The 57671-nt window shown below is 44.1% G+C and carries 45 protein-coding genes, 3 pseudogenes, 1 CRISPR repeat array and 1 other annotated feature (1 of these 50 running past the window's edge); of the genes and pseudogenes, 41 read left to right on the plus strand and 7 right to left on the minus strand.

All coding sequences use genetic code 11. The features are described 5' to 3' along the window. Window positions 1-106: 106 nt before the first annotated feature. The 17 genes from ACFO4R_RS03150 to ACFO4R_RS03230 all read left to right on the plus strand — a co-directional run bounded on the left by ACFO4R_RS03150 (window position 107) and on the right by ACFO4R_RS03230 (window position 23963). Entirely contained in the window at window positions 107-916 is an 810-nt protein-coding gene (locus tag ACFO4R_RS03150; protein ID WP_379787556.1) for a hypothetical protein, read from the plus strand. 40 nt (window positions 917-956) lie between these two features. Then, complete coding sequence (gene cas2, locus ACFO4R_RS03155) at window positions 957-1253, plus strand: CRISPR-associated endonuclease Cas2 (protein ID WP_379787557.1); 297 nt, start codon at window positions 957-959, stop codon at window positions 1251-1253. 565 nt (window positions 1254-1818) lie between these two features. Beyond that, a CRISPR array of direct repeats spans window positions 1819-3023; the repeat unit is 37 nt; unit sequence GTTATATAACCTGTTAAGCCCGAAAGGGCACGAAAAC. 642 nt (window positions 3024-3665) lie between these two features. Further along, complete coding sequence (locus ACFO4R_RS03160) at window positions 3666-4892, plus strand: transglutaminase domain-containing protein (protein WP_379787558.1); 1227 nt, start codon at window positions 3666-3668, stop codon at window positions 4890-4892. 565 nt (window positions 4893-5457) lie between these two features. Continuing rightward, complete coding sequence (cas6, locus tag ACFO4R_RS03165; RefSeq protein WP_379787559.1) at window positions 5458-6321, plus strand: CRISPR system precrRNA processing endoribonuclease RAMP protein Cas6; 864 nt, start codon at window positions 5458-5460, stop codon at window positions 6319-6321. Between the two features lie 258 nt (window positions 6322-6579). Continuing rightward, window positions 6580-7272, plus strand: coding sequence for a hypothetical protein (locus ACFO4R_RS03170; protein WP_379787560.1), 693 nt, complete (start codon window positions 6580-6582; stop codon window positions 7270-7272). A gap of 27 nt (window positions 7273-7299) precedes the next feature. After that, on the plus strand, window positions 7300-8562 hold the full coding sequence (locus ACFO4R_RS03175; RefSeq protein WP_379787561.1) for a hypothetical protein: 1263 nt from the start codon (window positions 7300-7302) through the stop codon (window positions 8560-8562). Between the two features lie 11 nt (window positions 8563-8573). After that, window positions 8574-10163, plus strand: coding sequence for a Cas10/Cmr2 second palm domain-containing protein (locus ACFO4R_RS03180; protein ID WP_379787562.1), 1590 nt, complete (start codon window positions 8574-8576; stop codon window positions 10161-10163). Continuing rightward, the gene (locus ACFO4R_RS03185) at window positions 10160-12286 is read left to right on the plus strand and encodes an RAMP superfamily CRISPR-associated protein (RefSeq protein WP_379787563.1); all 2127 of its coding nucleotides are present in this window, start codon (window positions 10160-10162) and stop codon (window positions 12284-12286) included. Before ACFO4R_RS03180 ends, ACFO4R_RS03185 begins: the two co-directional genes overlap by 4 nt. Before the next feature lie 3 nt (window positions 12287-12289). Beyond that, complete coding sequence (locus ACFO4R_RS03190) at window positions 12290-13699, plus strand: RAMP superfamily CRISPR-associated protein (protein ID WP_379787565.1); 1410 nt, start codon at window positions 12290-12292, stop codon at window positions 13697-13699. Then, complete coding sequence (csx19, locus tag ACFO4R_RS03195; protein WP_379787566.1) at window positions 13686-14204, plus strand: type III-D CRISPR-associated protein Csx19; 519 nt, start codon at window positions 13686-13688, stop codon at window positions 14202-14204. Before ACFO4R_RS03190 ends, csx19 begins: the two co-directional genes overlap by 14 nt. Beyond that, the gene (locus tag ACFO4R_RS03200; protein ID WP_379787567.1) at window positions 14204-16270 is read left to right on the plus strand and encodes a TIGR03986 family type III CRISPR-associated RAMP protein; all 2067 of its coding nucleotides are present in this window, start codon (window positions 14204-14206) and stop codon (window positions 16268-16270) included. The genes csx19 and ACFO4R_RS03200 overlap by 1 nt, the downstream gene beginning before the upstream one ends. Before the next feature lie 552 nt (window positions 16271-16822). Then, window positions 16823-17692, plus strand: coding sequence for a CRISPR system precrRNA processing endoribonuclease RAMP protein Cas6 (cas6, locus tag ACFO4R_RS03205; RefSeq protein WP_379787568.1), 870 nt, complete (start codon window positions 16823-16825; stop codon window positions 17690-17692). Between the two features lie 457 nt (window positions 17693-18149). After that, window positions 18150-20237, plus strand: a complete 2088-nt coding sequence (gene recG, locus ACFO4R_RS03210) for an ATP-dependent DNA helicase RecG (RefSeq protein ID WP_379787569.1) — start codon at window positions 18150-18152, stop codon at window positions 20235-20237. Between the two features lie 529 nt (window positions 20238-20766). Then, window positions 20767-21324, plus strand: a complete 558-nt coding sequence (gene rsmD, locus ACFO4R_RS03215; protein ID WP_379787570.1) for a 16S rRNA (guanine(966)-N(2))-methyltransferase RsmD — start codon at window positions 20767-20769, stop codon at window positions 21322-21324. Between the two features lie 20 nt (window positions 21325-21344). Further along, a complete protein-coding gene (gene coaD / locus ACFO4R_RS03220) occupies window positions 21345-21830 on the plus strand; it encodes a pantetheine-phosphate adenylyltransferase (protein ID WP_379787571.1) in 486 nt (161 codons plus the stop codon). 2 nt (window positions 21831-21832) lie between these two features. Next, window positions 21833-22312 (plus strand): ATP synthase subunit B family protein, encoded by a 480-nt coding sequence (locus tag ACFO4R_RS03225; RefSeq protein WP_379787572.1) that lies wholly within the window; start codon window positions 21833-21835, stop codon window positions 22310-22312. Window positions 22313-22790: 478 nt separating this feature from the next. Continuing rightward, window positions 22791-23963 carry an iron-containing alcohol dehydrogenase gene (locus tag ACFO4R_RS03230; RefSeq protein ID WP_379787573.1) on the plus strand — a complete coding sequence of 391 codons (1173 nt, stop codon included), beginning with the start codon at window positions 22791-22793 and terminating at the stop codon, window positions 23961-23963. Window positions 23964-24329: 366 nt separating this feature from the next. On the opposite strand, the gene ACFO4R_RS03235 is transcribed toward ACFO4R_RS03230, so the two are convergent. Beyond that, window positions 24330-25568: a nucleotidyltransferase gene (locus ACFO4R_RS03235; protein WP_379787574.1), complete on the minus strand. Its 1239-nt coding sequence runs from the start codon at window positions 25566-25568 to the stop codon at window positions 24330-24332. A gap of 285 nt (window positions 25569-25853) precedes the next feature. Next, a complete protein-coding gene (locus ACFO4R_RS03240) occupies window positions 25854-26576 on the minus strand; it encodes a tRNA threonylcarbamoyladenosine dehydratase (RefSeq protein WP_379787575.1) in 723 nt (240 codons plus the stop codon). Between the two features lie 1008 nt (window positions 26577-27584). Here ACFO4R_RS03240 and ACFO4R_RS03245 point away from each other — a divergent pair. From ACFO4R_RS03245 to rplL, 8 genes and pseudogenes are all read left to right on the plus strand, one after another. After that, window positions 27585-28607, plus strand: a pseudogene (locus ACFO4R_RS03245) (branched-chain amino acid aminotransferase); the annotation flags it as partial. Window positions 28608-28958: 351 nt separating this feature from the next. Beyond that, window positions 28959-29108 carry a 50S ribosomal protein L33 gene (rpmG, locus tag ACFO4R_RS03250; protein ID WP_379787576.1) on the plus strand — a complete coding sequence of 50 codons (150 nt, stop codon included), beginning with the start codon at window positions 28959-28961 and terminating at the stop codon, window positions 29106-29108. 17 nt (window positions 29109-29125) lie between these two features. Continuing rightward, window positions 29126-29338, plus strand: coding sequence for a preprotein translocase subunit SecE (secE, locus tag ACFO4R_RS03255; RefSeq protein ID WP_379787577.1), 213 nt, complete (start codon window positions 29126-29128; stop codon window positions 29336-29338). Window positions 29339-29384: 46 nt separating this feature from the next. Further along, window positions 29385-29933 (plus strand): transcription termination/antitermination protein NusG, encoded by a 549-nt coding sequence (gene nusG, locus ACFO4R_RS03260; protein ID WP_379787578.1) that lies wholly within the window; start codon window positions 29385-29387, stop codon window positions 29931-29933. A 24-nt stretch (window positions 29934-29957) separates the two neighbouring features. Continuing rightward, complete coding sequence (gene rplK / locus ACFO4R_RS03265; RefSeq protein WP_379787579.1) at window positions 29958-30383, plus strand: 50S ribosomal protein L11; 426 nt, start codon at window positions 29958-29960, stop codon at window positions 30381-30383. A gap of 77 nt (window positions 30384-30460) precedes the next feature. After that, window positions 30461-31159: a 50S ribosomal protein L1 gene (gene rplA / locus ACFO4R_RS03270; protein ID WP_379787580.1), complete on the plus strand. Its 699-nt coding sequence runs from the start codon at window positions 30461-30463 to the stop codon at window positions 31157-31159. Between the two features lie 36 nt (window positions 31160-31195). Beyond that, window positions 31196-31321: a sequence feature (ribosomal protein L10 leader region), on the plus strand. A 10-nt stretch (window positions 31322-31331) separates the two neighbouring features. Next, window positions 31332-31826: pseudogene (gene rplJ, locus ACFO4R_RS03275) on the plus strand (50S ribosomal protein L10); the annotation flags it as partial. A 142-nt stretch (window positions 31827-31968) separates the two neighbouring features. After that, complete coding sequence (rplL, locus tag ACFO4R_RS03280; protein ID WP_379787581.1) at window positions 31969-32337, plus strand: 50S ribosomal protein L7/L12; 369 nt, start codon at window positions 31969-31971, stop codon at window positions 32335-32337. Window positions 32338-32641: 304 nt separating this feature from the next. Here the strand turns inward: rplL and ACFO4R_RS03285 are convergent, their stop codons facing one another. Next, complete coding sequence (locus tag ACFO4R_RS03285; protein WP_379787582.1) at window positions 32642-32938, minus strand: hypothetical protein; 297 nt, start codon at window positions 32936-32938, stop codon at window positions 32642-32644. A gap of 1151 nt (window positions 32939-34089) precedes the next feature. Here ACFO4R_RS03285 and ACFO4R_RS03290 point away from each other — a divergent pair. The 4 genes from ACFO4R_RS03290 (at window position 34090) to ACFO4R_RS03305 (ending at window position 39609) form a co-directional block, all read left to right on the plus strand. After that, the gene (locus ACFO4R_RS03290) at window positions 34090-34395 is read left to right on the plus strand and encodes a hypothetical protein (RefSeq protein ID WP_379787583.1); all 306 of its coding nucleotides are present in this window, start codon (window positions 34090-34092) and stop codon (window positions 34393-34395) included. A gap of 135 nt (window positions 34396-34530) precedes the next feature. Next, complete coding sequence (locus tag ACFO4R_RS03295) at window positions 34531-37179, plus strand: valine--tRNA ligase (protein ID WP_379787584.1); 2649 nt, start codon at window positions 34531-34533, stop codon at window positions 37177-37179. Between the two features lie 283 nt (window positions 37180-37462). Further along, on the plus strand, window positions 37463-38563 hold the full coding sequence (locus ACFO4R_RS03300) for a phosphoribosyltransferase domain-containing protein (protein ID WP_379787585.1): 1101 nt from the start codon (window positions 37463-37465) through the stop codon (window positions 38561-38563). Continuing rightward, window positions 38560-39609: a cysteine protease StiP family protein gene (locus tag ACFO4R_RS03305; RefSeq protein WP_379787586.1), complete on the plus strand. Its 1050-nt coding sequence runs from the start codon at window positions 38560-38562 to the stop codon at window positions 39607-39609. The genes ACFO4R_RS03300 and ACFO4R_RS03305 overlap by 4 nt, the downstream gene beginning before the upstream one ends. Window positions 39610-39964: 355 nt before the next feature. On the opposite strand, the gene ACFO4R_RS03310 is transcribed toward ACFO4R_RS03305, so the two are convergent. Then, on the minus strand, window positions 39965-40927 hold the full coding sequence (locus ACFO4R_RS03310) for an HpcH/HpaI aldolase/citrate lyase family protein (protein WP_379787587.1): 963 nt from the start codon (window positions 40925-40927) through the stop codon (window positions 39965-39967). Window positions 40928-41418: 491 nt separating this feature from the next. Here ACFO4R_RS03310 and ACFO4R_RS03315 point away from each other — a divergent pair, with 491 nt between their 5' ends. From ACFO4R_RS03315 to ACFO4R_RS03355, 9 genes are all read left to right on the plus strand, one after another. Further along, window positions 41419-42855 carry a S1C family serine protease gene (locus ACFO4R_RS03315; RefSeq protein WP_379787589.1) on the plus strand — a complete coding sequence of 479 codons (1437 nt, stop codon included), beginning with the start codon at window positions 41419-41421 and terminating at the stop codon, window positions 42853-42855. A 170-nt stretch (window positions 42856-43025) separates the two neighbouring features. Next, window positions 43026-43616, plus strand: coding sequence for a rhomboid family intramembrane serine protease (locus tag ACFO4R_RS03320; protein WP_379787590.1), 591 nt, complete (start codon window positions 43026-43028; stop codon window positions 43614-43616). Window positions 43617-43631: 15 nt separating this feature from the next. Next, on the plus strand, window positions 43632-45908 hold the full coding sequence (locus tag ACFO4R_RS03325; RefSeq protein ID WP_379787591.1) for a YceG family protein: 2277 nt from the start codon (window positions 43632-43634) through the stop codon (window positions 45906-45908). Window positions 45909-45910: 2 nt separating this feature from the next. Next, a complete protein-coding gene (locus tag ACFO4R_RS03330; RefSeq protein ID WP_379787592.1) occupies window positions 45911-47053 on the plus strand; it encodes a toxic anion resistance protein in 1143 nt (380 codons plus the stop codon). Between the two features lie 24 nt (window positions 47054-47077). After that, the gene (locus ACFO4R_RS03335) at window positions 47078-47659 is read left to right on the plus strand and encodes a TerD family protein (protein WP_379787593.1); all 582 of its coding nucleotides are present in this window, start codon (window positions 47078-47080) and stop codon (window positions 47657-47659) included. A gap of 10 nt (window positions 47660-47669) precedes the next feature. Continuing rightward, on the plus strand, window positions 47670-48251 hold the full coding sequence (locus tag ACFO4R_RS03340; protein WP_379787594.1) for a TerD family protein: 582 nt from the start codon (window positions 47670-47672) through the stop codon (window positions 48249-48251). A gap of 31 nt (window positions 48252-48282) precedes the next feature. After that, window positions 48283-48870, plus strand: a complete 588-nt coding sequence (locus tag ACFO4R_RS03345) for a TerD family protein (protein ID WP_379787595.1) — start codon at window positions 48283-48285, stop codon at window positions 48868-48870. 193 nt (window positions 48871-49063) lie between these two features. After that, window positions 49064-51760, plus strand: coding sequence for a calcium-translocating P-type ATPase, PMCA-type (locus ACFO4R_RS03350; RefSeq protein WP_379787596.1), 2697 nt, complete (start codon window positions 49064-49066; stop codon window positions 51758-51760). Window positions 51761-52093: 333 nt separating this feature from the next. Then, window positions 52094-52849, plus strand: a complete 756-nt coding sequence (locus ACFO4R_RS03355; RefSeq protein WP_379787597.1) for an HAD hydrolase family protein — start codon at window positions 52094-52096, stop codon at window positions 52847-52849. A gap of 890 nt (window positions 52850-53739) precedes the next feature. Here ACFO4R_RS03355 and ACFO4R_RS03360 read toward each other — a convergent pair. Beyond that, complete coding sequence (locus ACFO4R_RS03360) at window positions 53740-54447, minus strand: AIM24 family protein (RefSeq protein ID WP_379787598.1); 708 nt, start codon at window positions 54445-54447, stop codon at window positions 53740-53742. Between the two features lie 10 nt (window positions 54448-54457). Next, window positions 54458-55225 carry a TerD family protein gene (locus ACFO4R_RS03365; protein ID WP_379787599.1) on the minus strand — a complete coding sequence of 256 codons (768 nt, stop codon included), beginning with the start codon at window positions 55223-55225 and terminating at the stop codon, window positions 54458-54460. A 101-nt stretch (window positions 55226-55326) separates the two neighbouring features. Here ACFO4R_RS03365 and ACFO4R_RS03370 point away from each other — a divergent pair. Next, a pseudogene (locus ACFO4R_RS03370) lies at window positions 55327-55518 on the plus strand (hypothetical protein); the annotation flags it as partial. Window positions 55519-55707: 189 nt separating this feature from the next. Here ACFO4R_RS03370 and ACFO4R_RS03375 read toward each other — a convergent pair. After that, complete coding sequence (locus ACFO4R_RS03375) at window positions 55708-56379, minus strand: nitroreductase family protein (RefSeq protein WP_379787601.1); 672 nt, start codon at window positions 56377-56379, stop codon at window positions 55708-55710. 140 nt (window positions 56380-56519) lie between these two features. Between ACFO4R_RS03375 and ACFO4R_RS03380 the strand changes: the two genes are divergently transcribed. Beyond that, window positions 56520-57314 (plus strand): hypothetical protein, encoded by a 795-nt coding sequence (locus ACFO4R_RS03380; RefSeq protein WP_379787602.1) that lies wholly within the window; start codon window positions 56520-56522, stop codon window positions 57312-57314. A 281-nt stretch (window positions 57315-57595) separates the two neighbouring features. Beyond that, on the plus strand, window positions 57596-57671 hold the 5' portion of the coding sequence (locus tag ACFO4R_RS03385) for an O-acetyl-ADP-ribose deacetylase (RefSeq protein ID WP_379787603.1). Its footprint extends 434 nt past the window's final position; the window shows 76 of its 510 coding nt (coding positions 1-76); the start codon lies at window positions 57596-57598; its stop codon lies beyond the right edge, outside the window.

Below are 57671 nucleotides of genomic sequence, written 5' to 3' on the forward strand. Positions count from 1 at the left end.
GAGGGAGTGGCTAAAATAACGGGCCGTTTTTCGATGAGATCCCTGGACCATTTTTCGCTTGACAAATACACGATATTTGGGATTTGAAATAAAAAAACATAAAACCATGGACGAACTGATCTGTAACGGCAATTTTGCACAAGCCGAGATCTCGTTGAACTCTCTTGAACCCGATTCTAAAGACCCTGCATACTTTGGAGATGACTTTGAGAACAAAGGACAACAGGAGGAGCAGGTGGAAGAACAGAGGAGGGAGGATAATAATAACATCACCGCGGATACAGGAGACGACTGTGGATCTGATGAAGAGATCCCCGCACACATCTTATCGATACAAAACAATTGTCACATCATCAACCATCTCGTAAACAAAGCGAAACAGGAACGATTTCTCAGTTATCCCGAAAAAAGAGTCCTTCTATATATCTACAAATGTCTCGGTGACGACGGAGCAAAATACCTTCACACAATACTCGAGCACTGCATGGACTACAACTACCATACCACACAAGGATATATAGACCGTTGCAAAATACAACAACCCATGGGATGCAAAAAAATATCCGAACTCTTTGAAGACTGCTGCGACAAATCCGGATGCAATTGTAACTTTAAAAACGAGAAACTATATCCCACTCCGTTGATACATGCACTAAGAGAAAAAAGAGACTGCTTTATCCTATCCGAGGCAAGCAAAAACATCGGCCACTTCAAGAAGCTTCCTCCCAAACAGGATATCCATGAGCCCCTTTCAAAAACATTGACACTGAACAAACAGATCCATGAATTGAAAACCCAACAGAAAATCTGCAGACAGCGTTTGGAAGGCCTCTTTGAGAAAAACGGATATATGGAAATCGAAACACCTCAAGGACTCTTGATCAAAAATGACGAAGGCCTGTTTATAAAACTTTGAGGATCATCTCTATCAGAAAGGAAATGAAAGGAGAGAAGCCATGAGAGGTGCAAAAATATACGTCATCGCCTATGACATCAGCGACAACAAAAAGCGAACTCAGATAACAAAGACTCTTTCGGACTACGGTGTCAGGATACAAAAAAGTGTATTTGAGTGTCTCTTGAACAACGAACAAAAAAACGACCTCCTGTTCAAACTTCGCCTCGTTATCAAAAAGTACCCGGACAACGCTGACAGCTTGATCGTATTGGAAGACATCAGAGAAGATCAAATCCGATATCTGCAAGGCACAAACCTATTTTTGTCGAAATCAAAAAAATATAGCATTGTATGATAGATCCAAATTCGCTACAGAAGTATACAGTTCCTTAGATGATTACTCTCGGACTCCTCCCCTTACGGGAAGATCAAGCCCGAGAGTGATTTTGATACATCGCCTTTTCAAACTCGGGTAAAAACGGTATAAGGATGTTATATATTGCAATGACCGTTTATATGGATAGAATCCTATGACCGGTTGTGCTTATCCAAGAAATTACAGATCATGTTATTTCGACATATCAATCAAAGAATACTATAAACATCCAAAATTATAAATATTTAAAATAATATTTATCTTGAAAAGTGGATCGAAGTGTGATAATATTAATATATTAGGGACTGATAAAAAATCATCAAAAAACCTCCTTGAAAACCTATTTTAGGGTCAAAAAAGGGGGGAGGTTTTCAAAAAAACATCAAAGTCCGGTGATCCTCTGTTTGCAATGGATAGAGGGCAAAAAAATCATCATTTTTTTAGAGGCTTAGGTTTCGCCAAACCAAAAAAATCGCTTTTTTGAGGGAGGTTTACAAAAATGGCCTCTACACACAAGTAATTGCAATGTGTTCAAAACGTAAGGGTTATATAACCTGTTAAGCCCGAAAGGGCACGAAAACTTAAGCAGTTCATTTTTTATTTCTCTGTATTCGTCAAGTTATATAACCTGTTAAGCCCGAAAGGGCACGAAAACTCGTTACCTTTTCAGGCATCCTGTCTTTGAAGACAAGTTATATAACCTGTTAAGCCCGAAAGGGCACGAAAACTATACGACCGACTTGGTTTCGGGGTCGGTCAGCCCGGTTATATAACCTGTTAAGCCCGAAAGGGCACGAAAACCCTTTTCCAGCGAGGCGATCGTTTTAAAAATACTTTGTTATATAACCTGTTAAGCCCGAAAGGGCACGAAAACGCACCGGGTGGTTAGGTTAGACTTGGCTACTGCTTGGTTATATAACCTGTTAAGCCCGAAAGGGCACGAAAACCTTCTACTGCAATCACGATGCCTATGGGCTTACTTGTTATATAACCTGTTAAGCCCGAAAGGGCACGAAAACGGATCTTACAAGCCAATTCACAGCTCTATCTTTCTTGTTATATAACCTGTTAAGCCCGAAAGGGCACGAAAACCAGCGAGCCCGAACATCCTTAAAAAAAAAAACCAAAGTTATATAACCTGTTAAGCCCGAAAGGGCACGAAAACAATCGCTGCCAGTTGTCCATCCAACTCGCTGTCGAATGTTATATAACCTGTTAAGCCCGAAAGGGCACGAAAACTCGGCAGCCAGGCTTTTGACGACCTCGGCCACTTGGGTTATATAACCTGTTAAGCCCGAAAGGGCACGAAAACGCACCTCCGTCGCCTCAGCGGGGGCAATAACCTGCGTTATATAACCTGTTAAGCCCGAAAGGGCACGAAAACAATCGCTGCCAGTTGTCCATCCAACTCGCTGTCGAATGTTATATAACCTGTTAAGCCCGAAAGGGCACGAAAACTCGGCAGCCAGGCTTTTGACGACCTCGGCCACTTGGGTTATATAACCTGTTAAGCCCGAAAGGGCACGAAAACTTTCAGAGAATACATGAATAGAATCAGCACTACTCTGTTATATAACCTGTTAAGCCCGAAAGGGCACGAAAACAATTTTCCTATAGAATTTTAGTATTCTTCATTTTCGTTATATAACCTGTTAAGCCCGAAAGGGCACGAAAACGTTCCAACTCCACCACTACTGCCACTGCCGCCTTTTGTTATATAACCTGTTAAGCCCGAAAGGGCACGATATTAAAGACCCGAAAGGGTTCGGTATCACAAATATGACATACGGATAATATGTTGAATCATCAGGAAGAAGGGCACGACATCGGAGATCCGGTATACAATGCGAGGCATTGAATACCGGATCTTTTTTTGATGTGAAAAAGTCTGAAGAAACGCTGAATGAAAAGGAGGATTCCGATTTTTCGAATTATGAGGTATTGCCCTGACAGTAAAAGATAAAAACAAAAAACTTTCCTCAAAAAATTAACATGGGCAAAAGTAGGAATGATTATAGGTTATGGGGAGGATTTTTTGCCGAGCGAGGAAGATATCGGAGACGAAAAAAACAAAAAAACGTTCCTCAAAAAGTTAACATGAAGAAAAGTAGGGATGATTATAGGTTATGGGGAGGAGTTTTTGCCGAGCAAGGAAGAAATCGGAGACGAAAAAAACAAAAAAACGTTCCTCAAAAAGTTAACATGGGCAAAAGTAGGGATGATTAGTAAGTTATGGGGAGGAGTTTTTGTCGAGCGAGGAAGATATCGGAGACGAAAAAAACAAAAAACTTTCCTCAAAAAGTTAACATGGGCAAAAGTAAGGTGTGATTATAAGTTACAGGTCAGGTTTTCAAAGGATACCGCGGTCTAAGGCCGTAGAAGGAGGATTTTATGAAAACAAGAGCGGATCAAAGGATGGAAAGCAGATTATTTATCAAGGAGGAGAGAACAATGAACAGACTTGTATGGAAGAAGGGGATCGCATTATTGGTAGGGTTTTTGGTGCTAGGATGTGATCTGTCGTCAGCTTTCGGGCAGGATTTGAGTTTGAGAGGGGAAGCAAGGCGAAAAGGAGAAAAGGTCCACTATATTACAAGTGAGAAAGAATTGGAAAACTTTTTGACCAAGAAAATTTTGAATCATGAAAGGGAGTTTTATACTCCTATAGATTACAACTATTTAGGCGATAGCGGGATAAGCAGAGTCTTTGATAAATTACACGATAATCCTAAGGTGCTGGATTTTTATAATGGGTTAGATTTTGGAGCTGCTCGGTCATCGAACAAGAAGTATAAATTTAAGACAAGGGTCGAATATTCGGTTTCAAAACAGGATGCACAAGCAGTTCATAATTATATAAACAAGTGGGTGGAGAACAATATTACATCGGGCATGACGGAGGAAGAGAAGGTAAGGAGGATCCACGACAGTATAATTACAAATTTTGAATACAAAAAAGGAGATCGTAATAAAAAAGTCAAGGGTTATGTTGCACACAGTTCGGCAGCCATGGTCTTCGGTGGAGGAGGTGTGTGTCAATCATACGCAATTTTATTTGACAAAATGGCTACGCGAGCAGGACTCCAAACAAGGTATATTACAGGAACAGTTCACATCGGAGGGGAACACGCGTGGAATATGGTAAAAATAGGGAGCAATTGGTATCATATCGATACGACATGGGACGACCCCATCAACAACAGCGATAGGATCTATTATGACTATTATCTTAAGGGCGACGAGGACATGAGCAAAACACATAGATGGAATAGGCTCAAGTACGCGAAGGCGCCCGTGAGTTACAATCTTGCACAAAGCGTCAAAAAGGCAGCGGGAGGTTCGGATCCCAAGGTAGCACAGATCGATCAAAACAGAGAACGGGAGGAGGTGTCATATCTCCAACCGAAGGGGAGCGAACTGAGTGATTATGCGATGCCCGAAGATGTAAGAAACGGTATAAGCAGTTGGACAAAGGCCGAGAACACGGAGGAGATAAGCGCACCCACAGGATCGTATGAGAATTTGATTTTGGAAATACCCCTTGAGGAAGGAGGGGAGGAATTTGTACCTGATTACGATGGAGAGTTGATCACGGGTTGGTGTGCAGATGAGGATTGATCGAAAGGGATGTTAAGGATCGGACTGAGGGAAGGGCGGAAATGAGGTGCGAGACAAGGAGCACTTCCCTCGAGTCTCCTTCTAAACGTCTTCTATCTTATAGCAGTGGTTAAGGAAAAGGTTTTTCCTCCAATTATAAAAAATATCTGAAAATTTCGTGGATTTTTTGTAAAAGATGTGGTTTAATGATAGGGTAATATGATTTTCTTTTTCAAATAGCATTTATGATAATCAGTCAAGGGAAAAAGCGCAAAAGGGGAAGTTCCGACCTTCCTATGAGTTCGCAGAAGGTCTTTTTTATATTATCTGTCAAAATTGGTAGGTTGAATGCTTTGAAGCATAGGATAAGTTGTTTTTCGGTAATTATATATTCCGTATGGCGGGCATTTTTAACGGAGAACAGTATTGATCAACAAGTCTAGGAATTTCGTCAGTCGTATCAGAACTAATTTATACTGATTCTTCCAATCATGCAGCAACACCCGAGTTTTTTAGAGAGTTTAAACATTTATATGAGCAACAGTTTGATCGGATAACGGGATAAGCGGAAAGAACAGGGGGATGTATGAATAGGTTGAGGTTTTTGAAATTGAGTTTTCAGCTCCAAGCGACCCGAAGTTATGAAAGCCGGGGGTTTGTCGGAAATAAGGTAAGGGGAGCGATCGGAGAGGCGATGGTACATCTGTTCTGTCCTCATCAGGATCCTTTGTGCAGGCTATGTGAGGAGGCGCAGGATTGTATATACAGCAGTGTGTTTAAGCCGGTTCGTAGCCACCCGGAGTTCACAAGCCTTCCTTCTCCCTTTGTGATAGGGGTGGAAGAGCTTTGTAAGGAGGTTATCATCAAGGGAGAGATCCTAAACTTTACATTGACCGTTTTCGGGAAGATGGTCGAGTACAAGAAACAGCTGATCCGAGCGGTCAGGGAGATCTTCCGGGATGCAAGGAGGGGCTTTGGTAAGAATTTTGCTTTGGTCGCCATCGACTCGCTTATGGAAGCCAAGCGGATATGGAGTACGGGAGCAGAGGATGAAGACAGCGCTCAGGCGGTGCTGTGGAGAGATTCTACGGGAGAGGGAATGGACACCGGGGAAGAGAGGGAGGTTCTTATTCGATTTAAGACACCGTTACTTACAAAAAACAATATGCACTTATCATGGGGTTTCAATGAATTTTTGGATGCAGTATTATACCGTGTAGCAAGTATGATCGATGTATATGAAGATGGGGAGTGCCTCTTATCTTACGGGATGCTTTATCGCAGACCCTGTGTTTGTGCGGAGATTTTTTCGCAGGGCGAGAGGTTTGAGATGCTGTTCAAGGGAGACCTTACGAAGTATATGACTTATATTAGGATGGGAGAACACCTCCACATAGGCAAGAAGACGACCTGCGGATTCGGAGAGTATGAGTGTCTTCTCACGCTCTAGTGTAACAGTACGTTGGAATCCATAGTGATTTCGGCTTTGATAGGAGTTATAGTCAAGACGAACCATAAAGTCAAATATCAGTGAGCCGGATGTTGTCTGAGCGTGCGCCTGACATATCGATAGGTTCTGCATGTATTTTGGAGGGAGGTATGTATAGATCCCTAGCGTCGCAGACTGAAATGCTAGCGGTGTTAAGAGGATATTTTGATAGCGAATATGAGAAGGATTTTAAATGAGAGAGAGTAGGAGATGAGAGGAATGTTAAAGAATACCAAGACGTTTGTTACAGTGATCGCACAGCAAGGGATCAGAGACGGAAAGTCCATGCTTCAACCTGTGAGATACTCCTCGTCGGAGAATGAGAAACTTGAGTACAGGAAGGAGGGAGACTCCGAAATAGAAGAGATCCGGTTTCCCATAACGGCGGCGATCAACGGTTATACGGATTCGGAAGATGTGGTCAAGGTCATTGCGATAAGAAGTATTCACGATGAGAATCTTATGTATAATTGGGAAAATTTCTTTCTTCCGGAGATGGAGAAGGTTCGAGAGGAAAAAGGGATCGAGAAAGACAGGTTTCGGATCGAGTATATTGACATGGAGACTTTTTTGGGGATAGATGCGACCGTGGAGCTTTTTGAAGAGTTGCTCAACAAGATCGGAGATCACGAGAGGTTGCATGCCTGCATTACGTTTGGGACCAAGCCTCTTCCCATGATCCTGTTTGCAGCCTTGAACTACGCATACAAGGTTCGAGTGAATACGGGTATCGAGTGCATTTTGTACGGCAACCTGCATGCCGGAGGAGCGAAAAGACAACCGCAGATCGATGATATGACTCCTTTGTTTTATACCAATGCGCTGTTTACTTCTCTGGCGGAGTTGGGAGAGCCGGATCCTGTGGGAAGATTACGCAAAATTCGTTCTATAGAGTGGGAGGAAGAAGAGTAGAGAGTCGGTCGCAGAGGAGGTGTAGCGATGTCAAATAATTTTGAGGTGTGGAAAAACAAAATCGAGGCGAAGCTCGAGCATATAAGGAAGGTCTCTACGCAAACATCGGGAACTGCCTGGAGGGAGGAGTTAAAACTCTTGACGGAAGAAGTGCTGGATCTGCTGACGGAATCCGGGTTTGTACAGGAGGTGTCCGAAGATATCGATGGGATCAAGACGGACTCGGTATCGATCCCGTCTATCGGTGTCAAGTTGAGGGACGAACAATACAGGCTTAGGCTGGACAGAGTTATCAAAAAACATATTTCCGAAGCGGACGGGAAGAAGTCCTTCACCGATCGTTTAACCGAATATTTTTCGAGAAGCTACTTGATCGATGAATGGGCTTTTGAATGGTATCAAAAAAACGTACAACGAAAGCAGCTTGTAAATAACGGAGGAGAGCCCGAGAAGTTGAAACAGCTCGACAGAGAGATGGGGGATCTTCGTAATCGTATTTGGCTCAAATTAAATGAGACTCTGCTTCCTGTGTTTTTGAATAAGGCGAGTTCGAAATTGAAAGAAGAAGACATTAACGACAAACTTGTCGATGTCCTTACAGGATCTGTACTGAAACCGGACTCCAAGGCCGCTTATGATCACTCCAAATCGGATTCCCTGTACGGATATGTCTATTACAAGATGAGCTTGGAGATCAAGTCTCTTTATTTGCCATACGAGGATGAGGATTTGCAACAGGACGTTGATCCGTCTAAGGGGCAGGCTAAGAAGAAGTCCAAGAAGAAAAGAAAGATCGACAGTCTTGACAGGCTGACAGGAAAGAAGTGGGATAAGAGTCTCTATGAGTACATCGAGGACGACTCGGTAAAGGTGGAGGATGAAGCCGTGAATAAGGTAGGGCTGTATCAAACGTTTCCGCGCCTTATCACGGAGCTGTCAAAGGCATTGACCAAGCATAAAAAGAAAGACATATTCTACACACTCTTTACCTTCAACACAGTGGATGAGACGGAGGCGGAAAAAAACATGATCGAAAACATGATCACCGACGTCTATATCGAGAACAACGATTTGGTTTTTCCGATGATGGTCTTGGGCTTGATCGTCTTTTTGAAAGCGGGGAAGGAAGATGATTATGTCGATATGCTTACTCTGATAAGCAAGGATCTGAAAAGGGGAATTAATTTAAATCAGAGACAGTGTCTCTTGGGAAAATATATAAATGTATCGAGACAGACGATCGGAAAGTATGATGAGGAGTATAGGAAATTGCGAAAGTTGTTGATATAAGGAGGGTGCGTATGTATTTAACCATTTATGATCTAAGCGGAATGCAGAGGTATATTTTTTCGACAGGAAAATTGAAGGAGCAGGTGGGAGCATCTCAGATCATTCATGATCTGCTGTATCGCCATCTGCCGGAGGTTTTGGGCAAAGATCCCGAAGCGTGGGAAGAGGAAGATCTTCTCAATTTCAAAGAACAGGATGCTCACATCGTCTATATAGGAGGAGGAAATGCCGTTGTCCTCTATGAGGATGAGGGTCATATGCAGAGCCGTACAAGGCAACTTCAACAAAAGGTCTTGGAACTTACAGGCAATAAGCTGAGACTTTGTTTTGCCTCGGAGGAAGTAAAGGATGGATCTTCCAATTACTACAAGGTGTATACCGAACTGATGAAGAAGATGGCGGTCTCGAAGCATCACCCATCGCCGATCCGTCTGGCTACGGGCTTTGCCATCGGAGAACACGATCCGATCACTTTGGAGCCGATCACTCTGATCAAACCGGAGGGGGATAAGGATAAGGCGGAGTACGGCGCGGTGAGCAGGATCCAAAAACGCAGAAGCTTTAAAGCTGTTAAAAAAGATCCCGAAAAAGAGGGAACAAGAGCCTACGCTACGGAGTTTGAACGTTTCCGAAAGGAGGACAGGAAGAGTTTTGTCGCAGTCGTTCATATTGACGGAGACAGCATGGGACGACAGATAGAAGGCGCTGTAGAGAAATTTAGCAAAGAAAAAGATTTCGAAAATGCAATGTTGGAGATGCGTGCAATCTCGCAGGAGATCGACCGCTTGTACCGAAAGACTATGGATGCAGCGATAGATAAGATCTATCCTTCCGGAAAATCTGTTGAAGATGAGCTCCCTCTTCGACCGCTTATATCCGATGGGGATGACATTACCTTCCTGATAGAGGCGGAGAAGGCCTTTGACTTTGTGGAGGCATTTATGTCCAAACTAAAGGAGAATCGCAATTGTGCCGGTTCTTATCCGAAGATGGAGAAACATAGTTTTAAGGTATCTGCAAGTGCCGGAGTTGTGTTCGTGCATGACAAGTTCCCCTTCTATGTGGCATACGATATAGCGGAAGAGCTGTGTAAGTCTGCAAAAGAGATCAAGAAAGACCATGAGCACAAGGTTTCAACTGTGGACTTCCACATCGTTCAGAGCGGGATGAGATCCGGCCTTGAAGAATATAGGACAGAAAACTATATCAAACAAAGCAATAGCAAGACCTACCGTCTTAACCTCAGACCTTATTTCTTCCATGAGGATGATAAAGCGAAAGAATTGAACTCATACAAGAACTTCAAGGAGTTGAGATCTAGGCTACGAAAAGCTGTGGAAGGCGAAGAGATCGCACGCGGTAAGTTGAAAGCACTGCGAAACGCTTATGCTCAGAGTGTGGGTGAGGCTCAAAGGCACTATGAGTTTATGTTGGAAAGAGATGAGGGAAGGATCCTGAGAAAGATTGCAAAACATGCGTTTACAGAGGGTGGAGAAGGATTTGATGAGGGATATGCGTACTTCTTCGATGCTTTGGAAGTGATGGATTTTGAGGTGGATGATGGACCGATAAGGGAAGAAAGAGAGGTTGAGACAGTATGATCCGTTTTGAATTGAAGATAGAGCTCCTTTCCGATATGTGTTGCGGAAGCGGAGAGGGCGACGGGATCTATCAGGACATGAGTTCAAGCTATGATGAGCGGGGTCTGCCTGTTATCTACGGAAAGAGGCTTAAGGGACTGATCCGAGATAGGGCGGAGTTTTTGGTAGAGTATGATAAAACAAAGAAATATTTGATCGACAATATTTTTGGAACGGGAGAGAATGCCGGCCTCCTTCGTGTGGGAAACGCGGAGCTCGAGAATGCGAAGGAGATCAAAAGAGAGTTGAGATCCTTGGCAGGAAGTCAGGCGGAGCTGGTAACACCCAAGGCTGTGGAGTCCATCTATACCGTGCAACGTTATTCTACGGCGATCGATGAGAAGGGGATCGCGAGAGATCATTCTCTAAGGATGATCGGAGCGGTCCCCAAGGGAGAGGTCTTCTATGCGGAGTTGGAGTTGAGGGCGGGAGAGGAAAGTGAGGAACATAAGTTGATCGAGAACTCCTGCAAGATACTTCGTCGGATCGGCTTGAATCGCACAAGGGGCTTTGGAGAAGTCAGGTGCACCCTTTCTTTGAAAAAATGCTCAGACCCTGAGAAGGGTGAGGATAAGTCCGAGGAGTCGGTCAAAGGAGCGAGTCTTGCCTATGTAATAGAGCTCGATGCCGATGTGATCTCCCCCGGAGACTATATAGCAGGGAGCGCAGTCCAAGGGATGTTTATCAACGAGTTGCTTGCTTGCGGGAAGGTGAAGGAGGATGAGATCCATGACTATGTGTTGGGGATTCGTTTCAGCAACGCTTATTTGAGTTATGGTGAAGAAAGATGCCTTCCCCTACCCAAGGGGATGAGGACCGTCAAGAACGATTCCTCAAAGATATACAGTATGGCGGACGGTTTTACACCGGAAGAGAATACACAGTATATGAGGACATCGGGCTATTACACCGTTAATAAAAAAGAAAACGAAGAAGAACTGATAGCCTTGACTCCGGCGGACAGGATGGAATACCACTATGCAAAGAAGACGCATGACCTGTTCATGCTGACGAGTTTACGTCGTTCTCAAGTTTTTAGAGGAAGGATCGAGGCGGACGATGCCGAAAAAATCAAGGTGCTGGAGGGTCTGATCCGGGATAAAAAAGGATCGATCGTGATCGGAGCTTCTTCCAATGCGCAGTATGCGGCGGCGAAATTCACCTTCGGGGAGGTCGATACAGGCAGTTCGGACAGTAAATTTTTGTGTAAGGTGATTGTAAATCTGGTTTCCGATACGGTGCTTGTCGATGAATATGGAGTGAATCGTTCGGACGGCTCTCTTCTTAAGAGGGAAGTAAAAGCTCTGTTTGGAGATAAAGCTGAGGTAGAGAAGGTCTATACCGATACGGAGACGGTCGGAGGCTATCATTCCAAGTGGAAACTGCCCAAGAGAAGGTATACGGCTTTTGCAAAAGGAACTCAAGTAGTCGTAAAATTGAACGGCGATTCACCCTCGAAGACGAAGGGTTTTATGGGGATCCTGCAGACGGAGGGTTGCGGAGAATATGAGATCCGTCCTATCGGTAAAAAGGAATACAAACTCAAGAAAGTCGTAAACGCCAAGACACAAGAGGGAGGATCTCTTGGGAACCTAGCGGAAGAAACTAAGAAGATCATAACAGAGGTTTTGGTGAGAAAGGCATTGGATGAGTTCAGGACGCTTGGAGAGCATGGGGCAAGAAGTTATTGTAAAGGAACTGCGGGGCTCAGCTCATCCTCGGCAATGCGATTCTTAACGGCATATAAGGCTGTGGAGAGAAAGAGCAATTTTGAAACAGAATTGAAGGCATATATCGCAAATAACTTCGCAGGAGCCAGTAATGAGGAGATCAGAGGATTCTCGAACAATGCGGTGAAAAAATTTGATGAATATTTTCAAGAGCAGGAGGTTACAGAAGGAGCAAAGGTCGCAAACTCCGAAAGGAGGATCGCCTTTATTCTCAAAGACTTGAAAGATCTCGGTCGTTTGAATGGAGAAAAGGAGAGGATGCTTCGAGTCTTTATGCAGGGATATATTGAGGCGGCCAAACTGTATTATAGGGAGAAACACAATAAAAAGAAGAATGAAGAGGGGAGGGAGTAGAAGATGTTGTTATTGTTAAAGGGGATTTTGACGGCGAAGACACCTTTTATGATAGGAAGCGGAAAAGATGAAGGTTCCGACAGCGATGTACTTCGAAACGGAAGGGATGAGATCTTTATTCCGGGAACGACCTTGGCGGGCGTATGCAGACATTTTTTGGAAGATGGAGCTTTGAAAGAAAAACAGCAGAAAATAGAAACTGCGGAAAACCAAGTTGGAGAGAAACAGGAGACAGGAGACAGAAAAAAAAGCATTACAGAGGTGTTTGGAGGTAAGATTGGAAGAACTTCGGACAGCAGAGATACCTTGGAGAGTAAGATCATCTTCTACGATGCCTTCGAGACCGCCAAGACAAAGCAAGATCTCGGAATTACGACTAAGGTTCGGGATTCGGTAAGACTCAACCATAAGGTATCGGTCGATAAGAGCAAGTTTGATTATGAGGTCGTAGAAGCGGGAGCGAGTTTTAAGTTCCGAGTTGAATGGTTGACCGAAGATGAGAAGTTTTCCAAGGGACTTTTAAGCAGGATCATTGAGGGGTTGAATAAGGGCGATATTCGAATCGGAGCAAAAACCACGAGGGGGTTCGGTGAATTTGAGTTGACGGAAGTAAGATACGCAATGATCGACCTCAATAAGAATATGTCCGCCTATATCTCCTTGGGTGCAGACTGGGACTCGGATAAAAACGGGGAATCAGTAAAATGGGAAGCTTGGGAACAAACAGCCACAACGGCTTACAAGTCTGCTTATGAAGTGATTTGTAAGGAGATCGCGTTGGACGGGTTCTTGTTTCTTCGAGATTATGCTACGCTTGCGAAGACGGATCCGGAAGATAAGGAGAGCAAGTTCGTAGATGCTCAGACCCTGGTCGATCGAAACGGCAACCCTGTTATTCCGGGAACCGCATGGGCAGGCGCTTTTCGTCATCACTGTGCCAAGATCCTTAAGAGAGCAGGTCATACGGGCATAGAAGCCTTGCTCGATGCCATGTTCGGTTATCGGACAAAGCTGGATGACAAAGGCGAACTGAAAAGAGATCCGAACGATAAGAAGAAGAAGTCCAAGTCGAATATTATATTCAGAGAAACCACGATCCATAAGGAAACCGTCGTTATGCTCAATCGTACACGCAGTGCAATTGACCGGTTCAGCGGCTCCGCCTTACAGACGGGAGCGCTGTTTACGGAGAGGATCGCCTGTGCAAAAGACGGTGAGTCCCCGCTTGCCAAGTTTTGTCTTGAGATCAAAATAAGAAAGGATATAAAAGACTTTGCTATGGCAAAGAGTTTGATCGATGTTTGTATTCAGGATCTGGAACAGGGCTTGTTGGCAGTGGGCGGTAATACGTCGATCGGTGCGGGTATGTTCAAAGCTTTGGGAAGGGAGGAAGAACGAGATGCAAGGATATAGAACGTTTTGCAAGGGATTTTCAGTGGTAGAGGAACTTCCTCTAAACCTTAAGCCGACGGTCAATAAGGGGAGCTACTCTATTTCTCGTGAAGATCCTCAGGGTTATAAATATGCTCTTTTGTACTACACGGACAGGGTGGAAGTGAAGGCGGTACCGGAGAATGGAAGCTTTGATATAAAAGAGATCGAGAAGTTGACCGAACTTCGCATCTTTGGAGAGGATGGAGAATTGTATCTCATCAGGACCCAAGACGGATGGAAGGGAAGGGTGAGGACGGATAAGAAGCCGACAGAAAAAGTTGATTCCAACGAAGTAAACTGCGAGTTCTTTGATGAATTGCACAAGGTATGGGAGAAGGTCAAGGTGTGCGGTCATTCGTCAAAAAAACTCTTTATCAGGGTAAGGAACTACTTTAACCTTCAAGGTGAATTGGAGTTCGTGGATTCGAGGTTTGTCGGATTTGAGAATTGTGAGGGATCCGAGTGTGAGGAGGCGAAACAATAATGGGCAAGAACAAAAAGAAGGGAAAACATCATGCGGGGTATGGTGCAAACCAAAACAGAGCAAACACCGGAGGACAAAGGCGGGACGCCGGTGCCGGTCATGGTGGCGGAAGAGTCCCGGTTGCTACAAGCGCAGAAACTCATTTTATCAACCCCTATACCTTTGTGCCGATCGAAGATAAAGAGCCCTCCAGAAAGAAGTTCTTGCGAGGTGACGGTGAGTTTCAGGGGGAAATTTCGGAAGCAAAACTGAGCGGATATCTGGAGTGCTCTTTGGAGGTTAAATCTCCTCTCTTTATCCCCAATACCAATAAGAGGTTCAAGCTGTTCGGAACTATGTTTGACAACAATGATAAAAAGGATCGAATCTTCTTTGATGAATTTTTTTCTTATGATGATATGTACGGATGTGAGGTAGGCAGCAAGTTTGGAGAAGAGTATCCGAAGTATGCTCCCAAATATCCGAGGATACCGGGAAGTGAGATCAAGGGTGTAGTTCGTAATATCTATGAACAGTTGACGAACTCGTGCCTTTGTGTGATCGATGAAGAGAACCTGCCCTATAAGCGTACCTCCAAGCCGAAGAAGGCGGGTATCCTGGATGTCAATGCAGGGGTCTTATACCAAGCGGAACGATTGATGTTAAACACAACAGGAAGAACGACCTTCGGCAAATCAGTCGGAAGAACAACTTATAAGACCGGAGAGTTAGTTTATGTAAGGCCTACTGCAGCTACGTATATAACGATCAACAATGGTAGACGGGTTGATACCGGAACAAAAGGAGTAGATGACATCCGGAGAACTCCGGCACCGGGATATCAAAAAGGCTATGTGTTGATCGGTGAAAAATTCGGAAGGAAAAAACATCATGATTCCGTTTTGATTTTTAAGGCATTGGGAGGACGGTTAATAGGAGAGAGAGATTTTAAAAAAGATGATATGAACAGATTTGAAGAGGTTTTAAAACGATACCAAGATCCCTCTCATAAGGAGTACGCTGATATTTATAAGGGAAAAAAGAATGAAACCGTTACGGATCCGTATCTTCCGGTCTTCTATTCCTGTGTGAGAGATGGAGCAAATACGGTATACTATCTGTCTCCCGCCATGATCACCAAGGAGGTCTTTGATAAGACGATATCCAAGCTCTTGGAGGAAAACCACTTTAAGCACCAACCCTGCGACGGAAGTGGAGGATGGTGCCCTGCCTGCAGGCTCTTCGGAATGGTGGGCAAGGGAGAAGGCTCTTCGGATGCCCTTGCTTCCAGACTTCGGTTTACCGACACCGAAGTAATAGAAGGAGCTGAGTTTGAAGTTCCGAGATTTCTTCCTATCTTGGGAACGCCTCAGTATTCTTCGACGGAATTTTATCTTCAGAAACCTGATGGAGACCCTCAAATATGGAACTATGATTATCGTATCGATGTGCAAGGTCGTAATAGGGTAGAGACATCCTATGAAGCAAAACTTAAAGGTCGAAAGGTATATTGGTTGGGGAAAAAAGAAGATATCGGTATGATCCCTATCCCTAAGGAAAATGTAAGAACCAGGGTCAGGGAACAAAAGTTAAATATGACTTCTGCGGTAAGATGTTTGACAAAGGGCAGTACCAAGTTTAAGGTGTATTTTGAGGATGTTACAAAAGAGGAGCTTTCCGCTCTGATCTTCTGCCTTAATTTGGAAGAGGAGTCATTCCATCGCATCGGCAGGGGTAAACCTTATGGAATGGGAGCGGTAAAAATCAAGGTAGACGAGGCAAAGGCAGTGAAGTACCGATTGGAAGAGGCTACAATAAACAGGGTGGAAGAAGATATTAAGTTGGAAGACTATAAACCGAATAGCTCTTACGATAATGCAAAAGAATATATCTTAAGATACTCGAAGGAATTAGAGAAAGGTGAGTCGAAGCTTCTCTCCTATCCTAGGATCACCGACGTTAAGAAACCTGAGATATTCAGATGGTTTACAAAAAACAGAGGCACGGTAGGAAGAGAAAAGATAGAACAAACTCTTCCCGATATTCTCGATGAAAATCAGAAACTGAAAAAATATCAAGAAGAATAGAGAAAAATGCCGACAGAAGGAGATGGGCGGGGGAAGTATACGGTTCTTAGCTTGAATTGTCAGGGGAGTAGAATGTATGATCGATGAAAACGGCTTGGAGGATCACAGGATTCCGGTTTCACGACCGACCCAATGTTGCTATTCATTCGAATTGTTGATATCGACACATCTTTGTTCTGTGGTTGATAAAACAGATTCTTATGTTTGCGAGTGTGGATATAACCACGGTCCTATCAGAGAATAGTATAAAGATCCGGCAGGATGAAATAAGGAAGGAGAGGCACGGTTTTAAGAGACCGTGCTCCCTTCTTTTTTATTGCTGTGGTATATGGCATCACCCTTATTGAAGTCAAACGATATTGCTCCGCTCCTGCTCTCAAACGAGTTACAGGGCAAGAAATTAGAATTCCTGAACAAAAGACCGAACAAAAAATCTGAAATTTGTAGCGTTTTACTTCAAAATATGATTTAATAACAGTATGAAGTAAAGCCGGTACTTAGTTACGATAATGGGCGGCAAGAGACCGAAATGGATGACCGGAAGGAGATATGATGAATCGACTGAGATTTTTGAAGTTGGAGTTTTGTATTGAGGCGACTCAAGATTATAGAAGTAGGGGTTTTGTAGGGAACAAGGTCAGGGGAGCGATCGGGCAGGCGATGGTCCACCTGTTTTGTCCGGAACGTAATCCTTTATGCGTCGATTGTACCTTTGAGGGAGGGTGTATTTACAGCGATGTGTTTAAGCCTGTTCGTAAGCATCCGGAGTTTACATCCTTACCCGTTCCTTTTGTGATAGGTGTTGCAGAGCTTGACAGAGAAGTCATCTCAAAGGGTGAAAGGTCGGTTTTTTCGGTTACTCTCTTTGGGGAGGCTGTTCGTTACAAGCAGCATCTGGTCGAAGTCGTAAAGACGGTATTTCGAGATGTCAAATGGGGTTTCAGTAAGCATTTTACATTGGTGGAAATCTTTTCGCAGGCCGAGAAAAAGGTTCTGTGGGCGATGGAGGATTGTTTTGAAGAAGATATGATCCGAGAGTCGGTATGGACGGATGACTTTGAAAACAGATTAGAGAAGAAAAAACGAGGTTTGGAACTGATCATTCGTTTTAAGACACCTTTGCTTACCAAAAACAATATGCACCTGACCTGGGGGTTCAGTGAGTTTATTGATGCGCTCTTTTATCGGATAGCGGGAATGATAGATGTATATGAGGATAGGGAGTTTGTTATACCTTATGCGGTGCTCCATCGCAAGCCTTATGTGATCGCGACCTCGTTTTTGGAGGGCGATCGGTTCGAACTTCTGTTTAAGGGAGATATGGAACAGTATCTGCCGTATATTCAGCTTGGCGAGTACCTTCATTTGGGAAAAAAGACGACCTACGGTTTCGGAGAATATTTTTGCATCTTTCCGGAGTAGGAGGGGTGTTTTTGTTGCGACTCAGAATAGAATATGGAGGAGACTTTTAAACGAAAACATTCTGAAACATCCGTTTCAAAGTTTTTTGCCTCTTCTGATAAAAATCGGCGGTTGTATCTCTGTTTCACGAGTGTAGCAGTATATGGACAGCCGGCCTTGTTTTTCATCCCCATTACGCTTGATACCGCACGATCCAAAAAGACGGATGAAAACCGGATGAAGGAAAAAATAAAATTGGTGAAATCACTTATTTTGCAAGAACGTAGCCTGCTACAAAACAACGGAAAGAACAAGTTCTATCTTTGCGAGGTATGTCCTAAGGAGAAAAGGTTAACAGCCAGTTGAAACCGATAGGAATATCAATGTATCAGTAGACTGGGTTTTAAACCTATACTGTACAATTCAAAAAGACAGACTAAATCCGGTTTTCTTAATAAAAACGAGGAAACCGAGATGTGTGGATCAGTGGAGTATGGGAAGGAGGAGGTTCATGGTCTTAAGCGACAATATTCTTGAGATCAAAGGGATAGGAGAAAAAAAGGCGAAGCTCTTTGCAAAGATCGGAGTGGAGACCGTGGAAGATCTGTTGAGCTACTACCCCTTTCGTTACGAGGACAGGAAGAGTTACAAGAGGTTGGAGGAGATCTGCGAGTGCGAAAAAGTGTTTTCTTCCGGCATCATCATCGATATCATGGAGAGCAGGCCGAAACCCAAGATGGTCTTGACGAAGGTCAAGGTGGCGACGGAGCTTGCACAGGCGACCCTCACCCTATACAATCAAGCCTACTTCCGCAGCAGTTACCGCGTAGGAGATCATATTCAGTTTTACGGCCCCTGTCAGAGGGTCGGCAAGAGGTGGGAGTTTTCTTCTCCCTTGATCGAACCTTACGGAAGGGATCAGCTGATGAACCGAATCTATCCCGTCTATTCGGTCATACAGGGTTTGAGCAACAATGAACTCGTCAAGGCGATGGCTACGGCCCTGCTTGAGATCAACGATATCATGGACTTTTTTCCGAATCGTCTGATGAAGAAGAGGAGGATTGCACCCCTTGATTTTGCCGTTCGAAACATTCATTTTCCCGAAGATATCTCCGCTCTGAAGAGGGCGAGGTATCGGCTGATCTATGAGGAATTGTTCTTCTTACAGATGAGCCTGCTCGGGATCCGAAAACATCAGGGGAAGTCCAAGGCCTATGCGATGAAGACGGATAAGGAAAAAATACAGGCCTTTCGAGCTGCTCTCTCCTTTGAGTTGACGGGGGCACAGGAGAGGGTGCTGGGCGAGCTCTTGGAGGATATGTCCAAGGAAGTGCCCATGCAGAGGCTGGTCCAGGGCGATGTGGGCAGCGGAAAGACGATCGTCGCTTGGCTCTGCTGTTATCTCTGTTTTTTGAACGGCTGTCAAAGCGTGTTGATGGGACCGACCGAAGTGTTGGCAAAACAGCATTACGAAGGGGCGCGGAAGATATTCGAGCCCTACGGTTTAAGGATAGAGTTTTTGTCCGGCAGTGTTACGGGCAAGAAAAAGAAGGAGATTTACCAAAAAATCGAAGAGGGCGAGGTCGATCTCGTCATAGGTACCCATGCGGTCATCCAGGAAGGGGTGCGGTTTCGAAAACTCGGTCTTACGATCACCGACGAACAACATCGTTTCGGAGTCAAGCAACGCAACCGCTTAACCGGGGACTATGAGATCAGCCCTCACATCCTAGTGATGACCGCAACTCCGATACCTCGGACGCTTAGCCTTGTGCTACAGGGGGATCTGGACATTTCAATCATCGATGAACTTCCCAAGGGTCGCAAGGCGATCGTTACCAAGGTGATGGAAGACAGGAAGAGGAGGATCGCCTACCAGGGAGCCCTGTCGGAGCTTCGGGAGGGAAGGCAGGTCTACATCGTCTGTCCTCTGGTGATGGAGAGCGAGGCCTTGGATCTGAAGTCGGCGACCGAGTTGTGCGATTCTTTAAAGACGGGTGTCTTTCGGGAATACCGTGTAGAGCTTTTGCACGGAAAGATGAAGGCGAGCGAAAAAAACGACATTATGTCGCGCTATCGGGAAGGGAGCATAGATGTGCTGGTTTCCACAACGGTCATCGAGGTCGGGATCAACGTGCCCAATGCGACTTGTATGATCATCGAAAATTCGGAGAGGTTCGGGCTTTCGCAGTTGCATCAGCTGCGCGGACGCGTAGGCCGGGGAGCTGCTCAATCCTACTGCTACCTGATTTACAAGGGATACAACGATGTTCTTTTGGAGAGGATGAGGGTCATGGCGGAGACGAACGACGGCTTTGTCATAGCCGAAAAGGACTTGGAGCTTAGAGGGCCGGGAGAGGTCTTGGGACTGCGCCAACACGGCCTGCCCGAATTTAAGCTTGCGGATCTTATGAAACACAGGGAGGTTCTTCTCCTTGCTAAGGAGGATGTGGAAGAAATATTGAACGAGAGCGAAGAGATCACGGATCTGGAACGATTCATCCTCCAGAAAAAGGTGGAGAAGACCATGGAGAGAAAGCTGAGAGAAATTGCTATGAATTAGGGAAATACCGCATAATTCGAAGAATAGTCATAAAACCGATTTTATATTATTTTCCAACAGAAGTATAGATATATCTATTTTTTGACTGCAAAAAATTATTTTGTTTTCTTCGGATCAGATATCGTTTATATCCACAACTCAAGGGAAGAATAGTATTATACAAAGGCTGAGATTCTTAAAAATATTGAGAAAACACCGCATAATTCGAAAAAGCAGTAAAACATTAGTTTTTCTTGAACGAAGTCATTCCCAAAAGTGTGTACTTGGAGGAGTTTCTACACTTCGTGAAATAAAGGGAAAATCCTTTTGTGTCTTTGTGCAGTATTTCCTTGAGATGACAGATTTTCGTTTTTTATAAAACCGGAGAAAAACCAAAAACTTGCCTTTGTGCGGTATTTCTTTAGCATTAGGATATGTTGAAATTCATAGTGATTTCAACTATGCTGTGAAACCTTCCGGCTTATTCCGACTTGTAATGAAGATGTTAAATAAGCCTAAATATCAATCTACTACACTAGGAGGAAACAAGATGAGAGTGATTGCGGGAAGACTGCGGGGAAAGAAACTTATCCCGCCCGAGGACTATAGCGTAAGACCCACCCTCGACAGGGTGAGGGAGGCCGTATTCAGCATGATCGCCTTCGAGATCCCGGAGGCTGAGGTCTTGGATCTGTTCGGAGGAACGGGGGCCATGGCAATTGAAGCCTTGTCCAGGGGAGCTTCCCGTGCCGTCGTTGTCGACAAGGAGCGTCGATCGATCGATTTGATAAGAAAGAACGTAAGTATCTGCGGTTTGGAGGACAAAACAACGATATTTCACGAGGATTATGCGTTTTTTTTGACAAAAACCCACAAAATGGGAAATAAATTTGATATAATATTCGTAGATCCTCCATATCACGGGGAAATGCTTGCAACCGTTTTGAAAGAGATCGATGAAAGCGATATTTTAAGTGAGGACGGGTATGTGATACTGGAGACCGATAAGGGAGTACAGAGCGCAGAGGAGACGGAGAGATTGATCAGGACGAAAGAAAAGGTGTATTCCAAGTCGAGGATCTGTATATATCGAAGGAAACAAATTTAAACAAAGAGAGAAGAGAAAAAATGAAACGAGCAATTTATCCCGGAAGTTTTGATCCTATTACAAATGGACATTTGGATATCATAGAGAGAGCGGCGAGCATGTCAGCTCACTTGACCGTAGCCATACTTGTCAATCCTCAAAAAAAGGGTCTGTTCAGTTTTGAAGAGAGAAAGAGGTTGATCGAGGAATCAACGAGACACTTGGATAACATAGAAGTCATATGTTTTTCGGGTCTGCTCGCAGAATATTGCAGGCAGAATAACATGGAGATCATCATCAGAGGTCTGAGAGCAATCTCGGACTATGAATATGAGATCCAGATGGCACAGATGAACAAAAAATTGTATCCTCAAGTGGATACCGTGTTTTTGATGACGAATCCCAGCTATGCCTACCTCAGTTCGAGTCTGGTCAAAGAGGTGGCGCAGTTTGGAGGATGCGTAGGCGATCTGGTTCCGGCTGTGGCGTATCAGCAATTGAAAGAGAAACTGAAAGGGAGGATATAGGCATGGAAGTGTTAAAGATATTGGATGAGCTTCAATCGATGCTTGAAGAGGGAACGAAGACACTGTTCGGGAATAAGGTTTCCATCGATAGAGAACTTGCTTTGTCGTATATCAGCGATATGAGGTTGGGTCTGCCGGAGGATTTTAAGCAGGCCGAGTGGATCAATAAGGAAAGACAGAAGTTTATAGATGATGCACAGGAAGAAGCGGAGCAGATCAGGGCGCAGGCGAGAGAAGAAGCCGAAGAGATGATCATGGAACATGTTATTGTCAAGAAGGCGGAGCAGAGGGCGAAGGAGATCATCGAGAGAGCCATTGCCGACGGAAATGAACTTCGCAACGGTTCGATCTCTTATGCTCAGGACATCCTCGAAAAACTCGGGATGGATATGGAGAGGGTCAATGCCCGTATCAGCGCAAACTATGAAGAGTTGGAAAAACTGAAGATTAAGTCCGAAGCCTTGGAGAAGGAAGAGGAATAAAGACGGGGCCGGTATCAAAATGTGGTTTGGTATCGGTCTTTTTGTATGTCTGATAGAAGAATGATCAAGGAGCGAGACTTTGCAAGAAAGATGACTATTTCTTGAGATCCGAGATAGTTCTTATACTATTATTCTTTTGAGTAGTGGATATAAATAATCTGTGACCCATAGAAGACAACATAGTTTTTCGTCATCTAAAACAGATATATCCATACTTCTATTGAAAAATAGTATTATGCTTTTTTGCAGTATTCTGCGTTTTGTAAACTCAAGAAAAATAAGAAGCTTGCTCTTATTCGGTGTTTCCATGGTACGAATGAGTCTGTATTTCAAAATAAAAGGTAGAGCAGTGAGGATATGGGGTAGAATAAGAAGGTAGAAAAGTGTAAATTGTTACAGGTGTAGCCAATTTTTTGCAATAATAGCAAGAATAGGCAGTTACTTATTTTGTATGGAAACCGATAAGGGGGAAGTTGAAATGCTGGGAAATTTTAAGTATGCAAATCCTACGAAGATCTACTTCGGGCAAGGGTCATTGAAGTATCTGAAGAGGGAAATGAAAAGTTATGGACGGAAGATACTTCTTGTCTATGGGGGTGGATCCATCAAGAAGAACGGAATATACGACGAGGTGAGGGCCGTCTTGGAAGAAGAAGGCAAGACGATTGTCGAGTTGCCGGGGGTAATGCCCAACCCGACCCTTGCCAAACTCTATGAGGGGATCGAAGTTGCAAGAGCAAACGAGGTGGAGTTCATCCTTGCGATCGGAGGAGGCTCCGTCTGTGACTATGCAAAGGCTTTGTCTGCCTCTATCTTCTGCGAGGAAGATCCGTGGGAGAAGTTCTTTATGAGGTCGGAGGAGCCTGATAACAAGGTACTTCCGATCGGTTGTGTTCTCACGATGGTAGGCACCGGCTCCGAGATGAACGGGGGCTCGGTCATCACAAATGAAGAACGAAAGCTTAAGATCGGTCATGTGTTCAGGGAAGAACTGATGCCGAAGTTCTCCATCCTTGATCCCGTCTACACCTTCAGTCTGCCCAAGTATCAGATGGTATCAGGGTTCTTTGACATTATGTCCCACATTTTGGAGCAGTATTTTTCGGGAGAGGACGACAATACCTCCGACTACTTGGCGGAAGGTCTGCTCAGATCTTTGATCCACAGTACGAGGATCGCGGTCAAAGAGCCGAACAACTATGAGGCCCGAAGTAATATTATGTGGACGGCGACCATGGCTCTTAACACCATGATAGGTAAGGCGAAGACTCAGGACTGGATGGTGCATATGATAGGTCAGAGCATCGGGGCCTACACGGACGCGACCCACGGTATGACCCTGTCTTCAGTCTCACTTCCTTATTACAGACACATCCTTCCTTACGGACTGCACAAGTTCAAGAGATATGCCGTCAGTGTATGGGAAGTCAAGGCGGAAGGAAAGACCGACGAGCAGATCGCCTTGGAAGGTCTTGAAAGGATGGAAGCTTGGATGAAGGAAGTGGGAGTTGTTATGAACGCCGGAGAACTCGGAGTCACCGAGGATATGCTCGAAGGGATAGCGGAAGGTACGGTTATTCTGGACGGGGGCTATAAGGTTTTGAGCAAGCAGGATGTTATCGCTATCCTCAAGGAATCTTTAAAGGCGTAGAAACTGTTAAAGAAGTACCGCACAAAGACACAAAATGATTTTGTTTTGCAGGATATGGAAAGTCTCTAAAATGAGAGGTTTCAGAAATGTGTTTGCCCAAGAACAGCTGAATTTCTTCTGCTTCTTCAAATTGTGAGATATCTCCTTAATACTATTCTTCATTTCAAATGCCGGGTATACAGAATAAATCCTTACGAAACAAAGTTGGAGGATTCCAGGTTTCAAAGCATTCAAATTGTCAATTTTACCGGATAATAGTAAAAAGATTATGGATATCAAGGGTTCGAATGGATAGTATAGAAACGAATAAGATTTCAATGACAAAAGAGAGCGGATAAGAGAATACTTCCGCTCTCTTTTGTGTTGTTATTCACTTCGCTTTGCAACAAAGACCGGGGACAGGACGAAGCTGTTGGAAAACGGCGAATCATACCTGCTGTAATACAGGGTATCGGCAATGTGATCGCTCTTCCAAAGCAGTTCCTGCTTCTCATTCTCCGGACGGAATGAAGAAGCTTTGTTGATCAATGGAAGGCGGGGATTACATTTCTTCAGAAGTTTTCGCCCCGTTTCGTCGAAGGCGAGAATGCGTGCATATCCGACATCTTCCGATGAGATCAGACGTTTCATTGTATCCTTGGTAATGTTGAGCAGGATGTTCAGAAGGATGTGGCGGATCCTTGTAAGGGTATAGCGTTTAGTCTTTATCTTCATACAAATGTCTTCCAGGCTCACCGAGTCCAGAAAGTTCTCGTAGATGCGGTTCTCCAGTCCCTCCGAAACTTCGAAGTAACGTTTGATCTCCTGCATTTCCCGCAGGATGATGGTCTTGATATCGGGCAGGAATACATCGGTGTTCATCCAACGATAGTTGGCATGAGAATACAGGAGGGCATCCAAAGTGGATGGAGGGATGGAAGACAGAATTTCCAAAGAGCTTAGAGGAGAGATCCCACAAAACTCCTTTGACATCTGTTCCAGATAGTCCCTGATCGACGTGGCGCTTGAGAGCCCTTCGTGAATCTGTGTATCGTTGTGTCCCGCTCCTTTTCTGGGAACAAGGATCGGCTTGATGCCGCTTGAAGAACGTAGAAGATGTTTGAGGTATTCCACTCCCAGAACATCATTGGGTGTCGAGATGGAGCCTATCCCTGTAAGAACTTCCAGAGCTCTGCTGCGGGCTCGAGGAAATGAAAGTCCTTCTTTGAGATAGGATTTTAATAAAATCTTGTACTCGTGAGGCTCTTCATGGATGAAGGAGGCGACCGAAGAGAGACTCTCAAGGTTTCCGCTTTCGCTCCCGAAGGAGAGGTAGTCGATGATCCCCAGGCTGTTGAGTATGTCTACCGCACCCTTGGCAAAGAGATCCGCACTTTGTGTCGCATATAGTGTCGGAAGTTCCAGCACGAGGGAAGCTCCGTTTTGGACGGCGGTCTTGGCACGAAGGTGTTTGTCTATGATGGCGCACTCTCCACGTTGAACGAAGTTTCCGCTCATGATGACTACAACATTTTTTGTCTTGGTCATTGAGACGGAACGATTGATATGGTACAGGTGTCCGTTATGAAACGGGTTGTACTCCGCGATGATCCCGATTACTTTCAACGCTCTTCCTCCTTTTTGAATGTTATAGTTATGGAAATACCGCACAAAGCGATACTGTGCCGTTCTCTTGATTTTAATATATAATAGAAAGCTTGTGAAATGAATGGTTTTGAGAAGTATGCCCCTCATATAAAACCGGTTTCATGCTGTTTTTTTGAATTGTTGGTTATCCTTCAAAATCTTTTTTGCCATTTTTCAAATCATGGTTTTGAAAAGAAAGTTTTCAAAAACCCTGCTCTTCGCAGGTATCCCTTTATGACTTCGTATGATATTCACACTCTTTTCTTATAGGATAGATTTCTTGCTGCCCAAAACATTATTTAAAACATAGGCTGCCATATACATCCCCGCGACCCCCGTTACAAAGGCCAGGCTTCCGTTGATCTGTTTTCCGGACTCGGAGAAGACCTTTTTGTAGGGAAGAGTGACCTCCTCCGTTGAAAAGACGACCGGAAGATGCCCTATCCCCCTGTTTTTCAACTCTCTCCTCATTACCTTTGCTAAAGGGCACATATGTGTCTTGGAGATATCGGACACTTGAATCTTCCCGGGATCTTTGTGGGAGGCCATTCCCATCGAAGAGATGATGGGGGTTTCTTTGGCAATGCAGGTTTCAATCAAATGGATCTTGGAGCTGACCATATCGATGCAGTCCAGGACAAAGTCATAGTGAGGCTCTAAGAGTTTTTGAGAGGTTTTAAGATCAAACCTCTCGGCGATCGGATGTACGATCAGTTCGGGGTTGATATCAACGAGCCTCTTTGCCATCACATCCACCTTGCTTTTGCCGATGGTGGATGTGAGTGCAGGGAGTTGTCTGTTGAGGTTACTCGCTGCAATCTCATCGAAGTCCACAAGGGTAAGTTCTCCCACTCCCGTGCGGGCAAGGGCCTCCGCTGCATAGCTTCCCACGCCGCCCACTCCGAAGACGGCAATGTGTAGGGAGGACAGCAAGGGCAGTGCATCCGCACCGTAGATCAGTTCCGTTCTTGAAAAAGGTGTTTCCATAATGATATCCTTATCTGTCTTTTTGTTATACGGTTATCTATATAATATAATTAAAAGGTTGAACACTTTGAAGCATACCATCCTGTAACTTGTTTTTGCGAGTATGATATAGGTTTCATACTTCACATTTCATACTATTCTTCCCTTGAATTGTAGATATAAACAATCTGTGACCCATAATAGAAGATAAACCAAGGAAATACCGCACAAATATGAAATCTTGATTTTCCTATTGATTTGCAAGAAATGAAACCTTTTCAAATCAACACTTTAGAGAAATTCAGTACTTATATTTTACGATGATACTTTGAATTATGCGGTGTCTCCCTATTTTTCATAGATTTAAAAATAGATATATCCATACTTCTATTGAAAAATAGTATCAAACAGAGAATAGAGTTAATACGATGTTCCGTTTGAATGTTCAGGAAAACAGAAGGTATGTTTGCCAAACATGAGTTGTATGCCTGTAGATCTCAGAGCGTACAACCGAGTAAGCGAAACACAGGATTGTACAAATGACTTGTTTTCCTCTCAAAGCTGACGACATACACAGGGTTATTGTTTTGTCTGTACCATGCTCCGAGCAGATCCGGACAAACTCGGTAAAAGCCCGCATACTTATAGCAAAGCAACCGGCGGAAAAATTGCAGAGATCTTTCTTTCAAAAAGATTTGCAAGAACTTTAACATACTGATACAATAATAGTATAAACCTGTATTGTTTCAACAAGGGGTACAAATCTTTCGAATGAGATCGTCTATATGCTGTTGTTCGAATGGAGTGCCGACGATGTAACTGTTCAAGCAAGCATGTAGTTTTAACAACATCGGCAGGCGATTCAAGCGATAACGGTGGAAGGTTCTCATTGAGAAGATAGATGTTATTGTAACAGTTATTTTCGGATTTGTCATCTTTTTGCTTTGAGAATTAGAGAAGACCTCTTTCGCTTCGGAGCAAAGAGATGGAGGTAAGGAAACAAAACGAAGGAATCAAGAGAGGGGTGCAGTTGTTATGGCACAGAATTTGGATTGGAAAAACTTGGGATTTGCATACCACAGAACCAACTTCAGCTATGTCAAGTATTATCGAAACGGCAATTGGGAAGAAGGAAAATTGGTTGAGGACAATACGTTGACCATCAGTAACGGTTCGGCTTGTCTCCACTACGGACAACAGTGCTTTGAAGGTCTTAAAGCATATCGCAACGCAAAAGATGAGATCGTGCTGTTCCGTCCTGATGAAAATGCGAAAAGAATGCAGGAGAGTGCAAAGAGATTGTTGATGCCGGTCATTCCTGTGGATGTTTTTGTCGATGCCGTCAAGCAGGTGGTAAAGGCCAATGAGGAATTTATACCTCCGTACGGAACGGGAGCAAGCCTATACATACGACCGCTCTATATAGGAGTTGGCGATATGGTGGGAGTTAAACCTGCTCAGGATTATCTGTTTACGGTATTCTGTACACCGGTAGGTGCTTACTTCAAGGGCGGAATGAAGCCTGTTTCGTTTATCACGACCGAGTACGACAGAGCCGCTCCTATGGGAACCGGAGGCATTAAAGTCGGAGGAAACTATGCGGGCAGCCTGCTTCCTCATGCGGAAGCGGTCGAGCAGGGATATGCGGATGCAATCTACCTCGATCCGGCAACTCATACCAAGATCGAAGAAGTCGGAGCGGCGAATTTCTTCGGAATTACCAAAGACAATGTCTTTGTTACTCCCAAGTCTCCGTCGATCCTGCCAAGTATTACCAAGAGATCGCTTCTTTACTTAGCGGAGCATTATCTCAATATGAAGGTCGAGGAGAGGGATTGTCCGATCGACAACATCGATGAGTTCGTCGAAGCGGGAGCATGTGGAACCGCAGCGGTGATCTCGCCGATCAAATCCATTATGCACAACGGAAAAGAAACCGTCTTCTGTGAAGGAGACACCGTGGGTCCCAAGGTTACGCAACTCTATAATACCTTGACGGGCATCCAGTGGGGAACGGTCGAAGCTCCGGATGGTTGGATCGTAAAAATCTAAAGAGATGGACCGAAGAAGGTAAGGGAGGTCGGTATCGAGAGGTGCCGTCCTCTTTACATGGAAGAACATAATATAGTGATCGAGAGAAAGAGCGAGTTTAAAATTTTATAAGAGCGAAATTATTTAAACTCGGGATTGACAAAAAAGAGTCTTGCTTATATAATGTGGAAGCAATAGGATACCGAGGATACATCACACAAAGATTGCGGCTTCTCTTTTTATGCTTTATGTTGAGGGATTATTGACAATCTTTTTTATATGTGATAAATTTTATTGGTATATTATTTTTTACACCAATCTATGCACTAAATAGATCCTTCTAATTGAACAATTAATAGGAGGTGCACTTAAATGAGAGTAAAAGTAACATTGGCATGTCAAGAGTGTAAGCAGAGAAATTACAATACAATGAAGAACAAGAAGAACGATCCTGAGCGTATTGAACTTCAAAAGTATTGCAAGTTCTGCAAAAAGCACACAACTCATAAAGAAACGAAATAACGAAGGGTGTGATTAGCGTGCCGACTAGTACGGAAACAAACAGCAAGGCAAAGAAATCATATCTTGCCGAGGTGAAAACCGAACTGAAAAAAGTTCACTGGCCTTCAAGGGAAGAACTGTCAGAGCATACTCTAACCGTAATTTTGATGGTAGTAGCAACAGCTGTATTCATCTTTGCAGTGGATACTGTGGTTGGAAAAGTTGTTGAAAAACTGATAGGAATAAACTAAAAGGAGGGTCAGCCCTTGAGAGGATTTTCTCATAGGGCGATTATCTATGGCGGACTTGGAACAAGCCAAATGGTATGTGATTCATACCTATTCCGGACATGAAAAAAAGGTCAAGGCTACAATTGAAAAAGCGGTTCAAAATAGGAACATGGAGGATATCATCCTTGCAGTATCCGTTCCTGAGGAAGAAGTGATTGAAGAAAAGAACGGAAAGAGATATACGAGGTCTCGTAAGATTTTTCCGGGCTATTGTTTGGTCAAGATGATCGTTACGGACGAATCGTGGTATGTTGTGCGAAATACCAAGGGCGTCACGGGCTTCGTCGGACCTAATTCAAAGCCGATTCCGTTGACACAGCAGGAAGTGATCAACATGGGACTGGAAGAAGCTCCCAAGAAGGTATACAGAACCGATTTTGAGGTTGGAGAGAAGGTCGTTGTCAAGAGCGGAGTATTTGAAGGATTTACCGGAGAAGTCCAGGGAATCCAAAAAGAAAAGGGAATGGCAAAGATCAAGATCTATATGTTTGGAGACAGAGAGACTTTGATGGATATTGAAGTTTCCCAGATAGAAAAAGAAGAAGACAGATACTAAACTGTATTGGAGGTGTCAAGACACATGGCGAAAAAAGTTATTGGACAGATCAAATTGCAGATCGAAGCGGGAAAGGCAACACCGGCACCACCGGTAGGACCTGCACTTGGACAGCACGGAGTAAACATCATGGGATTTTGTAAAGAATTCAACGCGAAAACAGCGGATCAGGCGGGATATATCATTCCGGTAGTAATCACTGTGTTTGCGGACAGATCCTTTACCTTTATCACTAAGACTCCACCGGCTGCAGTATTGCTTAAAAAAGCGGTAAAGATCGAAAAAGGTTCGGGCGAGCCGAACAAAAACAAGGTTGCAAAAATTACTTCCGCACAAGTGAGAGAAATTGCAGAAGTGAAAATGAATGACCTTAACGCTGCATCCGTTGAAGCGGCTATGAGTATGATTGCAGGAACTGCAAGAAGTATGGGAATCGTTGTAGAAGATTAATTCTATTTGCTGATATAGATTGGTGGGAGGCAAATATCACAACATTTACCGTTAAAACCACAAGGAGGATGTAAAAAATGGCGAAATTGAGTAAAAAATACAAGGCTGCTATCGAGAAATACGATAGAAGCAATTTGTATGATGCTTCTGAAGCCCTAAAAGTCGTTACAGATGTTGCATCTGCGAAGTTCGACGAAACAGTGGAAGCACACATCAAATTGGGCGTAGATTCCAGACACGCTGACCAACAGGTTCGTGGAGCGGTCGTTCTGCCTCACGGAACAGGAAAAACCAAGAGGGTTTTGGTCTTTGCAAAAGGGGAAAAAGCAACGGAAGCGGAACAGGCAGGAGCCGACTTTGTCGGAGCGGAAGATATGGCTACCAAGATCCAAACCGAAAACTGGTTTGATTTTGATGTCATCGTAGCAACACCCGATATGATGGGTGTAATCGGACGACTTGGCCGCGTGCTTGGACCCAAGGGCTTGATGCCGAACCCGAAATCGGGAACCGTAACACAGGATGTTGCAAAAGCGATCGAAGAGATCAAAGCGGGTAAGGTGGAGTATCGTTTGGACAAAACAAACATCATCCACGTTCCAATCGGAAAAGTATCTTTTGGACCGGAAAAACTATCTGAGAACTTCTTTGTATTGATGGAAGCAATCGTTAAGGCGAAACCTGCCGCGGCAAAGGGACAGTACCTGAGATCCGTTGCGGTAAGCAGTACGATGGGACCGGGAGTAAAGGTAAACCCGACCAGAGTCAACGAATAAAAACATTGACAAAATTGAAAAATTGATTTAGAATAAATTTTGTTGAATATATTGCCGAAGACCGTAGGGGTGAACACTTAAAAATCCTACCGAGGTAGCTAGCAGAATGATTGCTTGACCCTTGTGTTGTCTTCGTGCATACAAGGGTTTTTCTATAAGAAGGAGGTGCAAAATGTCAAAGGCGATTGAAATGAAATCGGAAGTAGTCAAAGAAATTTCGGACAAGTTACAGCGTTCTGTATCTTGTGTCGTGGTAGACTACAAAGGTTTAACCGTAGAGGAAGTAACCGAACTTCGAAACAAATTCAGAGAAGTGGGAGTAGACTACAAGGTTTACAAGAACACCTTGGTAAGAAGAGCTGCCGCTGAATTGGAAGGATATGACAAATTTAACGATGTTGATTTGGTAGGTGCTAACGCGTTTGCAGTATCTTACGAAGATGCGATCGCTCCTGTCAGGGTTATCAGTGAATTTGCAAAAAAACATCCCAAGTTGGAAATGAAAATGGGCTATGTAGAAGGTTCTTTCTACGATGCGGAGAAGATGGCAGAACTTTCCAAAATTCCGAGCAGAGAAGAACTTATTGCAAAATTGGTCGGAAGCTTCAAGGCTCCGTTGTCCAACTTCGTATACCTTCTCGATGCACTTGCAAAGAAGAAGGCGGAAGAAGGAGATACTCCCGCAGCGGCTACCGGAACCGAAGATGCAGTGGCAGAGCCGGTTGCAGCGGAAGAAGTAAAAGCAGAAGAAACTGCACAAACGCAAGAATAAGAACGATAATATAAAAAATAAAAACGGAGGTGTCGTAATGAATATCGAACAAATCTTAGAAGCTATTGAGAATATGAAGGTATTGGAACTTAACGAGTTGGTAAAAGCGGCAGAAGAGAAATTCGGAGTATCCGCAGCAGCACCGGTCATGATGGCGGGAGCAGCAGCGGGAGCGGCAGAAGCGGCAGAAGAAAAAACCGAGTTTGACGTTATCCTGGTAGATGCAGGATCTTCTAAAGTAGGAGTTATCAAAGCGGTAAGAGAGATCACAGGACTTGGCTTGAAAGACGCAAAAGACTTGGTTGACGGAGCACCGAAACCGGTTAAAGAAGCTGTATCCAAGGAAGAATCCGAAGAGATCAAAGCTAAGTTGGAAGGTGCAGGAGCAAAAGTAGAAGTAAAATAGTTCCGCCTTTCAGAAGTCAAAGAAAATGAAGCAGGGAGGACGTAGAGCGATAGTATCGCCTGCGGAACCTCCCTTGTTTTGTATCCGTTCAAACGAACGATGCCCTTTATCCTATGGGCGATAAACAAGTTTTGTGCTTGCGGAAGTGGGTATAACCGCATTTCTATCGGAGAATAGCATTACCGATGCCGGGTAAATTGTGCGGGATCCCTCTTTCGATGTTTTGTCATTGTCCAAACGACGGACAAAAAGAAAAAAGCATTTCTTACTGTAATTAGCGAAAATTACAATAGGAAATGCTTTTTTACTTGTAACGATTTTTGATAGCTTGATAAGTAGAGTAATTGCTGTCCTGAGATTGAGATTCTCCCATAGCGGTACGTTTCTTCTTCATCACAGTAGCGGAAGGTTTCTTTGCCGTCTTGCGTTGAGTCTTGGACTTCTGACGGCGTTCAGCCGGAACATAACGACTTTCCTTTGCCTTCGAAACATCGCTTGGGGCTACATAGCAATCGTACATACTGTTGATAATAAAGCCTGTAATTTTTGAAAAAACAAACAATGTTGCTAGGATGAAAAAGCTTCGAACAATATATACCAAAATCACACCTCCTAAAGTCAAATACATAAAAATAAGCATACGAAGACTATATTAAAATTAATTCTACGAAAGATATAAAACTCCTTCAAAAAAATAAAAAACATTTATTTTTTTTGAAAAAAACTATGAAAAAACTATACAGATGATACCGGCAAACAGCTTTGCAAATATTTCTTTCTGTATTTACCCCGAATTATAGAAGTGAAAACAAGTTTTTTATCTTAGAAAATACCGTATCATTCAAAAAAGCAGAATAAGATTAATTTCCTATGAAGGATGAAATTTTTGAAAGTATTGATACTACTGTTCCTTTGAACTATAGATATCAGGAATCTGTACTCAACAGAAAATAACACACATGTTCGTAGTCATAAAGTAGAGATAACCACATTTCTATTGGAGAATAGTATGAGATGATAAACTTTCGAGTTTTGAGAATCCAAAAAAATCGGAAGTTTTCATTTTTGCGACGTTCTCCTTATATTATGAAAACGCCATATAATTCCAAGAATTATAAAAAACTCAATTTTTCCTGGACAAACACATTTCTGAAACCTCTAATTTTAGAGGTTTTCTATGTCTTTTAAAACAAGAGAAAAATCGTTTTGTGTTTTTGTGCGCTACTTCCTTATTATTCGTTCGAGTTCTTGGCATTGAGGATCTGTATTTCACAGGAGATGAAACGAAGGTTCATAGTCGCGGGATCGATATGATAACTCTTCTGTCGGGTAATAGTATCGGGAAGAGAGGGAGAAGAAAAAAACTTTGACTTTGGGGAAGAAATCCCATATAATGGATACATTAACAAGATCAATATAGAGTGTTTTTGCAGTGAAGAAGAGGCTGATACGACGAGTTGACAGGGAGCGATGCTCATCGGACTGGAAGGTGTCGTGAAGGAAGCGTATCGGTGTAGCTTTGGAGCAATTTATCTGAGTTCAGTAAGATAAACGCAGGTCTGCGTTACAGACGTTCAAGTTGCATCGGCATCTCGATGAATTAAGGTGGTACCGCGGAATTAAACCTTCGTCCTTTGTTTGGGGCGGAGTTTTTTTATTTTTACAGAAAAATATTAGATGTGAGGTGTTTTCTATACACTTCAAACAGGCGGAGGTCCGGTCTGATATCTATCATAAAAGGAGGGGAAGAAGATGGAAGATAAGTTCAATGGTAGAGAAGAAGATTTTTTTGAGACGATGATGGAAAAGGCGATGTTTCGAAGTATGTCGCAGCAGGAAGAAATCGAGGAGGAAGAGCTTACAGCTCAGGAAGAAAAGAGTGAGGAACTAAGCGAGCTTCGAGCCTCTCTTGAGGAGGAGGGAATCGAACCGTGTGAGGCTGTCGAAGTTTTGGTGCAGCTCGGAATGATCTCTCCTGCCGATATGGAGTGTTTGGAGAATTACGAGAAGGCGGCGGAGCGCCTTGCACAAAACAGGTTGTTTGCAGAGGAGGAATAAAGTTTATTGCGGAAGCTGCTGTTGTATCCATACAGTGTTCTTTCGATTTTCCGGTGTTATTCCGAAGAGTTGACGGCAGTCTGAATCAATGTAAATTTCAATGTTTCAATATACTATATTTGAAAGGAGAACATAATGGCAAATCTATCAAAAACATATCAGCCCAAGGAGTTTGAAAAGCGGATCTATGAGATGTGGGAGCAGGGAGGTTACTTCAAGGCGCGAAACGATGCGAAGAGGGAGACCTTCACCGTCGTTCTTCCTCCGCCGAACATCACGGGTCAGCTCCATATGGGCCATGCCCTCGATCATACCCTTCAGGATGTGTTGGTCCGTTATAAGAGGATGAGGGGCTACGATACCTTATGGCAGCCGGGGACCGATCACGCGTCCATCGCAACGGAATTAAAGGTCGCCGAGAGGATCAGAGAACAAGAGGGCAAGACCAAGGAAGAACTGGGCAGGGAAGAATTCTTAAAACGAGCTTGGAAATGGAAGGAAGAGTTCGGAGATCGTATTGTCGAGCAGATGAAGAAGCTGGGCGACTCCTGTGATTGGGAGAGAGAACGTTTCACCATGGATGAAGGCTGTAACGAAGCCGTGATCGAATTTTTTATCCGTCTTTACGAAGACGGTTATATCTACCGCGGAAACAGGATCATCAACTGGTGCGTGGACTGTAAGACTTCTCTCTCCGATGCGGAGGTCGAGCATGAAGATAACCACGGACATTTTTGGCACTTCAAGTATATGTTCAAGGACAGCGATGAGTTTTTGGAGGTTGCTACCACGCGTCCCGAGACCATCCTCGGAGATACCGCGGTCGCGGTTCATCCCGATGATGAAAGATACAAGCATCTCGTCGGCAGGACCCTAATCGTTCCCTTTGTAAACCGTGAGATCCCCTTGGTTGCGGATGAATATGTGGAGATGGACTTCGGTACGGGGGTCGTCAAAATCACTCCCGCCCACGATCCCAACGATTTTGAAGTAGGGCTTCGCAACAGTCTTCCTCAGATCATTGTTATGAATGAAGACGGAACGATGAATGCAAGAGCGGGCAAGTATGAAGGAATGACACGTTACGAATGTCGTAAAGCCATCGTCGCGGATCTGGAAGAGGCGGGACTGCTCGTTAAGGTCAAGGAGCACGAACATGCGATAGGACATTGCTATCGTTGTAACAATGTGGTGGAACCGATGTTGTCGAAGCAATGGTTCGTCAAGATGAAGGAGCTTGCGGAGCCGGCTTTGGAAGCGCTTGCAAACAAAGACCTCAATCTTGTTCCGTCCAGATTCGATAAGATCTACAATATGTGGCTGGAAAATATAAGAGATTGGTGTATTTCCAGACAGCTTTGGTGGGGACACAGGATCCCGGCTTACCACTGTAAGGAGTGCGGGGAACTCATCGTCGCAAGAGAGATGCCGGGTTATTGCCACAAGTGCGGTTCCGCGGATATCGTTCAGGATGAGGATGTACTCGATACCTGGTTCTCATCGGCACTTTGGCCCATGAGCACCTTGGGATGGCCCAAGACGACGAGGGAGATGCTCCGCTTCTTCCCGACGAGCACCCTTGTTACGGGCTATGACATCATCTTCTTCTGGGTCATTCGCATGGTGTTTTCTTCTCTTTATTTGATGGGAGAGGTTCCTTTCAAGGATGTCTTTATCCACGGTTTGGTCCGTGATGAACAGGGCAGAAAGATGAGCAAGTCTCTCGGAAACGGGATCGATCCTCTGGAGATTATCGACAATTACGGGGCGGATGCACTTCGTTTCATGCTTTCTCAGTCGAACACACCGGGCAACGATATGCGTTTCTATATGGAAAAGGTGGAGGCTGCCCGGAATTTTGCAAACAAATTGTGGAATGCTTCCAGGTTTATTTTTATGAACCTCGAAGATTATACGCCGACTCTTAAGACGAGGGGAGAGGTGGAACCCCATTTGGAACTGTGCGACAAATGGATCCTTTCCTTGAGCAACAAGGTAACGAAGGAGGTTTCGGATAACCTTGACAAGTATGAGCTCTCTCTTGCAGCGGACAAGATTTATGATTTTACCTGGTCGAACTTCTGCGATTGGTATATCGAGATGGTCAAACCCAGACTCTATGGAGAGGATACGGATGCCAAGGATACGGCGCTCTACACCCTGAAGAAGGTGCTTAAAAAGATCCTCAAGCTCCTCCATCCGTTTATGCCTTTTATCACAGAAGAGATCTACTCCTTCCTTGAGGAAGAAGACAAGCTGATTGTAGCGCAGTGGCCCGTGGAGGAAGAAGGAGATGTATATAAGACGGAGGAAGAACAGATCGAGGTTGTAATGACCGCGATCAAAGCGATTCGAAACACAAGGGCGGAGATGAACGTGCCTCCGTCGAGAAAGGCGAGCCTGCTCGTCGTAACAACGGGAGAGACGAGGGATATTATTGCAGCTGCCGATGTATATCTCAAGACCCTGGCTTCGGTATCCGATATCTCCTTTGTGGAAGAAGGCGAAGTTCCCGAGGATTCCGTACCAGTCGTCATCGATAAGGCAAAACTCTATCTTCCGCTTGAAGAGTTGGTCGATCTCCAAAAAGAGCTGGAGAGATTAAACAAAGAAAAACAGAAACTGGAAGGTGAAATCAAGCGTGCGGAAGGAAAACTGAACAACAAGGGCTTTACCGATAAGGCGCCGGAGGCACTGGTACAGGCGGAGAAGGATAAGAAGGCGAAGTTTGAAGAAATGCTGGCAAATGTGGTGGAAAGCATTGCAAAACTCGAAAAGAAATAAGAGGCAGTGCTGTTATCCGATCGGAATGTCCGGGGGCAGGGAGCCTATCCTCACCGAATGAGTCATGACAGACAAACCGCACGGGAGACCAACACAGTTATCCGACAGAACTATTGTCATATCGATTCCGGGACTGTGGAAATCTGTTTTCTGAGGAGTACAGATCGTCGATATCGATGAGTTAAATGGATAATCGTATAAAACGAAATAGTATGAATAGGTTGAGGCGGCATGGGGATCTTTCTGTGCCGCCTTCCTAAGTATAAAGATGAGGTGAAGATGGATGTATGGAAGAGATGAGATGATTAGGATCGCTAAGAGGGAAAACAATGCAAAGAGGTCCTTTCTCGTGGTCAATCCTCTTCAGGGCAAGCACCTTCCCGTGGAGCCGAGCAGGGCTCTGCTGATGTTCAGCGAGTTGTCAAAGGAGCTGAAGAAGGTTTATGGAGGAGAGAAGCTTCTTGTCATAGGATTTGCGGAAACGGCGACGGCGATTGGAGCGGCTGTGGCGATTGAACTGGACAGTTTCTATATTCAGACGACAAGAGAGGTCGTTGAGGAAGAGGACTGCCTTTTTTTCTCGGAAGAACACAGCCATGCAACGGAACAAAAATTGATAAAAAGCGAGTTGGATTTTCTCGATGGAAAGATCGAGAGGATCCTTTTTGTTGAGGATGAAATCACGACGGGTAAGACAATCCTTAATGCGATCTCAGCACTTCAACGATATGGGAAGAATCTTCGGTTTTCCGCAGCTTCTCTGCTCAATGCAATGGACGAGGAGGCCGTGAAGAACTATGAGAAGCAGGGGATCTCTCTCCACTATCTCTTAAAGGCGGAGCAGGATGCCTATGCAGATGAGATCAGAACTTGTAGTGGAAATGGGGTCTATATTTCCTCTGATACGGAAAAAAAAGAGGTCCGTGAGTTTCGATTGCCTTTCTATCAAAATACGAGAAAGATTGTACAAGGTTCTTCCTATATGAAAGCCTGCGAACGTTTGTGCCGTTACTATGAGGAGAAGGAGGATCTCAGCTCGGTCGAAAGTATTCTGGTGTTAGGGACGGAGGAGTGTATGTATCCCGCCCTGTATTTGGGAAGACATTTGGAGAAGAAGGGATGCAAGGTAAGATGCCATGCCACTACGCGAAGTCCTATTCTGGCATCTTTGGAAGAAGGCTATCCCTTCCACACCAGATATGAACTCCGAAGCCTCTACGATGTCTCAAGGATCACCTATTTGTATAATATCGAATGTTGCGACAAGGTCATTGTTGTGACCGATTCCGATCGTGGAGAACAGGAGGGAGTAAATTCCCTTTGCAATGCGCTTGCCAAGGCGGGAAATGACAATATTACAATAGTGAGGTGGAGTGAAAAGTGAGAAGCACATATCGACGCGAAGATGTAGTGTTGCTTTTGAAAGATATTACGGGTTTGGTGGAGCCTCAATCCACGCAGGAGAGAGAGGCTCTGATCCAGTCGGGTCGCCACTACTGCGAGATGTTGCCTGTGGAGTATGTACCGACTCAAGAGTATATGAGGGTGTATGAAGAAGTGCTGGAAGTTTACGCCGAGCCTGTAGCAAGGGCGGTAGGAAGGTTGAGTGATAAAATCATCGAGAGGAAGGGAAGGACGGTTGTCCTCGTATCGCTTGCGAGGGCGGGGACGCCGATAGGTATCCTTGTCAAACGCTATCTGAAGATGAAGTACAATTTGGAAGTGCCCCATTATTCCATATCGATTATCCGAGGACGGGGCATTGACGAAAATGCAATGAAGTATCTGCTTGAAAGATATGAGGCGAAGGACCTTCTCTTTGTTGACGGATGGATCGGAAAAGGTGCCATCTTAACGGAATTGGAAAAGGCGGTATCGTTCTATGAAGGAGTTTCACTCGATATTGCCGTCGTTGCGGATCCGGCGAATGTAACCGAGCTCTGCGGAACCCATGAGGATATCCTCATCCCCAGTGCCTGCTTGAACTCGACCATCTCCGGCCTTGTCAGTAGAACGTTTCTGAGAGAAGACATCATAGGGAAAAAGGATTTTCATGGAGCGGTGTATTATGAAGAACTGGAAGAGGTCGATCTCTCCTATGACTTTATCGAACGGATCGAGAAGGATTTTTCGTTTGACAATGAGGTTTGTGAGAACAAGGAGGAAGGTAGGGGAATCGATGAGGTAAGAAGACTGGCGAAGATCTTTGACATCGATGACATCAATTTGATCAAGCCCGGCATCGGAGAGACCACGAGGGTCCTTTTGAGAAGGGTCCCGTGGAAGGTATTGATCGATGAGAGATACAAGGACAAGGGGGAACTTAGGCATATTGTTCGCCTCGCGGAGGAAAAGAAGGTGGAGGTCGAATACTGTACCTTGAATCTCTACAAGTGTTGCGGAATCATCAAAAAACTCTCGGACCTGTAGGACACCAGAGATGAAAGGAAGCAGAGGATGTACTCAAAGAGTATACCCTCTGCTTTCTTCTGTCTTATCTTCTACGGATCACAGATCGCTGATATTCGTAGCTTATACTATTTTACAATAGAAGGATGGATATATCTATTTTTTGACTACGAAAAATTGTTCTATCTTCTATTGTTCACAGATTGCTTATATCCGCAACTCAAAAGAATAATAGTATTAAAGGAAGAACAGTATTGGAAGGTTTAGCATCATCGTTCGACTTATCGTCATCATCGAAGTTGATTCAGATGAATAATGCTATTGGAATGTTGAGCCTTGGTTATACCTGTTCGATCTCTTATGTTTCTGTATCTTTCTAGGGTTTTAAGCCGAAGGTTTCGGCGAGAAATATAGTTCGTTGTGCCCAGTTGAAGTGAGTCTTGTATTCGTTCATCCGCTCTCCCGACGAACATCCTGAAACCATAGAGGCGGTATCATCTTCCCACCCCAAAATCAATTTTGCATCTTCAAAGTCCTTTCTGCTCACTCGATGGGACAAGTTTACCACTTCGATCTGATTTGGGTGGATGACGGTTTTTCCGATGAAACCGCAAAGTCTGTCATCTACAAGCTCTTTTTCAAGGCCTTTCTTCCACTCGGTCCCGTTGTAGTACTCCCATACGGGTCCGGAAATCACATAATCGAGACCGTAGACGGTGACGATGTCGGAGAAGATGTTGGCAATCGGACCGATCTGATGGATGGACTCGTTGACATGACGTCGAAAACCGAAGGCATGACAGAGATCATTGCCTCCCACTCTGATATTGAGTACGAGATCTTCAATGAGGTCGAGTTTTTCCTTGAGAGAATACAGGATTTCATAACGAGTCCTGAGATCGATGATGGAAGTACTCTCATATATCGGCATAACATAGATGTTTCTATTACTTGTCGAATTTACTTCTCCTATAGTGCGGATGTAAGTATCCGCATTTTCAAGAGAAAATTTCGGAATAATAAAGCCGGTCACGATCTCGATGCAAAAACCAAGCTCTTGTACGAGCCGTGAAATCTGCTTTGAATCGCGAACCCTGATAAAGATCTTCGGGAGGTAGAAGTTTTCCGCCTGTGCAGCAGAAAAAATTTCTCGGATGGATGAGATCAGCTGTTCCTCCGCCTGATCCACATAATCGTCGTGAATGGTATCCTCCAAACAGAGAGCGAGAGAAAATATCGCATTGAATTTTTGGTTTATAACCGAGGAAATGATCGTTTGGTTATTGGCAGGGCAATAGAGAAGGGCACCTACACTGTAATAAAAGGAAGATTGTTTCATAAGATTCTCTCCAATCGGATCCGGAACATGTCTTGGCAACGAGTTTTACAGGATCGTCGTCTGTTTACGGATCTAATGATAAACATTGGTGTCAAACATTTGTTCGGAACGCATATATAAGAATGCTTCACCCCGCTGTATGACTTGACCTTGCAGGGAAATATCGTGTGAAGATATACAATGTTTCTGTATTGCTTTACCACATACAGAAGGCTTATGAAGGGAGTGCTTTTGGGAAGTAGATTCTTCGTATGAGTATCGTGTGGTCCTGTCTTGAGAGTTATACGAACTTTCTTAGTCGATAAGCACCTTATAAGCAGGTTTATTATAACATAGTGCTGGATAAAATATAAGGGATGTGATAAAATTTCTACATTATAAGGAAAGGATGTTCTGTGTCCTTTCTTGTCAAAATAGCGATATGGAATAACGGATAGTCTGTTTTGTTGCAAGGACGAAAACCGTTGTGATGTGCAGGATGAGGTGGATGGATGAATTCAATAAGATACAGACACAACCCGATGGAGCTTCAATCGATTTCTTCTTTTGTCAATATAAGAGGGAGAGAAAGCAATGGCTCAAAGGATGTTTATTTTGTAAGATCGTTAGGCTCTTATCAGGATTTGATCGCAGATGTGCAGGCGGCAGATGAGCTTCTTGCTCAACAGATGAGGGAGGGAAGGCTTTTATACAAGAGAACGGACAAACTCCCCGTGATTTCTTCCAAGGCTGATATCGAATATTATTCGACCGCCTATGAAGATTGGATTGCGGGGGGAAGGTTGAAGTTGCAGATCCGTGCCATCTTTTCCTATCCTCATCTCCAGGAAAGATTGAGTGATGCTTGCAAAGAAAGTCTTACACAATATCGTGCAATAAAACCCGGGGTGTCTCCTTCCATAGAGAAAAACTATGTGGTAAAGCTCCTCTACCGCTTGGATGTCTTTTTGTCCGATATGGCGTACTCTGGAGAGGACAAGAGGGTAAAGGTCATTACGGCTGAGGTGGATAAGGAGCAGGACTATCTGTTCTTCCATCTTTTGACCCTGATGGGGATGGATGTTCTGCTCATTCAAAGCGGTCGAGATGTCCCGGTGCACAAACATCTTTTGGAGTTGTCAGGAAGCTTTGTTTGCGGAGAATTTAAGAGGGTCGAACTTCCGCCGTTTCAAGAAAGAGCGGAGGATGCTCCGATACAAAGAGAAGATGCTCCGATGGTGGAACAGGTCATGTCGCGACCTACCGTCTACCTACCTCCGAGAAAGGATAGAAAGACGAGGCAGACGGTAACGGCGGGAGTGTTGTCACAAGCATCCTCCGGAGTACAGGTGGAAAAGTCTAGGACGGAAAAGAGTTTTGAAGATTTGGCAAGCCTTGCCTCTTCTGTTGTGATGATCGATGTCTGCGACAAAACAGGAGAGGTAATTTCCACAGGTTCGGGAATTATGGTGGCAAGAGGAGGCTATATTCTTACAAACAACCATGTCATTAACAAGGGATATTTTTATGCCGTCAATATAGAGGGCGATGAAAAGATTTATAAGACCGATGAGGTCATCAAGTACAACACTTCCCTGGATCTCGCTTTGATACGCATCGACAGACAGCTTTCTCCTCTTGTCGTCTACAAGGGGAAGGAGAAGTTGGTTCGAGGGCAGAAGGTTGTGGCCATAGGAAGTCCCCTAGGTTTGTTTAACAGCGTATCCGATGGGATCATATCGGGATTTCGCGTGATCGACGGAGTGGATATGATCCAGTTCACCGCTCCGATCTCTCACGGGAGTTCGGGAGGGGCTGTTTTGAATATGTACGGTGAGGTAATCGGGATCAGTACGGCCGGGATCGACAGCGGTCAGAACCTCAACCTGGCCATGGGCTATGAAGGGATCAATCTCTTTATCCGAGGTTTTGTCGGATCGAACATGTAATCCTAACTGCAATGAAGGCTCGTCCGCCTTCCTCACATCGCTTTTCTATCGGATTGAATCAAGAGTTTGGAACAAAGAGGGTATAGTGTTTACAAGCTTGTAATCATTTGCAATGAAGAAACGAATGTGATATAATTTATGCAAAAGACATATGATAGGAGATTTCAGTTATGAACAGCGGTAGAACCAAAATGAAGGTAGACTTCAATTCGCCTGTGATTCTCGGATTTACGGCTCTATGCACCCTTGCGCTCATACTCCAAGCGTTTACCGGGGGATGGACGACCGATATGTTTTTCAGCGTATACAGATCTTCTCTTTTCAGTCCTTTTACCTATATTCGCTTTCTCGGTCATATCTTCGGTCATGCCGATTGGAGTCACTATATCGGCAATATGATGCTGATATTGATTATAGGACCTTTGTTGGAGGAGAAGTACGGAACATACAACATTGCCGTTGTCATCTTTATTACCGCTTTGATAACCGGATTGGTCAACTACATCCTGTTCCCGAGGGTGCAGTTATTGGGTGCGAGCGGGGTGGTGTTCGCATTTATTTTGTTGTCCTCGTTTACACGCATAAGAGAGGGAAAAATCCCCCTTACTTTTATTCTTGTGGGAGTGATCTATCTGGGACAACAGGTCTTGGAAGGAATCCTTATTCAGGACAATATCTCCAATATCACTCATATTGTCGGCGGAATGACGGGGGCGTATCTGGGATACGTCATGAATATAAGAGGGAAGAACCCTTACTGAAGGTGAGAGAACGCTATGTTTGAACATCAAAGCATTACACAACTTCATGATTTTTTTGTAAATTTGAATGACAGACAGCCCAAGGGAGTCTATTTTTATCGCATCAACGGTTATAATGAAGAGGTTGCTCGATTCATTCGTCGTTACTATGAGAATGCCGCAAGAAGGGGCGTTATTATTGAAGGGAAGATCCCCAATCCTGATGAGAAGAACCTTTCTTACTACAAAGAGATCATGGGTATGAGGTTTCAGCCGGATATTGATTTCATATCCGAAAGCCTTAAAAAATGGTTGCCGAGGATGAACGACTATCAGAGGAAGAGTGTGGCAACTTCGATGTATCATACCTTACAAGGACTTAAACTTGCGGGCAAAAACGATAATATGATCAAGAATGCCTATGTTAAGTTTATGTGTTGGCTCTACTATAAATTTGAAAGGATCGTCAGTCAATTGGGAACCGAGGAGGTTCCTAAGATCTTGTATGAAGGGGAGATAAGTAGCTACGAGCTTCTGTTGATTTCCATTCTCTCCGGCGCGGGTTGTGATGTGGTACTTTTGCAATATCGTGGAGATGAGGGCTACCTCAAGTCCGATCCCGCTTCTGCAATGTCCCGGCTCCTATCTCTTACAGAAATGAAGCCGTTTCCTCCTTATTTTGATCTACGTTATATTAGGAAGACGATACAGGAAGAGCTTAATATGGAGAGGTTGTACGGCAGGAGACCTCAATATACCAATTGTACCAATGCATGGATGGAAGGAAAGCCTCTGGAAGACTTCAAGAAGCCTCCTTCCCTGAGAGGCGATAAGGAAGGCTTTTACTATAATGGTTATTGCAGGATCAGAGGAGTCGAGGACAAGTTGACCTATGTCAATGACCTCTACCGCTTTTATCTGGAACTGAAAAATGAAGAGCGCCTGATCGCTGTGGCAAGTGAGAAGATTGAAGTGCCGACTATGCAAGAGATTTCTTCAATCAGGAGAAGAAACTACTCTTCTTTGGAACAGATGTTGGCAGATCTGTCGAGCAACCTTCAATACAGTGCCAATCCCGAACTTGAGAGGATCATGGTCAAGGCCTTTGTCGATGTGCTTTTTGCCGAGTCGAAGCAGGAAGATAAGAATATCAACAAATTGACAAACAAGGCCGTCTACCTTCTGTGCTGGCTCAAACGTTATCAGGAATCTCTGTTTTCCAACTGGAAGTTGCCACAGATCGGAGTATTTATCTATATGGGAGGTTGTAACAACGAGAATGAGGCCCTCTTTATGAGGTTTTTGTCAAGGCTCCCCGTTGATGTGTTGATCCTGCAACCGAACTTGAATCGTACCTGCCAACTGGAAGATGAGTTGTTGTATGAGGTCAACCATCCCGTTTCGATGGGTGTGACGAGTTTTCCCACAGAACATTCCGAGGTTCAGGTGGGAACGGCAGCCTATCATGCCGAACGGGAACTCGATACTCTGTTGTATCAGGATTCCGGGATCTTTCGAGATCATCAGTACACCAAGGCCAACAGTGTCAACCTTCAGACGATGTATGAGGAAATCAAGATCTTATGGAAGGAAGAATTGAAGTATCGACCGAACTTCAGTGTGGTCGATGACATCGTCAATCTTCCCGTTATCTTCTCGAAAGTGGCCGGGGTCAAAGATGGAGATGTACGGCAGTATTGGGCTTCGATCAAAGAACTGCTTACAGAAGATACCCTTGTGGTGCGAAGAGGATCTTACATTGATGCATTGAAACCGAATCCGATGAAGGCACATTCGGTGGATTTTTGGAAGTACAATCGATTGCAAAAGTCAAAAATTAAAGCGGATCCCAACTATCCCTACGGTATGCTGAGGGAGGATGTTCAGGAGCATATTCTGGATAAACTGCAACTGTTGATTGAGAGCAAGGTCATAAAAGGGACTTTTGAGAACGGTATGGAATACAAGATCATCGCAACCATTCTCAACTTAGATAAAGAGGTGGTGAGGATGATCCAGCGTTTTGATTTCACAAAAATCAATCCCAAGCTGATTTATTTCAACACGGGAGAGGAGCTGATCACAATGGAAGATTCGATTTTTGTCGCTTTTTTAAACTTAGTCGGCTTTGATGTGGTTTTTTTCGTTCCCACCGGGTATCAAAGTATAGAAGGACATTTTAACAAGAAGATCATGGAAGAACATCAGATCGGCACCTATGTATACGACTTGGAAGTGCCTGATTTGAAAACCGTATCGACACCTTCACGACCCAGAAGTTGGCGTGACAGGCTGTTCGGGAGAGGAGTATAGTTATGGGTCTGGATTTTAAGAAGGGGGCACCTTCACCGATGACGCAGGTGCAGCCTAAGGAAGAAGTCACAGAGGTAACACAGTACGACATTGTCGAAGATCGTCAGAAGATGAATGTGGAGTTGGTCAATTCGGCGGAGGTTGATGCCCTCGTCAGTACCATCGAGGTACACAATCTTGATACCATCGTTTCCTTCGGTGCCGAAGTTGCCGAGGAGGTATCAAAGGCCTCCGACATTGTGCTTAGAAGTATGAATATGTCACAGATCGATGATTCCGGAGCCTTACTCAATACGCTTGCCAAGATTATGGATAAGTTCGATATCGATGAGATCAAGGAAAATCCGGGCTTATTGGGTAAGTTGTTCGGAAATTTGAGAAGACAACTCGACAGGATCTTGGAGAAGTACAATACCATGGGTGATGAGGTCGATAAGATCTATGTGCAGCTTAAGCAGTATGAAGGGGAGATCAGACAGTCGAATCGAAAGCTAAATCAGATGTTCGAGGCCAATGTTGCCTACTATCGAGATCTCGTAAAATATATTTTAGCAGGAGAGCAGGGATGCAAGGAGCTTGAAGAGTACATCGCTCAAAGGGAAGCGGAACTTGCCTCCACGGGCGACAACTCGATTCAATTTGAACTTACTACTTTGAACCAGGCACTGATGATGCTGGAGCAGAGGACGCAGGATCTTAGGATCGCTGAAAATATAGCAATGCAGTCTATTCCGATGATAAAGACGATGGAGTTTACCAATATGAACCTTGTTCGAAAGATCAACTCCGCCTTCATCATAACCTTGCCGGTATTCAAGCAGGCGCTAGCTCAGGCGATCATGTTGAAGCGTCAGAGAATCCAAGCGGAGGCGATGTCGGCCCTGGATGAAAAAACTAATGAAATGCTTATCAGAAACGCTCAGAATACGGTGGAACAGTCTAAGATGGCGGCAAGGCTCGCATCGGGAAGTTCCATTCAGATCGAAACGTTGGAAACAACTTGGAAAACGATTGTGAACGGTATTGACGAGACCAAACAGATCCAAGAGAATGCTCGAAGAAAGCGTATTGAAGATCAGGCGAAACTCGAACATATCAAGCAGGAGTTTGACAAGATGTATCATATAGGGAATAAGACAAACTAAATACTTTTAAGGAGGTAACAAGAAATGCCTATTAATTTATCAAAGGGTCAAAAGGTAGACTTAACAAAGGGAAATCCGGGCCTAAAAAACATTATGGTCGGCTTGGGATGGGATGTCAATGCCTTCGATTCCGGAGCGGCTTTCGACTTGGATGCTGCTGCCTTCATGTGCGGTGCAAACGGCAAATGCCCTACAGATCAAGATTTCATCTTCTACGGAAACCTTGAGCATTCAAGTACATCGGTCAAACACATGGGGGATAACCTAACGGGAGAAGGAGAAGGTGATGACGAGCAGATCCAAATCAATTTGGCAAACATTCCTGCAAATATTGAGAAGATAGCATTTACCGTTACCATCTATGATGCGGAAACCAGGAAACAAAACTTCGGACAGGTATCGAATGCCTTTATTCGAATTGTAGATGAGGCAACAAACACAGAGTTGATCCGTTACGACTTGGGAGAAGATTTCTCGATCGAGACCGCCGTCGTAGTCGGAGAATTGTACAGAAATAACGGAGAGTGGAAGTTTAATGCGATCGGAAGCGGATTCCAAGGCGGATTGAGAGCACTCTGCGGTCACTATGGAATTGATGTAGCATAAGGAGGATAATATGCCGGTTAGTTTGAAAAAAGGTCAGAAAGTAAGTATCACAAAGGACAATCCCGGATTGTCCAAGGTCGTAGTAGGCTTGGGATGGGATGTCAATGCCTTCGATACAGGAGGCAGCTTTGACTTGGATACATCCGCGTTTTTGTTGACGGATGCAGGTAAGGTATCCAAGCCGGAGGACTTTGTTTATTTTGGCAACCTCAACCACCCTTCCGGAAGTGTTCAACATATGGGAGATAACCTGACAGGAGCCGGAGACGGAGACGATGAGCAGATCAAGATCAATCTTTCCGGAATCCCTGCCGAGATCACAAAGATCGCATTTACCGTTACCATCTATGAGGCGGAGACAAGAAATCAAAACTTCGGACAGGTCAGCAATGCCTTCATTCGTATTTACAATGAAGAAACCGGAGAAGAGATCCTTCGCTACGACTTGGGAGAAGATTTCTCCATCGAGACGGCGGCTGTATTCGGAGAACTCTATAAGAACAACGGAGAATGGAAGTTCAACGCAATCGGAAGCGGTTACCAAGGCGGTCTTGCAGCATTGTGCGGAAGCTACGGCATCGATGTTGAGTAGTCGAAAATAAAACAGGAAAGTAGGAGATACTATGTCAATCAGTCTGCAAAAAGGGCAAAAAGTAAGTTTATCCAAAGAGAATGCCGGACTTTCGAAAGTGGTCGTAGGTTTGGGTTGGGATGAAGTCGAACAAAAAAGAGGATTCTTTTCCGCAAAACCGGCAGCAATCGATTGCGATGCTTCCGCCATCCTTCTTCAAGGAGGAAAACTTTGCGATAAAAAAGACTTGGTCTATTTTGGAAATCTGCAACACCCGACAGGAACGGTAAAGCATATGGGGGATAACCTGACCGGAGCGGGAGAAGGAGATGACGAGCAGATCATCGTCGATTTGGCTTCAATACCTGCACAGTACGATAGAGTTGTTATCGTTGCAAACATCTATCAAGCGGTGCAGAGAAACCAACACTTCGGCTTGATCCGAAATGCCTTCATCCGCCTTGTGGACGAAAGGACCGACACGGAGATGTGTAGATATAACTTGACGGACGATTATTCCGGGATGAGTGCTATCATTTTTGGAGAAATCTACAGACACAATGGAGAGTGGAAGTTCAATGCCATGGGACAGGGAACGACGGATCCCGGACTTGGAGAACTTGCAAACCGATATGTATAATTAAGGAACGTAAACTACAGGGAGAGAAACTGTACAGTTTCTCTCTTGCTTTATTAGAACTGCTGTGCGTTGGAGTTGTTGTCAATAGGAACTGTATGCTTGAGCTGTTATTGCTCTATACAGAGGTTGAAACCTATCGAAAGGGAATACAACAGACAGTAGTATGAATTTGAAAAGGGGAAGTAAAAAATTTATGAAATATAAAGGATTATCCAATAAGGAAGTGGAACTCTCCAGGCAACAGCACGGATCGAATGCTATTCCCGATTCCGAGCCTACCACGTTTTGGGACGAGTTTAAGGAAACATTTAAGGATCCTATGATTCGGATCTTGCTTGCGATTGCATTGTTGATGATTGTAATGTTTTTCTTCGGTTATGCAGAGATCTATGAGCCTTTGGGAACGATTATTGCGGTCATCATCGTAGCGATCGTATCGGCAAAAACCGGAGTTGCAAGCGATACAAAGTACAGGGAACTCAAGGACAGTACCGAAAAAGACAAGTGTAAGGCCATACGGGAAGGCGTTGTGACCGTGATCGATGTCGATGATGTCGTTGTTGGAGATAAGCTTCTATTGCAGTCGGGGGATAAGATTCCCGCGGACGGAGTCTTGGTCGGCGGCTCTCTGCGTGTAGACAACTCCGCTCTGAACGGAGAGGCGGAAGAGTGTAAGAAGACGGAGGCTGATGAAAGTTTTGAACTTGCAGACGATATTACGGGAGACACCTTTGTCGACCGTCACTCTCTGTTTAGAGGAGCGGTTGTTTTTGACGGAGAAGGTATTTTGGATGTGCGTAAGGTCGGACTGAGCACGATGATGGGAAAGATGGCGGAAGAGATGCAGGAAGAGGAGATTGATTCTCCTTTGAAGGTAAAACTCGGAAAACTCGCACATCAGATATCGACTTTCGGATATATTGCGGCAATTGTGATCGCGATCTTGTATATGGCACACTTCATCGTTGTAGCCGGAGGCGTTTCCGCCTACTTCTCAATGGGGATCGAAAAACTTGTGAAAGACGTTGTAGAGGCGGTATCGCTTGCTATTGTCATCATCGTATGTGCGGTACCGGAAGGACTTCCTCTGATGATCTCTCTGGTTTTGATGCAAAATACCAGCAAGATGCTCGCGCACAACGTCTTGGTGCGAAAGGCGGAAGGAATCGAAACTGCAGGTTCGATCAACATCCTGTTCAGTGATAAAACAGGTACGATCACCAAAGGACAACTTGAGGTTGTGGATTTCTTCCTCGGAGACGGAAGCTCAATTGAGATCCCGCACTTGGCTCAACATAAAGATATCAATGAACTTCTTGAACTTGCAATCGGCAAAAACACGCAATCCATGTTTGATTCCTCTCACAGGGTCATCGGAGGAAATGCAACCGATCAAGCCCTTATGAAGTTCCTCGGTGAAGAGAGTTTTAAACGTTTGGATGAAGACAGAACCCATCAGATTACAGCACAGCAGGGATTTAACTCGGCGAATAAATTCAGTCAGGTAAGGATCGATTCTTTGGGCAAGACTTTCTACAAGGGGGCTCCTGAGCGTCTTCTTGCGGGAGCGACGAAGTATGTTGCACAAAACGGAGAGATAAAACCGATCGACAAAGCGGCCCTCGACAAGAAGATTGACGAGTTGGCGACCAAGGCGATGAGGGTGTTGGCCTTCGGTTATTCTAAGCAGGATCTTGTCGAAAATACCATTAACGAAGATGTTGTAATCATAGGTTTGGTAGGGATCCGAGATGATGTTCGACCTGAGGCGAAAGAAGCGATTCACGCCGTTCAACATGCGGGAATCCAAGTCGTTATGATTACCGGAGACAGGCTTGAAACGGCGATTGCCATTGCGAAGGATGCAGGCTTGTTGCAAAATGAGAAGGATATGGCGATCTCGTCGGCACAACTCAATGAGATGAGCGACGATGAGGTCAAACGCATCATTCCATCCATTCGGGTTATCGCCAGAGCTCTTCCCACGGATAAATCGAGGATGGTAAGACTCTGTCAGGAGATGAACCTCGTTGTAGGGATGACCGGGGACGGGGTAAACGATTCTCCGGCGTTAAAGAGAGCGGATGTCGGCTTTGCCATGGGTAGCGGAACGGAAGCGGCAAAAGAAGCGGGAGAGATTGTTATTCTGGATGACAACTTCAAATCGATCAAGGATGCGATCTGGTATGGAAGAACAATTTATCATAACATATTGAAATTCTGTAAATTTCAGTTGGTGATTAATGTGACTGCAGTTGTCGTAAGTGCGATTGCACCGTTCTTCGGCATCGAAGAACCCCTTAAGGTCACCCACTTGTTATTTGTCAACCTTGTAATGGACGGATTGGCCGCTATTATGCTCGGCAATGAACCGGCACTTGAAAAATATATGTATGAAAAACCCAGAAGACGTGATGAGAATATCGTGAGCAGGGAGATGATGGCACAGATCCTGATTATGGGTGCGTGGTTGACGCTCCTCAGTTTCCTCTATCTCAAACTTCCCTTCTTCCAAAACTTCTTTGAAACTCCCGAGCAGCATCTTACGGGATACTTTGTACTCTTCATTGTGAGTGCATTGTTTAACGGTTTCAACGTAAGGGATGATGCCTTCGGTATCTTTAAAGGCTTGGATGAGAATACGGGCTTTTTGAGAGTGTTCTTTATTATCATACTGGTTCAGGCGGCAATCGTCAATGCACCGCTTATTCCTCTTGAGATATTCAAGTGGATAGGAAATATGTTCAGCTGTGTACCGTTCGGGCTCCAAGGTTGGATCGTCATTATACTTTTGTCTATGACGATGATTCCCGTCGATATGGTGCGAAAACTCTTTTTGACGAGAGAGACCAAGGGGGTTGTCGAAGGACAGGTGGAGCGAGCGGTATAAAATTTTTATCCGATAAAAATTCTGCATTTACAGAGAAATATCATCGTAAAGAAGTACTCGGTTGGTTGTAGAATATGGATTGCCGTGCGAAAATTTATACGATTATCTATTAGATTTGACAGGTGGAACGCTTTTGAAGCATATCATCTTCAAAATTGTTTTTTGGTAAGGATAGATGTTTCATACCCGGCAATTTCAAACGGAGAATAGTATTAAAAAGAGAATAATATAACCGCATATTTGGATAAATAAGGATGATCAAAAAACAGGGAGTTGCCGGAGAAGAATCTTCTTCGGCTCTTTGTTTTTGTACAGGAAGGATGGAGAGACAAGATGATCTTTCACACGGATTTGGATAATACTCTCATATATTCTTACAAACACAATATAGGAAAGAACAAGAGGATGGTGGAGAGGTATCAGGGCAGAGAGATCTCTTTTATGACAGAGTTCACTTATGAAATGCTGAAGGATGTCAAGGATGAGATAATGGTTGTTCCTACAACGACAAGAACAAAGGAGCAGTATAAGAGGATCAATTTGGGAGTAGGGAAGTTTCCTTATGAATTGGTGTGTAACGGAGGAGTTCTTCTCATAGACGGAAAACGTGACGAGAATTGGTACGAAGCCTCGGTGGAGTTGGTAAGAAATGCCAGAGAGCTTCTCGACGATTCGGTGGAGTTTTTGAAGAGGGATGAGAGGACTGCCTTTGAAGTAAGGTTTATCGAGGAACTCTTTGTTTTTACAAAGTGTAATGAGGTGGAAAGTGTGGTAAAAGACTTGAGAGAACGCCTGGATCCGACAAAACTTGATATATTTCACAATGGAAGCAAGCTTTATGTGATCCCGAAGACCTTGGCTAAGGGCAAAGCGCTTGAGAGGATGAAGGAGTATACGCAAGGAGGACATATTATTTCCGCAGGAGACAGCGACTTCGACATATCGATGTTTGAATATTCGGACCTGAGCTTTGCTCCCGAGAGTCTTGCGAAAAAGGCATCTCTGCCGTCAAAGACAGTGGTATTGTCTGAAGATGGTCTATTCTCAGAAAAAATGCTTCATGAGATTTTGGTATTGCTGTCTTTTTAGGCGGTGTTTTTTCCTGCTGTTCTCTGATGGAAGGATGAGATCATCCATCTCTATGAATAGAAAAATTTGTTATATCTCCTATAGAGTAAGGGACGTTGATAGCGACAGTTCGGATCGATGATGTATAAATAACGGAAGTTGTACCTTGCTGTATGGATGCTATTATCTATTAACATTGACAGGTTGAGAATTTTGAAGTATAGAAACCTCCGAATTGTCTTTTGATACTATTTTTCAATAGAAGTGTGGATATATCTATTTTTCGATGACGAAAAACCATGTTGTCTTCTATGGGTCACAGATTGTTTATATCCACGATTCAAAAGAATAGTAGTGTAGCGGCACGTTGAAATTCACGGTAATTTCGACTTTGATATGAATTCTTTCGGTTTATAACCGAGATAAGAAATAAAGCTAAATATCAATATGTCAGGACAGTAGTATGATAAGTATATATTGTGCATATTCGGCATTTCTATCGCAGAATAGTATATAAGAAAAAGAGGAACAAAAAAACCGTACACCCCCGGATTGAGGAAGGGTACGGTTTTTTAATCTGTGCGGTATTGCCTTCGCATATACACGTTTGCACAAGATTTTTGGCAGTTTTTGATAGTACTGTTACCTGATAAAATGGAAGGGATAATACTTTGGAGTATACCATCTCCGATTGTTTTTCGCTCATTCCATAATTCTGTATATCCGGCATTTCAAAGAGAGAATAGTATAAACAGCTAGAGGAGGTCTTCAGCTATTGAAGCCCTCACAGGAAACCAAAAAACTCCGGTGTAATGGCACATTGAAATTCATAGTAATTCCAACTTTGATAAGAACTCTTTTGGTTCATAACCGAGATAAAAAATAAAGCTAAATATCAATATGTCAGTATATTAGTCCACAGAAATGCTGATTCCGCCACGTCGTTCGGAAGGCTGCACAATTACTGTAACAGGCTGATTTCCCATCCATTCATAAGAGTAAGACTCTCCCGAAGCTTGACCGATAAAAGTCTTCCAAGATACATCGGTTTTGATATAGGGATCACAGTAACCGTTTTGGCTCATCCAGCAGATAACGGCATCGGGGTCGACCGAAATGTTCGAGCCGTCATGCAGATTGCTTAAGACAATCGGGTTTCCGTCTGAAAGAACTGCCACATAAGCGTCCTTCCCGTTTCCGGTCAATGTCGAGGTGGCAAGACCTTTTTGAGAAAGCACCCCTGAACCGATAAAGCGAACATTGTACTTACAATCCTGTGTGAAGGCAAGGATGTTTTCCGACTCTACGGACACGACTTCTCCAACTTCAAGCTTATAGATGACGATATGCTGCCCGTAGCTTGCATAGTAGGTAACGGAGTCTCCGTTCAGAGTTACCTTCATTAGAGGGATATTTTCTCCCGTGGCCCGTCTTACAAGTGAGCCTAAGGCTGCTTGCATAAAGTTTTCCTGAGGACCGAGTAAGAGTTTTTCGAACTTATAATTTTTATTTCCTTGGTTTTGACCGCAGATAAAGGCTCCCGCCTTAGCAAAAATAACATCGTTCCCGGAACATGTCACTTTTAGAGTCAATTCATTTACCGTTTCAAATGTAATCATACGAACCTCCCTAGTTTACTTGTACTCCATATAATTCACAGAGTCCGGCAAGATCACGGGCAACACCGTTACCTACCGAACTGAATTTCCACGCACTGTTATATAGATAGACTTCTCCGATCATCATAGAGATGACATTGTCATAATAATCGTTCATGGCAAAACTTACCAATTCATTTCCGGATGGATCCACGACACGCATATAGGCATCCTCGATCATTGAAAAGTTTAGATTATGTTCAAAAGCCTCATTGATCGTCAGAACAAAGACTATTTTTTTGACATTTGGATGAAGCATTCGAAAATCAATGGATACCTTCTGCCTGTCTACACTTTCGTCCGTCGATAAGAGGATGCTTTTATCGGGGCTCTGGGGCTGGCCGTAAAAAACAAACCAATCATCACCTAAGACCTTTCCGTTCTCTCCCAGAAGAAAGGCGGAAACATCCACATCACACTGTGAGTTCTTGACATTCCATCCGAATAACGCAGATAAAGAGGAAGAATTCGTTGCCAGAGCAACCTTCTGCCCCTTTTGAATCGGGTGATTCAAGGTCGGAATCGGTTTTTTGGAAATCAGCTCTGTTTGAGTAGGCGAACTTGGCGTAGCTTGCATAGAAGAATCCGTGCTTGTGGCAACCGGACCTTCGGAAGACCAGGTAGGCTTGTTCAGACTGAGAACATTCTGAGCGTTCACTGTAGCCTGTACCTTGGAACGGTTTATGGAAAGAACCGTGTTTTTGTCAACAGAACCCTTGGAATGCATAGGAATAACCATAGGTCAACCTCCTTTTTGGCTTAATATGCCTTATTGTATCAAAAAAAACGGAGAATTTCTATATAAAATAAAGGGAAAATAAGTGAGAAACGAAGAAGGAAAACATCTTGGAGTTGAAACTGAGTAAGGATAATATAAAGGCAAGCGGAAAAGACAGGATGCTCACAGCACCGGTCATCACAAGAAACAGTAGGGTGATGTTGCCTTTGACGGATATACAAAGAGCCTTGAAAGATTTACACTTGGATGTGGAAGTCAAGTGGGAGCATAAGAGCAAGACCGTAAGGAACTAAGGCCTTCAAATAAGAAGCAAATAAAAAATACCCGATCAGAGATGATCGAGTATTTTTTTTATGGAAGTAGGTCTTTATACTATTATCTATTAAAATTGTCCGGTCGAGAAGTTTGAAGTCTACGATTACTCAAAACGTTTCAGACAAACATATATTCTGTTTACCTGACATTTTAAACGGAGAATAGTACTATACCTCCTCCCAATGAAAGTTCTCTTTTCCGGCTCCGAGTTCAAAGTGGTATTTGACGATCCCCAGGTCGATATCGGAACAAAAACCTCCGGTGGCCTTTGCAGAAACGTTGTTTCCGTTCAAAGAGAAGAGAAATTTCTGTTGGTTGACGGCAGTGGGAGCCAAGAGAGCGAACTCGATACCTTTGCGAAACCATTCGGGAGCTTCTTGTTTGGGATCGGTCACCTGTTCAAAAGATTTACTTTTTCGAGATTTCCCCTGAGTTTTTCCGTAGCCGACGGAGATGACACAGACGAGTTTTTCGCCCTCACGAATATGGGCTTTCTGCTTTCCTTTGCGAAAGGTCAATGCGACCCAGCAGGTGTTCAGACCCAGTTGCTGTGCCTTTAAAACCAAGCGTTCGCCATAGTATCCCGCCCGTTCGTTCAGGGAATTATTTTTTTCTCCGACTATGGCGATATAATTAGAGACGTTTCGAAATTTGCCATAATGAGCCAAAAATCCTTTGAAGGTATCGGGGTCTTCGGTGATCAGCTGAATCTGAAGATCGCCTTCCAAATTGCACTGCTCGATCTCATCCTCCAATTGTGCCAAAATACTGCCTTCGATTTTTTCGTCCTTATATTCCCTCACACTGTGTCGTGCCTTAACGGCTTCCGATAGATCCATAGTTTCTCTTCCTTTCTTTTTTCGTTTCTTATACAAAATGGGATACAAACAGTCTACTGAGAAAATCTTACCATAAAATTGGATTTAAGACAAATTCGTAGTATAATGAACGTAACTAAGCAGAGAAAGGAAGATAGGTGATGAAAAAGTATTGCGTTATAAAAACATGGGCAAGCGTCTGTTTGATCGGGGCTTTTCTTTTGACGGGATGTGCAGGAGCTCCTTCTTCAAATGAAGGCGAGAAACCGGAGCAGGCTCAGGAAGAAGAGAAGAAGGAAGAGGAATGGCTCCCCGTCATTCTCGATGAGGAGATGGTAGAGTCCTATGTTAAGTACGATGAGTTCGGAAAAAATGATAAGAAGGCCGCCATCTACAGTCTGTATTTCTTTACGACGGACAAGATCCCGGACTATTCCGAGGAGGCGGATGGAAACATCGTTGTGGAAGATATCGACGAAACCAATGCAATCGCCAAAATTTATTACCGCGATGATTCCATCGACGAGGTCAAGATTACCAAGGATATGGATAGAGGAGGCAGTTGGATCCCTCTGGAATATCGCGAGGCACAACCGGCTCGGTTGGAGGAAAAGTTTGTGATTATCAGCTATAAGGACGGGAATTATTATTACGATGAGGCGGAATGGGTAAGCGATTTTCAAGAAGAAAGGATCGAAGAACTCAAAGCGCTCGGAGTGAGCGATATGGGCTTTGAGAACGGGTACTATGTCTACAATGAAAAGGAAGAACTTCTTCCTCTTCCCATTGATGAAGAGACCAAGCTCTATGTTTTGGATCCTTCTCTTACCCATTTTAATAAGGTGGAAGAGAGTGAATTTCGCACAGGAGTCGAAGAAGGAATGTTCTACGGATATCACGAAATCTACATGAAAGATGAAAAAGTCGTTAAGATCTTTCAGAACTATGTGCCCTAAAATCCGACTTGGAGAAGCCGGGCAAATCTAACCGCCTATATCAAAATCCGATAGAATTCTCGGTTGTGCAGGTTGTGAAAGAACTTGAAACAGGTTCTATCGTATTTTTTCAAGGACGGGGTATCTCCTGAGCCGAAAAATCGGTGTAAGATCAGTTCTTTACGGATGAGTACAGTTGCTTTTTGTTGCAGAGAGTTTGAATATTTGATAAAATCGGAAAAGCCCTGTGTTTTTGTGAGGATTTTTCCGTGTTGAAGGTGCAAGAAGAGGAGGTAGGGAGGATGAAGATCGAAGTAAGACTTGGAGATATTACGGAGTTTGAAGGAGATATCATTGTAAATGCCGCCAACAGAAGCC

It is taken from the genome of Filifactor villosus, assembly GCF_042652965.1.
Taxonomy (GTDB): Bacteria; Bacillota; Clostridia; order Peptostreptococcales; family Filifactoraceae; genus Filifactor; species Filifactor villosus.

Coding starts and splice junctions, on each gene's coding strand:
- ACFO4R_RS03150 (WP_379787556.1), top strand. CDS start 107: ATGGACGAACTGATCTGTAACGGCAATTTTGCACAAGCCGAGATCTCG.
- cas2 (WP_379787557.1), top strand. CDS start 957: ATGAGAGGTGCAAAAATATACGTCATCGCCTATGACATCAGCGACAAC.
- ACFO4R_RS03160 (WP_379787558.1), top strand. CDS start 3,666: ATGAAAACAAGAGCGGATCAAAGGATGGAAAGCAGATTATTTATCAAG.
- cas6 (WP_379787559.1), top strand. CDS start 5,458: ATGAATAGGTTGAGGTTTTTGAAATTGAGTTTTCAGCTCCAAGCGACC.
- ACFO4R_RS03170 (WP_379787560.1), top strand. CDS start 6,580: ATGTTAAAGAATACCAAGACGTTTGTTACAGTGATCGCACAGCAAGGG.
- ACFO4R_RS03175 (WP_379787561.1), top strand. CDS start 7,300: ATGTCAAATAATTTTGAGGTGTGGAAAAACAAAATCGAGGCGAAGCTC.
- ACFO4R_RS03180 (WP_379787562.1), top strand. CDS start 8,574: ATGTATTTAACCATTTATGATCTAAGCGGAATGCAGAGGTATATTTTT.
- ACFO4R_RS03185 (WP_379787563.1), top strand. CDS start 10,160: ATGATCCGTTTTGAATTGAAGATAGAGCTCCTTTCCGATATGTGTTGC.
- ACFO4R_RS03190 (WP_379787565.1), top strand. CDS start 12,290: ATGTTGTTATTGTTAAAGGGGATTTTGACGGCGAAGACACCTTTTATG.
- csx19 (WP_379787566.1), top strand. CDS start 13,686: ATGCAAGGATATAGAACGTTTTGCAAGGGATTTTCAGTGGTAGAGGAA.
- ACFO4R_RS03200 (WP_379787567.1), top strand. CDS start 14,204: ATGGGCAAGAACAAAAAGAAGGGAAAACATCATGCGGGGTATGGTGCA.
- cas6 (WP_379787568.1), top strand. CDS start 16,823: ATGAATCGACTGAGATTTTTGAAGTTGGAGTTTTGTATTGAGGCGACT.
- rsmD (WP_379787570.1), top strand. CDS start 20,767: ATGAGAGTGATTGCGGGAAGACTGCGGGGAAAGAAACTTATCCCGCCC.
- coaD (WP_379787571.1), top strand. CDS start 21,345: ATGAAACGAGCAATTTATCCCGGAAGTTTTGATCCTATTACAAATGGA.
- ACFO4R_RS03225 (WP_379787572.1), top strand. CDS start 21,833: ATGGAAGTGTTAAAGATATTGGATGAGCTTCAATCGATGCTTGAAGAG.
- ACFO4R_RS03230 (WP_379787573.1), top strand. CDS start 22,791: ATGCTGGGAAATTTTAAGTATGCAAATCCTACGAAGATCTACTTCGGG.
- ACFO4R_RS03240 (WP_379787575.1), bottom strand. CDS start 26,576: ATGGAAACACCTTTTTCAAGAACGGAACTGATCTACGGTGCGGATGCA.
- rpmG (WP_379787576.1), top strand. CDS start 28,959: ATGAGAGTAAAAGTAACATTGGCATGTCAAGAGTGTAAGCAGAGAAAT.
- nusG (WP_379787578.1), top strand. CDS start 29,385: ATGGCGGACTTGGAACAAGCCAAATGGTATGTGATTCATACCTATTCC.
- rplK (WP_379787579.1), top strand. CDS start 29,958: ATGGCGAAAAAAGTTATTGGACAGATCAAATTGCAGATCGAAGCGGGA.
- rplA (WP_379787580.1), top strand. CDS start 30,461: ATGGCGAAATTGAGTAAAAAATACAAGGCTGCTATCGAGAAATACGAT.
- rplL (WP_379787581.1), top strand. CDS start 31,969: ATGAATATCGAACAAATCTTAGAAGCTATTGAGAATATGAAGGTATTG.
- ACFO4R_RS03290 (WP_379787583.1), top strand. CDS start 34,090: ATGGAAGATAAGTTCAATGGTAGAGAAGAAGATTTTTTTGAGACGATG.
- ACFO4R_RS03295 (WP_379787584.1), top strand. CDS start 34,531: ATGGCAAATCTATCAAAAACATATCAGCCCAAGGAGTTTGAAAAGCGG.
- ACFO4R_RS03300 (WP_379787585.1), top strand. CDS start 37,463: ATGTATGGAAGAGATGAGATGATTAGGATCGCTAAGAGGGAAAACAAT.
- ACFO4R_RS03310 (WP_379787587.1), bottom strand. CDS start 40,927: ATGAAACAATCTTCCTTTTATTACAGTGTAGGTGCCCTTCTCTATTGC.
- ACFO4R_RS03315 (WP_379787589.1), top strand. CDS start 41,419: ATGAATTCAATAAGATACAGACACAACCCGATGGAGCTTCAATCGATT.
- ACFO4R_RS03320 (WP_379787590.1), top strand. CDS start 43,026: ATGAACAGCGGTAGAACCAAAATGAAGGTAGACTTCAATTCGCCTGTG.
- ACFO4R_RS03325 (WP_379787591.1), top strand. CDS start 43,632: ATGTTTGAACATCAAAGCATTACACAACTTCATGATTTTTTTGTAAAT.
- ACFO4R_RS03330 (WP_379787592.1), top strand. CDS start 45,911: ATGGGTCTGGATTTTAAGAAGGGGGCACCTTCACCGATGACGCAGGTG.
- ACFO4R_RS03335 (WP_379787593.1), top strand. CDS start 47,078: ATGCCTATTAATTTATCAAAGGGTCAAAAGGTAGACTTAACAAAGGGA.
- ACFO4R_RS03340 (WP_379787594.1), top strand. CDS start 47,670: ATGCCGGTTAGTTTGAAAAAAGGTCAGAAAGTAAGTATCACAAAGGAC.
- ACFO4R_RS03345 (WP_379787595.1), top strand. CDS start 48,283: ATGTCAATCAGTCTGCAAAAAGGGCAAAAAGTAAGTTTATCCAAAGAG.
- ACFO4R_RS03350 (WP_379787596.1), top strand. CDS start 49,064: ATGAAATATAAAGGATTATCCAATAAGGAAGTGGAACTCTCCAGGCAA.
- ACFO4R_RS03355 (WP_379787597.1), top strand. CDS start 52,094: ATGATCTTTCACACGGATTTGGATAATACTCTCATATATTCTTACAAA.
- ACFO4R_RS03360 (WP_379787598.1), bottom strand. CDS start 54,447: ATGATTACATTTGAAACGGTAAATGAATTGACTCTAAAAGTGACATGT.
- ACFO4R_RS03365 (WP_379787599.1), bottom strand. CDS start 55,225: ATGGTTATTCCTATGCATTCCAAGGGTTCTGTTGACAAAAACACGGTT.
- ACFO4R_RS03375 (WP_379787601.1), bottom strand. CDS start 56,379: ATGGATCTATCGGAAGCCGTTAAGGCACGACACAGTGTGAGGGAATAT.
- ACFO4R_RS03380 (WP_379787602.1), top strand. CDS start 56,520: ATGAAAAAGTATTGCGTTATAAAAACATGGGCAAGCGTCTGTTTGATC.